Origin of the sequence: Kineococcus esterisolvens, from assembly GCF_050871405.1 — a bacterium.
Taxonomy (GTDB): domain Bacteria; phylum Actinomycetota; class Actinomycetes; order Actinomycetales; family Kineococcaceae; genus Kineococcus.
The window spans coordinates 1-41,219 of record NZ_JBJLRI010000038.1; the positions used below are offsets into that span (position 1 = coordinate 1).

Consider the following 41,219-nt stretch of genomic DNA (forward strand, 5'->3'; position numbering starts at 1 on the left):
GAGGAAGTCGCGACTTCCTCGATCACCGCGGGGGTCCGTCAGGTGTTGACGGGGACGAAGCGGGGGGTGTTCGGGCCGGGCAGGACGACGGCCTGGGCGGTGACGACGCGCTCGCCGTCGAACGTCAGCGACGGCGAGCCGTGCAGCTGGTACCCCTCCGCCAGCGCGGCGCTGACCTTCTCGCAGAACGCGCGGTCGTCGGTGCCGGTCAGCAACCGGTAGCGCAGGCGACCCTCGGGCTCGGCGGGGGTGGTGGTCATCGCGGGCTCCTCGTTCGTTCGCGGAGGGGGCGAGCCCGGGCGTCCGGGCACCGTGCTCGCCGGCGACGCTACCCCGCGGGCGTGCGGGCCGGCGCGTCGCGACCCCGGTCACCGGGCGCCGCGCCGCACCCGGTGCCAGGCTGGGCGCCGTGGCTGGTGAGCAGACCGACGTCCTGGACCTCGACCGCATCGCGCACGCGGTCCTCGCGATGGACCCCGACGACGTGCGCCGCCTCGTCCAGCGCGACGCCGGCGGCCCGTGGCTGGCCGGGCCGGCGTACGGGGACGGGCGCACCCTGGACGTGCAGCCGGCCGTCGGCGGGTACGGCGCGACGGTGGCGCGCACCGACGCCGTGGAGCTCGTGCGCCGCGTCCTGGACCACCGCCTCGTCGAGGGGTCCCTCAGCGAGCAGGAGCACGGTCAGATGCTCACCGAGGCCGTCACCGGCCTCACCGGCTTCCTCTGAGCGCACCCGTCCCGGCCGCCGTGGGGTCCGCGGTGCGCGCGGGCCCGCGCCGGCGCAGGGCGTGCTTCTCCACCAGGTGCCAGGAGGCGTACCCGCACGCGAGCGCCGCCGCGACCGAGACGGTCGCGAACCACCACACGGGCGCGTCCTCCATGCCGAGGTGGGCGATGAGGAGCTGCTGGGCGACGAAGCCGTAGATGTAGGCGCCGTAGGTGGGGTCGCCCAGCGCGGTCAGCGGCCGGGCCCAGCTCCACGTGCGGGTGCCGAGGTGGAGGACCACGACGGTGGCGCAGGGCACCAGCGCGATGGACAGCGGTGCCCGCACGGCCACGAGCGCGGCCACGACGGCGATCGCGGCGATCGCCGCCCGGCCCGTCGGCCGCCAGCCCCACGCCCGCACGGCGGCGGCGGCGAAGAAGTAGGCGATGAGCTCCAGCCGCAGCGCCACCGGGACGAGCTGCCCGTCCAGGACGTTCTCCGACACCAGCCGCCAGCCGACGAGGGCCAGGACGGCGGTGATCGCGGTGAGGTGGCGCGGGGAGACCCACCCGCGCCAGCCCGCGAACCCGAGGAGCGCGTAGGCGGCGACCTCCACGCCGAGGGTCCACAGGACGCCGTTGACCATCGAGGAGGGGTTGCCGGTGAAGACGCCCGGCAGGTGGTTCGCGTAGGGGAAGACGAGCGCGTTGCGCAGGAAGTACTCCCACGTGCCCGCTGCGCCGAAGTAGTCCGCCGCCGTGGTGGTCAGCGGGCCGAGGACGAAGACGACGAGCACCAGCATCACCAGCAGCGCCGGCATGAGCCGCCGCGCGCGCTTGGCGGCGAAGGGGCGCACCCGCGGCTCGCTGAGCCAGCTGCCGCACACGAGGTACCCGCTGACGACGAAGAAGACGATGACGCCGATGCGGCCCAGGTTGAAGGCGAAGTCGCCGAAGACGAGGAGGTCCGGCTGGGTGTCGCGGTCGCCGAAGGGCAGCTGGTGCGCGTGGCTGACCACGACCGCGGCGGCGGCGGCGATGCGCAGGACGTCGAAGCCGCGGGGCCGGGCGGTCACCGCGGGTCTGGTCGTCGAGGGCGCGGGCGTGGTCGCGGCCAAGGGTCTCCTCGGGGGCTTCGGGTGGTGGCTCGGCGCGGTGGCACCGGCCGCGTTCGGGAGCGGGGTGGGGCGCTGGTTCGGGGGACTGTAGTGAGGCCCGAGGGGCGGTTGTCACCGTATATGCCGTTCGTGTGACGCGGGTCACAATGCGCTGTGACGCCCCGTTGAACCGCCGCTCCTCAGCGTCGCCACAACGCGCTCTGACGACGGGAGCGGTGCCTCAGCCGGCGCCCTCGCCGTAGTACTGGCGAGGGCGGCCGTCGGCGGTGCGGGTGCGGCGCAGCGCCCCGGCGGGGTGCTCCACCACCCAGTAGCTCGCCCACCCCACCAGCACCGCCACCGGCAGCAGCAGAGCCACGCCCAGCAGCAGCGTCGCGGGGCTGGAGCGCTGCGGCCACACGGGCAGCCCCGCCATCCACAGCATCAGCGGCTCGTGCCACAGGTACAGGCTGTAGCTGATCAGGCCGAGGAAGGCCACCGGCCGCGCCTGCAGGGCGCGGACCGCCCGCGAGCCCGCTCCGGCGAGCACCGTGGCGCCCAGCAGGCAGGCGAACCCCGCTCCGGCGGCGGTGTGCCGCAGCTCGGCCACCAGGCCGTCCCGGGTCCCCGCCCACACCGCCGCCAGCAGCAGCGGCACGGCGGGCGCCAGCAGCGCCGCCGACAGCACCCGGGAGGGGCCGGTGCCGCGCACCGCCACCAGCAGGGCGAGCAGCACCCCGAACCCGAAGACGTCCAGCTTCGCGGGCAGGGAGAACCAGGTGCTCCAGTCGGTCCCGGGGCGCCCCTGCGCGTGCGCCGCCAGCTTCCAGCCGAGCCCGGCCGCGACGAGCAGCACGCCGGGCAGCGCCGCCGCCCCGATCCGGGCGCCGCGCCGGCGGAGCCTGCGGCACGCAGCGCACACCGCGGACCCCACCAGCGCCAGCAGCACGTAGAACTGCACCTCCACCGCCAGCGACCAGGCCGGGCCGACGGTGGAGAAGATCCGCTGGTCGTCGAGCACCTGGGTGAACGTCAGGTGCTCCAGCAGGTCCCGCCACTCCCCGGGCAGGTCGGCGTTGCGGCTCGCCCACACCACCGTGACGACGAGGTAGTACAGCGGGACGACCCGCACGGCGCGCCGCCGCAGGAACTCCAGCGCTCCCTGCGGGCGCTCGCCGGCGACCGCGCGGCGCAGGTACGGCAGCGCCAGCAGGAACGCCGACAGGGCGAAGAACAGGTCCACCAACGTGTCCAGCGCGTACAGCCACGCGTGCGCCCGGGTCCCCGCCAGGAAGTACGCGCCGTCGACGCGCAGCTCCTGGTAGACGTGGAAGACCACGACACCCACCGCCGCCAGGCCGCGGTAGCCCTCCAGGCCCGCGAGGCGGCCGGCCCCCGGGGGGTCCACGGGCGGCCCGGGTGCCGGTGCGCTCACGCGTCCACGGCCCGGTGCAGGGCGGCGACGAGGTCCACGACCCGCCCGGGGCTCTCGTCGTCCAGCAGCGCCCGTTCCAGCTCCCGCGCCACGCGCGAGCCGTCGTGGCGGCCGTAGCTGCCGAGGGAGCCGGACAGGTTGTGCGCGGTGCGCACCGCCTCGGAGCGGCCCTCGAGGAGCTGGCCGGCGGCGACCCACTCGTCCAGCTGGGACAGCCGCGCCCGCACCAGGGGGCGCAGCTGTTCCCACAGGTCCGCGGTCAGCGCGCGCATCGCATCGATCTCGTTCACGACGCGCCCCCGTCCCTGGGGGTCGGCAGCGCCGCGACCACCGGCACGCTGCGCGGCGTCACCTTCCACTCCCGTTCACCGGTGAGCTCCTTGACCTGCGCGACGCGCGCGATGACGTTCTTGAACTCCGCGTAGAAGAACGAGGACACGAGCAGGTACCGCAGGAACCACCCGCGCTGCCGGCGGACCTCCGGCACCGCCAGGCGGCGGGCGAACAGCGTCTGCCCCGGGCCCACGGAGGTGGTGAAGAGCGTGGTCAGCACGAACAGCGGGACCGTCCAGTCCAGGTTCCGGAAGCCGTCGGCCCGCCACGCCAGGTAGGCGACGACCGGGTACGCCTGCAGCGAGACCCACGGGTACACCTCGCGCCAGCCCAGCAGGAACGTCATGCCCAGCTTCTGCCGCAGGCGCAGGTGCGGGGACCTCCACGCCCGGGGCAGGTGCTTGAGCGACACCTGGAACCACCCCTGCGCCCAGCGCATCCGCTGGTTCCACACCGCTGCCAGCGTCGTCGGTGCCAGCTCGCGCGAGAGCAGCGCGGGGTCGTTGGCGATGAGCCCGCCGTCCTCCACGACGCGCAGGCTGGAGTCGATGTCCTCGGTGAGCATGAACCCGTGCATGCGGGTCCGCCGCAGCAGGTCGGTGCGCCAGTAGCCGTTCGAGCCGCCGAACACGCCGAACCCGTGCAGCCGGGCGCGGCCCGGGTGGCTGACGGCGTAGATGGACTCGAACTCCACCGCTGTCGTGCGCGACACCCAGCTGGCGCCGCCGTTCCGCACGACGCAGTGCCCCTGCACGACGTCGTACCCGCCGCCGAGCCAGCGCCAGGCGCGCCGGAACGACGTGGGGTCCGGGTGGTGGTCGGCGTCGAACACGCCGACGAACTCCCCGGTCACCACCGCCAGGCCCGCGTTGACGTTCTGGGCCTTGGAGGTCGAAGCGTCCACCCGCAGCGGCACGAAGCGCGGGTCGCGCGCGGCGACCGCCTCCAGGGCGTCCTCCACCGGCAGGCGGTCCGGGCCGTTGTAGGCCAGGACGACCTGCAGCTCACCGGGGTAGTCCTGCGCGAGGAACGCCTCGACGGTCTCCACGATCGTCAGGGCCTCGTTGGGCAGGTACGCCGCGATGATCGCCGAGGCGCGCGGGTACGGGCCGCCGGTGTCCGCCGGCGGGCGCACCGGGTCCAGTGCCAGGAGACCCTCCAGCCAGATCGCGGTGGCCGTCACGACCAGCGCGAGCACCACGCCCACGTACGCCACCGGGCCGAGGTCGACGCCGCTCCAGGTCCACGCGCCGACGTACACGGCGAACGGGGCGACGACGCCCAGCACCAGCGTCAGGGCGACCTGCCCCGGGGTGCGCAGCCGGGCGCGCCACACCTCCCCGCGCGCCGCCCGGCGCGGGGTCCCAGCCCCTCCCCCCGCAGGTTCGGCGGGCACCGCAGGTTCGGCGGGCACCGTGCCGGTCGTCCAGCGCACCGGCTGCAGGTCCAGGTGCCGGGCCGCGCCGCTCGCCGCGGTGCCGGCCAGGTCCAGGGCGCGCCCACCGGTCGCGGCCAGCGCGCCGGTGCCCGCGCCGCCGGGGTTCCCGGCGACGTCGGACAGGGCCACCCACCCCACGACGGGGGTGACGTCCAGCGCCTCGCCGGAGACGGTGACGCGGCGGCGCACCACCTGCTCGGACAGCGCCAGCAGCAGCCGGTGCACCTCCTCGGCACCCGTGTCCGGCAGCAGCACCGCGAACCGGCCACCGCCCGCGCCGGCCACGCGCGCACCGGCGGCCCCGGCCGCGGCACCGTCGAGAGCGGTGCTCAGCTGTGCCGTCAGCTCCGCCTCGCCGCGCGCGCCGAACCGGGCGCGCAGGGCGGCGAGCTCGGCGACCTCCAGCACGGCCAGCGCGCCGTCGCGCCCGGTGGCCGCCGCGCGGGCCACCTCGCGGCCGGTCTCCTCCGCCAGCGCGGCCACCGACAGCAGCCCGGTGCGCGGGTCGCGCAGCAGCTGCTCCACCGGCACCGGCGGGCGGTCCAGCTTCGCCGTGACCCGCGCCACCAGCTCGGGCAGGTCGAACGGCTTGCGCACGTAGTCGTCGGCGCCCAGGCGCAGCGCGGCCAGCGCGTCGGAGGGGTCGGTGCGGGAGGTGAGGAACACCAGCGGCACCGCGCGGGTGGCGGGTTCGGCGCGCAGCCGGCTGACCAGCGCGAAACCGTCCATGCCGGGCATGTTCACGTCGGAGACGACGACGTCGGGCACGGCCTCGGCCAGGCGCGCCAGGGCCTCGCGGCCGTCGGAGGCGGTGACCACCGTCATGCCGGCGGCGCGCAGGCCGGCGGACACCAGCTGCGAGATCAGCTCGTCGTCGTCGACGACGAGGGCGGTGCGGCCCGCGGCGAGCGGGGCGGCGGCGAGCTCGGCGGCGGTGGCGGTCACCCCCGCCACCCCGCCAGCTCGCGCACCTGCGCGGGCAGTTCCAGCGGGTCGAACGGCTTGCTGAGCACCCCCAGGACGTCCAGCGACTCCAGCGCCCGCACCTGGTGCCGCTGCACGCCGGCGGTGAGGAACACCACCGGCACGCCCGCCCCGGCGGCACCGGCGCGCAGCAGGGCCAGCGTCCCGGGACCGTCCGTGCCGGGCATCATCGCGTCCAGCAGCACCAGGTCGGGGTGGTGCTCGGCGACGGCGGCCAGGCACTCGGCGGCCGTGCCGGCGGTGAGCGCGGTGAAGCCCCCGACGCGCTCCAGGCTCAGGGCGGCCAGCTCCCGCAGGTGCGGCTCGTCGTCGACGACGAGCACGGTGCGTGCCACGGGGGCCTCCTAGCGGGTGGTGTCGGGGGCTTCCTCCCGGGTGTCGGCAAGCGGCAGCACGATCGTGAACTCGCTTCCCTCGTTCAGCCGACTGCGCAGCTCCACCCGACCGCCGCTGCGCTCGACGATCCCCTTGGTGATCGCCAGCCCCAGCCCGCTGCCGGACTGCCGCTGCGCATCGGACGCGTAGACCTGCCGGAACCGGTCGAAGACCGCCTCCAGCTGGTCGTGGGGGATGCCGCGGCCCTCGTCGCGCACCGCCAGGCGCGCCTCGTGCGCGCCGCGAGTGCAGCTGACCTCGACGCGGCCGCCCGCGGCGCTGAACTTCACCGCGTTGCCCACCAGGTTCGTCAGCGCCTGCGCGATCCGGTGCGGGTCGGCGTGCACGACGGCCGGCTCGGCGGCGGCCAGCACCAGCTCCACCCCGGCGGCGTCGGCGGCGCTGCCGAGCTGCTCCACCCCGGCGCGCGCCAGGTCGGCCAGGTCGGTGGGCTCCGGTTCCAGCGGCACGGTGCCGGCGTCCAGGCGCTCGACGTCGAGGATGTCGTTCACCAGGGCGGCGAGGCGGTCGGCGTTCTCGTCGGCGATGCGCAGCAGCCGCGCAGGCTCCTCCGGCAGCGGCCCCAGCACCCCGCTGGTCACCAGCCGCAGGCTCGCCTTGATGGCGGTCAGGGGGGTGCGGAGCTCGTGGCTGACGACGGCGGTGAACTGCCGCTTGAGCTCCTCCACCCGTTCCTCCTCGGTGACGTCGCGCACCGTGAGGACGCTGCCGACGGTCTCCTCGCCGGCGACGACGGGGGCGACGGTCACCTGGGCCGAGCGGGGGGTGCCCCGGCACCAGAGCACCACCCGGCTGCTCGCGCCGCCGCCGGCTGCCGCGCGGGCGGCGACGTCGGCCAGGGAGGGGCCCTCCGGGGCCGCCCCGTCGCCCGCGTCGGCGGGGCGGCGGCCCACCTCCGCCAGCGGCCGCCCCACCAGGTCCGCGGCGCGCTGGCGCAGCAGCCGGCGCACCGCCGTGTTCGCGAACAGCACCCGGCCCTCGCGGTCGGTGCCCAGGAACCCGTCGGTGGTGGACTCCAGCAGCAGCGCGGTGAGGCTGCGCTGGCGGCGCAGCTCCGCCTCGGCGCGCGCCGCGCCCCGCAGGTCGCGCGCGAGCACCAGCGCGGTGCCCGGCCCGGGACCGGGGGAGACGATCACCTCGACGGGGAACACCGTCCCGTCCGCGGCGCGGCCGGCGACCTCGACCGGCTCGCTCCCGGACTCGTCGGCGCGGCGCACCGCGAACGGCGGCGCGCCGGGGGAGCTGCGCGGGAAGACGCCGGCGAACGGCTCGCCGACGCGCGGCCCGAACGCCCGCTCGGCGGCGTCGTTGACCGTGCGCACCCCGTCGGCGCCGACGACGAGCACGCCCAGCGGCAGCGCCGCCAGCAGGTCGCGCAGCGAGCGCTCCGTCTCCGGCGGCGGCGGGTCCCCGGCCGCGGCGCCCTCCGCCCCCCCGTCCGCTGCCGCCACCCCGTCACCACTGCGCGTGTCTGCGGTCACGCTGCCTGTGTAGTGCAGGGGGGTGGTCGGTGTCCTGCGCCCGCCGGGCCCGGTGCGCGCGGGGAGTGACCCCCGGACGGCCCATCACGCCGCGCGAGCCGGAGGCCGAGAACCGGGGGGAGCGGGCCGCCCACGAGGGGCTGGTGACCGCACGCACCCCCCCGAGGAGGTCACCGTGGAGCACCACCCGCGCCGCGGCATCGTCCACCCCGCCGCCCGCCAGGCGGTCGTCCCACCCGCGTCCGCCGCGGAGATCGCCGCGCTGGCCCGGCTGCTGCTGCGCCGCCCGGAGCTGAACCACCTCGACGACGAGAAGCTCCTGCTGCGCCTGGCGCGCACCACCGCCGTCGGGCACCTGCTGCGCTCGCGGGTCGTCGTCGCCCTGCCCGACGCCGAGCGTCTCCTGGACGCCATGCTCGTCGACGGGCGCGCCGTGGTGCTCGACGTCTCCGACCCCGAACCCCGCGAGGGCGTCCTGGCCGTGCGCCGCCCCGCCGCGGTGCGCGACCTGCCCCGCGCCCGCGACATGGCGCGCGCGCTGGCCCCGCTGGCCGCCCGGCGCTGAAGCGCCCGGTCCTCGCGTTCCCGCCGCGACCGCGCCGGCGGGGCGCCCCGGCCGCCCCGCCGGCGGTCGGGGCGCGCCCGCGACGGTCCGTAGACTGACCGGGCCGGGAGGGCTGGCCGAGTGGTTGAAGGCGGCGGTCTTGAAAACCGCTAGGGAGGTACCCACTCCTTCCTCATGGGTTCGAATCCCATGCCCTCCGCACCCGACACCCCGCGCCGTGCGCGCGCCATCCCTGGAGGTCCCGTGAGCGCCACCGCCCCCGAGCTGCCCGCGCAGCGGCGTGCCGCCGCGATCCGCGCCTACAGCGCCCTGCCCGCCGCCGACCGCCGCGACGTGCTCGCCCTGGCCCGCCAGGGCCGCCGCCACCCCGACGAGCGGGTCGTGGCCGTCGCCTGGTGGTACGCGGCCTCGGTGCTGCAGCCGCGGTGGTGGAACCGGGTCCCCGCCGGCCTGCTGCCCCTGCCGGGCCTGGTGGTGCTGTGCGTCGCGTTCGCCGTGGACGCCTGGCCGCTGGCCGTGCTGGCGCTGCTGATGGTCGCCGCCGGCCTGAACCTGGTGTGGCAGCGCCTGACCACCGAACCGCTGCTGCGCCTGGCCCGCCCCGCCGACGCGCCCGAGACCCCCGCCGTGCCGGAGACCCCCGCCGGTCGCTGACCGGCGCCCGCGGGGCCGGACGGGTGAACCCGCCGCGCCCGCGGGGTGGACCTGCGCCCCGCACCGTCCAGCCGGGCACCCCGCGCGCCGACGGGACGGTGTGACCCCGCGACCCGCACGGGCGGCGGCGGCCCGCGAGGTGCGCGGCCCGCTGCTGCTGCTCCTGGCCGTCGTCCTCGCCGTCGCGGCCACCGCGCACCTGCTGGGACCCACCAGCACCGCCGGGCGCGCCGTCGTCGGCGCCGCGGAGGCGCTCGTCGCCCTCACCGCCGCGGCGCGCGCCGCCCGGACGGCCGCCCACCGCGCGCTGCCCCGCCCGCTGCGCCTGACGTGGGGGGTGCTCGCCGCCGGCCTGCTGAGCTGGACGGCCGGGCAGGCCGTCTTCCTCACCGTCGACCTCGGCGGCGGCGACCCCACCGCCACCACGGCCGCCGACGTGCCGTTCCTGCTGTGGGGGGTGCTCGCGGTCGCCGCCTCCTTCTCCTTCCTGCGGTTGCGCACCCTCGGCACCCTCGGCACCCGCACCCTCGGGGCCCGGACCCTCCTGGACGGCGCCCTCACCGCGTGCGCCCTGCTGACCGCGCTGGTCGTGCTGTGGCTGGACGGGGCGCTGCCGCACCTGCCGGGCCGGCCGGTGGAGTTCGCCTTCCCGCTGGCCTTCCAGGTGCTGGACGTCGTCTACCTGACCCTGACGGTCATGGCGGTGCTGCACGGCGGCCCCACCCGCGCGGGCGTGCTCGCCGTCGCCGCCGGCGCCGCCGTCACCGCCGGCGACGCCGTCTACTTCCTCGCCCTCACCACCCCGGCGGGCTTCGCCACCGGCGGCCTCGCCGACCTGTGCTGGCTGACCGGGTTCGGCCTGTTCGCCGTCGCCGCCAGCCCCGACAACCCCCCGCCGCCGCCCCCGCCGGACCCCGGTGACCCCGTGCCGTGGGGCCTGGCCGTCCCCTACCTGGCGTTCGTGCCCGCCGCGGCGCTCGCCGTGCACCGGCTGTGGTCCCGCGCGGACCCCGCGGTGCTGACCGGGCTCGTCGTGCTGATCGTGCTCGTGCTGCTGCGCCAGTACCTCGTCGTGCACGACCACCGCGCGCTGCTCGCCACCGCCGAGCGGCAGCGCCGGCAGCTGGAGGTCCTCGCCCACGTCGACCCCCTCACCGGCCTGGTCAACCGCCGCCGCTTCTCGCAGGTCCTCACCGACGCGGTCGGCGACGGGCTGCGCAGCGGTGGCCACGTCGTCGTCGCGTTCGTGGACCTGGACCGGTTCAAGGAGGTCAACGACACCCTCGGGCACGCCGCCGGTGACGAACTGCTGCGCGCCGTCGCGGACCGGCTGGCCTCCAGCGTGCGCGTCGCCGACCACGCCGCCCGCTGGGGCGGCGACGAGTTCGCGCTGCTGGTGACCGACGACGTGGCCGCCGAGGACGTCGCCGAGCGCCTGTGCGCGGTGCTGGCCGCGCCGTTCACCGTCGCCGGTGCGCCCCTGCACGCCTCCGCCAGCACCGGGGCCGTCCGCGAGTCCCCCCGCCGCCTGCACGCCGAGCGCACCGCGACCGGCGCGCCCGCCGACGTGGAGGACCTGGTGGAGGCGCTGCTGGCCCGCGCCGACGCCCTCATGTACGAGCGGAAGCGGCGCACCCGCCCACCGGCACCGGCCGCCCGGCCCGCGGCCCGCCGTCCGCAGCCCGCCGCCGTGCCCCGCAGCAGCTGACGGCCACCGCCGGCGACGGCGCCCGCCCCGCCGGGGCGCGCGGAGGCGGCCGCTGCGGTGCCGGGGTTCCCGGCCGGTCGAGGGACCTCAGCGCACGGTGCGCAGGGCCAGCGGCAGGCACCGCACCCGCACCGTCGCCCCGCCCGCCAGGGGCAGCACCTCCCCGTCCATCTGCAGCGGCATGGGGTTGCGGGTGCGGAACTCGTACGGCTCGCTGCGGGACTCCACGCGGTGCCGGCCGCGCAGGACGCGGGCGAACTCGGCCAGCAGCCGCAGCTTGCTGCGGTGCTTGATCATCAGGACCTCGAAGCGGCCGTCGTCCGGCGAGGAGTCGTCGGACAGCTGCGCGTACTTCGCCATCCGGTCGATGTTCGCGAAGACCAGGCTGTCGATCCGCACGTCCCGGCCGTCGCGGCCGATGGTCATGGGGCGGTACTTCCAGAACGCCTTGACGACCAGCAGGGTCTCCTTCACCGCGTCCAGGTCGTTCTCGTTGAGGGCCGCGGCGGCGACGGGGGTGAGGCCCACGCCGACGTAGGAGTGCGCCACGCGCGGCTCCCCGTCGCCGGTGTCGACCTCCAGCAGGTCCATGCGCTCGGGCCGCCCGCCGCCGGCGACGTCGACGACGGCGTCGACGAGGCTGCGGTGCTGCGTGGCGTTGGCGTGGTCGTTGGCGTTGCCGGAGGGCAGCACGGCCGCCAGACCGCCGTCGTGACCGGCGCGCCCGGCGGCGACGACGCCGTTGACGACCTCGTGGTAGCCGCCGTCGCCGCTGGCGGAGACGACCAGCACGCCGGGGTGGCGGGCGACCTGCTCGCGGGCGATCTGCTCGGCGTGCCCGGCGTGCTCGGTCTCCACGAGGTCCACGGGCAGGTGGGGGACGCGCTCGGCGAGCTGGTCGCGCAGTTCGCGGGCGTTGGCCGGCCCGTCGCCGGTGCTGTTGGGGTTGAGCACGACGACGACCCGCTGCAACGGGTTGCTGGGACTGGGCACGTCCCCGACCGTAGGTGAAAGGCCCCCGCCCGGCCCGTCGTCGCCACCCCGGCCACCGCGGGACGCGGGGGTGACGCGCGGTGCCGCCAAGGGCGCCGCGCTCGTACGATGGGCCGCGTCCGGCAGTGGGCGCACAGCACCAGCGACACCGTTCCGGTCCGCTGAGGATCGACGGAGGCTCGGTGGACGCACCCACCCCTGCGACGGGGGACCCCGTCGCGCACCGCGCGGTGCGCGCCGCCGTGCGCCTGCTCGACGCCGACACCGGCCGGCTCGAACCGCCCCCGCCCGGTGCGGGACGCCCCGCGGCGGCCGCGGCGCTGTCCGCGGTGGTCCCCGCCGAGGGGCCCGTGCACGGTGCCGACCAGCTCGCCACGGCCTGCCGCGACGCCGCCGCCCGCGGCACCGCCGTCCGCGCGGTCGGCGGCGACCCCGACGGGGTCCGCGTGCTGGCCGTCCCGGTGACCGGCCGCCGCGGCGAGGTCCTGGCCGCCCTCGGCGTCCTGGCCGCCACCCCGCGCACCTTCGACGACGCCGACGCCACCGTGCTCGCCCAGCTCGCCCAGGACGTCGCCACCCACCTCGAGCTGGCCGCCGGCGCCTCCTCCCCGGACCCCGCCGACCAGCTGCGCCGGCAGCTGGCCATCGACGCCGCCCGCATCGGCAGCTTCGACTGGGACCTCACCGGCGGCGAGGTGTCCTGGGACGACCGCCTGCGCGAGCTGTTCGGCTTCCCCCGCGCCCGCTTCACCGGGCCCTTCGAGGAGTTCACCTCCGCGCTGCACCCCGACGACGTGCCCCGCGTCTCCGACGCGCTGCGCCGGGCGGTGGAGACCTGCGGGGACTACGAGGCCGAGTACCGCGTGGTGCGCCCCGACGGCCGGGTGCGCTGGCTCAAGGCCCGCGGCGCCGTCCTCACCGACGCCGCCGGCAGGGCGTCCCGCATGCTCGGCGCCGCCTTCGACACCACCGCCGACCACGAGTCCGACGCCCGCGTCACCCGGGTCCTGGAGACCATGCCGTCGGCGTTCTTCTCCCTGGACCGCCGGTGGCGCTTCACCTACGTCAACGCCCGGGCGGAAGGTCTGCTGGGGCGCTCGCGCGCCGAGATGCTCGGGCAGGACGTGTGGGAGCTGTTCCCCCAGGCCGTGGGCGCGCAGTTCGAGACGCAGTACCGCGCGGCCGTCGCCACCGGGCGGGCGGTGGAGTTCGAGGAGCACTACCCCGAGCCGCTGAACGCCTGGTACGAGGTGCGGGCCTGGCCCACCCCCGACGGGCTGTCGGTGTACTTCCACGACGTCACCGCCCGCCGCGCCGCGGTGGCCGAGGCGGAACAGGCCTCGGCGGCGGCCCGTTCCGCGGCGCAGCGCATGCGCGTCCTGGCCGGCGTCAGCGAGGACCTGACCGAGACGCTGGACGCCGAGGAGGGCGTCGCCCGCCTCGGCCAGCACCTCGTGCCGACGCTGGCCGACTGGTGCGTCCTCACCCTCCTCGACGAGCACGGCGCCCTCCGCGACGTCGGCTCCGCCCACGTCGACCCGGCCGCGCTGCCGCTGGTGCGCGAGTACCAGGAGCGCCGCCTGCGCGCGCTGGGCCCGGGCTCCCCCCTGTCGCGGGCGCGCAGGACCGGGCGCGACGTCGTCGTGCCCTCGGGGGCGGCGCGGGAGCTGTGCCGGCACCTGCTGGACGAGCGCAGCCGCGAGGTGGTGCGCGAACTGGCCCCCGAGTCGCAGGCGGTGCTGCCGCTGCGGGCCCGCGGCCGCATCGTCGGCGCCGTCACCCTGTTCCGCGGCGCGCAGCGCGCCACGTTCTCCCCCGACGACCTGCTGACGGCCAGCGAGATCGCCGACCGGGCGGCCCTCGCGCTGGACAACGCGCGGCTGTACGGGGCGCAGCAGCGCATCGCCGAGGGACTGCAGCGCAGCCTGCTCACCGCGCCGGTGCAGCCGGAGCACCTGCGGGTGGCGGTGCGCTACCAGCCGGCCGCGCAGGCCGCGCAGGTCGGCGGCGACTGGTACGACGCGTTCCACCACCCCGGCGGTGGCACGCTCCTCGTCATCGGCGACGTCATGGGCCACGACGTGGACGCGGCCGCCGCCATGAGCCAGGCGCGCAACCTCCTGCGCGGCGTCGCCGTGACCGACAGCGGCGCGCCGGGGAAGGTCCTCGCGGGGCTGGACGCCGCCATGGCCGTGCTGGGCCTGCAGACCACGGCGACGGCGGTGGTGGCGCTGCTGGAACCGGCGCTCGGCGGGGCCGCGCGGCTGCGCTGGGCGAACGCCGGGCACCTGCCGCCGCTGCTGCGCGCCCCGGACGGGTCCGTGCGGCTGCTGGAGGGGCCGGTGCACGACCTGCTGCTGGGCATCGACGCCCACCAGGTGCGCCACGAGCACGAGCTGCTGCTGGAGCCGGGCTCGACGCTGCTGCTGTACACCGACGGGCTGGTGGAGCGCCGCGACCAGCCCGTGGACGTGGGGGTGCGGCTGCTCGGGGACGCCGTCGCCCAGCTGCCGGACCTCGACGTCGAGGAGGTGTGCGACGCGGTCCTGGCGCGCCTGGTGCCGGCGGGGGCCGAGGACGACGTGGCGCTGCTGGCCGTGCACGTGCGCACCGGCACCTGACGCGGGGACGCGGACGCCGGCCGGGACTCGTGGTCTTCCCCTCCACGTGCCCCGGCCGGCGCGGGACCATCTTGCCACCGGTGCCCGGCCGCTGGGAAGCCGGGCAGGTTCTCGGGGCGCGCCCGGGGCGGTTGGGCGACAGGATGCAGCGCATGTGCGACGTCACGCCGAGAGCGGAGGTGGCCCTGCCGGCCGACCTGTCCGCCGCCCGGCGGGCCCGCGGGTTCCTGCGCGAGACGTTGTGCCGGGTCCACCAGGAGGCCGTGCTGGAGCAGGCGCTGCTGCTGCTGTCGGAGCTGGCGGTGAACGCCGTGCGCCACGGCGCCCCGCCCGTGCGCGCGGTGGTGGACTGCCGGGTGCGGGTGCTGCACCTGTCGGTCAGCGACGGCAGTCGCGAGCGCCCGCAGCACCGGCGCTCGCCGGTGCAGGCGGAGTCGGGCCGCGGGGTGGACCTGGTGGACGCGCTCAGCGAGGCGTGGGGGGTGCAGCTGGTGCCCTCGGGCAAGACCGTCTGGTGCGACGTGGCCGCGTGAGTCCGTCCGCAGGGGCGGGCGTCAGCGGGCCAGGACGCGGACGGCGGCGATGGCGACGTCGTCGTCGGTGCCCTCGGGCAGCATCCGGCGGATGAGCTCGTCGCACAGCTCCTCCAGCGGGGCGCCCGCCAGGTCCGCGACGGTGGCGCGCAGCTCCTGCAGGCGCTCCTCCATGGGGCGGTCGCGCCGCTCCACCAGCCCGTCGGTGTACAGCAGCACCGTCGAGCCCAGCGCCAGCTGCGCCTCGTGCTGCACCCGGTCGTGGTGCGCGCCCAGGCCGATGATGAGGCCGTCGCCCTCCAGCTCGCTCACCGAGCCGTCCGGGGCGGCGACCACCGGCGGCAGGTGCCCGGCGGTGCACCAGCGGATCCCGCGGTGCCCGGGCGTGGAGCGCGCGTCCAGCTGCAGCACCACCGCGGTGGCCAGCGTGGTGACGCCCAGCCCCTCGAGCAGGTGGTCCAGCCGGTGCAGCACCTCGCGCGGCGCGGCGGAGCGGTCGTAGGCCAGCGCCCGGACCAGCGTGCGCAGCTGCCCCATGGAGGCGGCGGCGGACACGTCGTGCCCCATGACGTCGCCGATGACGACGGTCGTGGAGCCGTCCGGCTGGGCGAAGGCGTCGTACCAGTCGCCGCCGACCTGCGCGGCCTCGGCGGCCGGGATGTACCGGGTGGCGACCTCCAGGCCCGGGGCGTCGGTGGGCGGGGTGAGCAGGCTGCGCTGCAGCGTCTCGGAGGAGCGCCGCTGCTGCGCGTACAGCCGGGCGTTCTCGAGCGCCACGCCGGCGCGGGCGCCGAGGTCGGAGGCGGTCTGCAGGTCGTCCGCGGTGTACGGGGGGCGGTCGGGGCCGCTGAGCAGGGTCAGCGCGCCCGTGACCTGCCCCCGCGCGCGCAGCGGCACCACGACGGCGCTGCCCAGGCCGAGGCGGCGCAGGAGCGCGGTGGTCTCCGGGTCCGCGACGCCGCGCTCCAGGTCGGCGTCGGTGACCCGCACGAGGGTGGGGCCGAGCCGGCCGTGCAGCACGCGCATCGACACGGACGTGTCCAGCAGGGCGGTCTGCATCTGCGCGAAGCGCTCGGCGTCGGCGGCCCGCTCGGGGCGGGCGTGGGCGGCGCGGACGTGGCGGGTGCGGCCGGTGGCGTCCAGGACGGTCGCGAACGCCCACTCGGCGAACCGGGGCACCACCAGGGACGGCAGCATGTCCTGCGCGGCGTCGGGGTCCAGCACGGCGGACAGCTCGTCGGCGACCTCGGAGAGGAACTCCAGGCGCCGGCGGGCGTCGCGGGCGATGGCCAGGGCGGCGTCGCGCTCGCGCTCGGCCTGCACGCGCAGCGTCACGTCGGACTGGACGCCGACGTGGTGGGTGACGCGGCCGGCGGCGTCGCGCACGGGGGAGATGACGACCTCGTTCCAGAAGGCCGTGCCGTCCTTGCGGTAGTTCAGCAGCAGCTCGGAGACGGTCTCCCCGGAGCGCAGCGCCCTGCCGATGCGGCGCACGGCCGCCCGGTCGGTCTGGGGCCCCTGCAGGAACCGGCAGTTGGTGCCCAGGACGTCGCGGCCGTAGCCGGTGACCTTCTCGAAGGCGGGGTTCACCCACACCAGGGGGTTGTCGGGCTGGTTGGGGTCGGAGATCGTGAAGGACAGGTCGCTGGCGAGCACGGCGCGGCTGTGCAGCTGCTCGGCGGACTCGCGGGCGCCGTCGACGAGCGCCTTCTCGCGCAGCGGCAGCAGCACCACCAGCGCCAGGGAGTTCAGCTCCTGCACGGGGGCGTCGTTCAGCGGCAGCCCCACCACCCACAGCGCCTCGCGGGGGTGCGACATGTCCGAGCCGCGGGCGGCGCTGATGCGCTCGCCCTGGACGGGCTCGCCGCGGGCGATGCGGGAGAGGGGGCTGGCGGGCTCGCCGGTGCAGGGGTCGGACAGCTCGGACCCGTCGGAGGCCTGCAGGCCGGCGATGCGCGACCACTCGTCCACGGGGCACGGCAGGTGCACGTCGGGGGCGATCTGCTCGGCGAGGGGGTTGGCGAAGAGGACGGCGCCGTCGGTGACGCGCACCAGCAGCACCGCACCCGGCTGACCGTGCACGACGCTCGGCATGGCTTCGGCCGCGGCGTCGTTCGCGAACGCGGCACGGGTCCCGTCCATCCCGTCGAGCCTAACCGCAGCGGGCGCGGACCGCCCGGCCGGAGGCGCACCGTAGCCCCTGATGGGCTATGCGTCACTTCGTCGTCTCGGGCGTGTCCGTGCCGGGAGGTGCTGCGGGCGCGCGGCAGGGCTGGCGGCGGGGCTACCCGCCGGGCGGGCCCGCCGCCCCGCCGGCCGGCTGGGCGACCGCGGCCCTGCCCTCGCTCGCGCCCTCGCTGCCGCCCTCGCTCCCGGGGGCGGACCGGCGGGTGCGCTTGTCGGTGTACATGCGCCGGTCGGCGGCGTCGAGCAGGTCGGACAGGTCGGGCGGCCCGTCGGTGCCCGGGCCCGCGGTGACGGCGCCGAGGGAGGCGCCGACGGCGGCGGTGATGCCGCAGGGCAGGTCGGCGGGGGCCGTGACGGCGTCGCGCAGGCGCTGCAGCAGGGCGGTGGTGGCGGGGTCGTCGGCGCCGCCGGTGTGCAGGAGGACGACGAACTCGTCGCCGCCGAGGCGGGCGAGGACGCCGTGCTCGCCGACGACGCCGGCGGCGCGCTCGACGACCGTGCGCAGGAGCTCGTCGCCGGCGTGGTGGCCGAAGGTGTCGTTGACGGCCTTGAAGCCGTCGAGGTCGAACAGGGCGAGGGTCCAGCCGGGCCCGGGACCGGCCGTGACGTGCCGGTGGTAGTGGGCGGCGAGGCCGCGGCGGCTGTGGGCGCCGGTGAGGTCGTCGCGGCCCGCGGCGTCGGCGGCGACCTGGGCGAGCTGGGCGCGGCGGGCCTGCAGCGCGGCGTGCAGCACCGACAGGGCCAGGGCTGCCGCGGCCGTGCCGAGGGTCGTCGCGGCCGGTCCGGGCGCGCTCCCGGGCTGGGTGGCGGCGGTGAGCCGGGCGGCGGCGAGGGCGCTGACGGCCAGCGGCGCCACGACCTGCACGCCGACGGTGACGGCGAGCACCAGCCGGGGCCTGGTGCGGCCCCCGGCGCGCGGCAGGGGCCCGCCGCCGGGCGGGGGCGGGGCCCCGGCGGTGAGGTGGGTCACCAGTACGGTGAGGACCCCGGTGGCGATGAGGGCGATGCCGGCGCTGCCGGTGAGGACGTCCTCCCGCAGCAGGCTGAGGACGAGGACGGCGTCGCCGAGCACGAGGCTGCAGACCCCCGCCGCGGTGAGCAGGAGGACGCGGGTGGCGCCGCGGTCGGGGCGCGGCGTGGTCCAGGCGGCACCGGTGACGGCGCCGAGGGCCGTGGCGGCGACCGCGACGTCGAAGAAGCAGAACAGCGAGTAGGAGCGGCCGTCGTCCACGAGGGCGCCGGCGGGGGTGGCGAGCAGGACGAGGGCGGCGACGCTGACGGTGACCTGGGCCTGCGCGACGCCGCGCCGCCACGTCCAGCGGCGCCCGCCCGTGACGGGGGTCGTGAGGGCGAGCATGCCCAGCGGTGCGGCGTAGCGGACGACCTCGAGGGTCATGGTGAGGCCGGGCTCGAACTCACCGGCGGCGAGGCTGAGGCCGGTGGGGTCCACGGTGAGCAGCCAGTAGGCGTCGCCGACGGCGGTCAGGGCCCAGTAGCCGGCGAGCAGGGACAGGACCTGGCGGCCGCGGCGGGTGGGGGCCAGCAGCGCCGCCGTGGTGAGCGCCCCGACGGCCAGGACCTCGGCGGCGATGACGGGGGTCTGCAGCGCGCCGTCGTAGCCGGCGATCAGGGCGGCGAGGGCGACGACGAGGACGGCGGTCAGCGCCGCGCAGGCCCGCCGGGCGCGCGTCGCGCTGCGCGTCCGGGGTGCTCCCTCGCCCTGGTGCACCGGCCCTCCCGCGTTCGTGCGTCTCGGGGTCGATCATCCCCGCCCGCGCGGGTGTCTGTGAACGTTTTACCGAACAGGTGGTGCTCTGTTCATCACTCAGCGTCGCAAACGGGTGGTGACCCGATCACCGCAGCGGTCGGCACCCGCACGGTCCTTGCCGTGCACGGCCCCCGCCGCGGACCCTTCGGGGGTGAGCTCGAACGTCCGGACGGGGGCCGAGGCCCGCGGCCTGGCCCGCCCCACCGTGGTGGGCTGGCTGGAGGAGATCGCCGGCGTCGTCGGCCCGCAGCAGGCGCTGCTGGCCTGGTCGCGCGCCACCCGCGCCACGGGCCTGCACGGGATGGCGCTGACCCCCGAGCAGATGCGGGTGGTGGGGCAGCGCCTCGCCGACGACGCCACGGACCCGCGCCTGCGACTGGCGGTGCGCAGCTGCCTGCTGCGGCTGCGGGTGCACGGCGCGCTGGACACGACGGGAGGGGCGCGGCGGTGACCGGGCAGCACGAGGAGCACGGGCAGCACGAGCAGCACGAGGGGGTCGCCGGCGTCCCGGCGGGCGAGGGCTCGCCGGAGTGGTACGCCTGGATGGCGCAGCGGCTCACGACGGCCGGGCCGGTCGGTGACGACCCCCTCTTCGACCACGACCGCCTCGACGCCGTGGCCGCGCTGCGCGCCGACGACGTCGAGCACGTGCAGCCCCTCGTCGCCGACCTCCTCGCGCACGCCGCCGACCAGGCCGGCGCCCCGCTGGCCATGCTGAACGTCGTCCTCACCGGCGTGCAGGTCATCGCCGGCGCCCACGGCCTGAGCGGCTGGATGGCCGAGGCGCGCGCCACGCCCGCGGAGTGGTCCCTGTGCGCGCGGGTCGTGCGCTCCGGTGCCGAGCTCGTCGTGCCCGACATGGCCGCCGACCCCACCACCAGCGACAACCCGCTGACCACGGTGGACGGGCTGCGCACCTACGCCGGGGTGCCGGTGCGCACCCGCGACGGGCGGGTCCTGGGGTCGGTGTGCGTCATGGGCCCCGAGGCGCGCGTGTTCTCCGAGGGGGACCTGGCGGCGCTGCGGGACGCGGCGGCGCTGGCCGCTGCCCGGCTGGAGGACGCGGACGGCGCCTGAGCCCGCCCGGGGTCGCCTTCCCGGGGGCGCCGTGGTGCGGACGCCGGCCGCCGCACCACCCGGCTCCCTGCGCACCGCACCCCGCCCCACCTCACCCCGCCGCCCGGGCGTGGAGCCGGCCGGAGGACCGGGACGGTCAGGCCCCCGGCGCGACGAGCCGCGGCACCGGGTAGGTGCGGGCCAGCTGCTCGGGCAGGTCGGTGCACGGCACGGCGGGGGAGTAGAGCCAGCCCTGCCCGAGGGGGGCGTTCATGGCGCGGCAGGCGTCGGCCTGCTCCTCGGTCTCGACGCCTTCGACGACGACGCTGAGGCCGAGGCGGGTGGCGAGGTCGACGACGCAGGTGACGATGGAGCGGCCGTGGCCGGCGTGGGTGAGGGAGCTGGTGAGGGACCGGTCGATCTTGAGGACGTGGACGGGGAGCCGGTCGAGGTAGCCGAAGGCCGAGTAGCCGGTGCCGAAGTCGTCGATGGCGATGGTGCAGCCGAGGCCGGCGAGCTCGGTGACGACGCGCTCGGCGGGGGAGTCGGCGTCGAGGAAGACGGACTCGGTGAGCTCGAGGGTCAGCAGGTGCGCGGGGACGCGGTGCCGGGTGAGGACGTCGTGGACGGTGTCGGTGAACCCGGGTGACTGCAGCTGCACGACGGAGACGTTGACGGTGAGGCCGGCGCCGGCGCGGAAGACGCCGGCGTCGGCGGCCCGGCGGACGGCGCTGCGCAGGACGTGCTCGCCGAGGGCGACGACGAGGTTGGACTCCTCGGCGACGGCGATGAACTCGGCGGGGTTGATGCGGCCGAGGAGGGGGTCCTCCCAGCGGGCGAGGGCTTCGAACTTCTCCACGCGGCCGGTGCGGAACGACACGATCGGCTGGTAGTGGACGTCGACGCTGCCGTGGCGGACGGCGCTGGTGAGCTGTTCGCGCAGGAGGCTGCGGCGGGCGTGGGCGGCGGCGACGGCGCCGGAGTACGTGGAGGTGTGGCCCGGGCCGGCGAGGCGGGCGTCGCGCAGGGCGATGTCGGCGTGCAGGAGCGCGGTCATGGGGTCGCCGGGTTCGTCGCCGGGGCGCGGGGCGGGGCTGGGGGCGACGCCGGCGACGGCGCTGAGGGGGAAGCGGCCGGCTCCGGGGACCGTGGCGGGCACGTCGGCGACGCCGTCGACGAGGGCGCGCGCGAGGTGCAGGGCCTCGTCGGTGCCACCGGGCAGGAGGACGGCGATCTCGTCCCCCGCGGTGCGGTGGGCGGTGGCGCCCCGGTCGTCGGCGGTGCGGCGGACCTGGTCGGCGGCGGCGCGGATGACGGCGTCGCCGGTGGCGACGCCGAGGACGTCGTTGACGTCGTCGAGGCCGACGAGCTTGAGCAGCACGAGGCTGTGGTCGCGGTCGGGGCCGGTGAGGGCGTGGTGGAGGGCGGCGCGGTTGCCGAGGCCGGTGAGGTCGTCGTGCAACGCCTGGAAGGTGAGGCGGGCGGTGCTGCGGTCGACGGCGCGGGCGGTGACGACGTGCCGGGCGGTGAAGGCGAGCAGCACCCACAGGTAGAGGCCGAAGAGGACGGGGTCGAGCCGGGGGGAGACCACCATGAGCGCGATGTCGCAGAACAGCACGGGCCCCGGCACGAGGGAGGCGATCTCCACGCGGCGGGCGGCGCGGGCGGAGGAGACGCCGGAGTGGCGGGCCGCGGTGGTGGGGGCGCCGATGGCGGCGGTGAACCCGGCGAGGAGCGCGACGGTGATCGCGACGTGGGTGGTGTGCTCGCCGGGGGCGACGGCGGCGACGGCGGTGGCGGCGGTCATGACGCCGGTGGCGACGGCGGTGCGCCGCAGCCGGGTGTGCTCGATGCCGAGGGCGGTGGCGGTGCCGAGGTGGGAGGACGCCGCGAGGACGAGCAGGAGGGTGGTGGCGTGCCAGGCGGTGTCGCCGTGCAGGCCGCCGCGGTTGACCACTTCCCAGCCGGCGACGGCGAGGGCGCTGCCGAGCACGAGGGCGTCGTGCAGGAGCGGGGGGTCGTCGCTGCCGGAGCGGGCGGCGAGGACGTGCTGCACGCCGAGGCCGAGCATCCCGAGGATCGCGGCGGTGAGCGCGAGGTGGGTCAGGCGCACCGGGCCGAGGGTGGCGTGGGGCCACAGGCCGGCGACGGTGACGCCGGCGCCCCAGAGGGTGGAGGCGACGCCGTAGCTGAGGGTCTGCAGGTGCCCGCGGGCCCACCGCACGAGGAACGGCACGGCGGCGCCGAGGAGGGCGACGACGCCGACGGCGGTGGTGAGGTGGTCGGCGGCCTGCCAGCGGGCGTGGACGAGGGGTGCGAGGGCGAGCAGCGGCAGCGCGAGGAGTGCCGCGAGCGCCGCGCGGGCGCGCGGGGTCGCGGTGGCTGCTGCTGTCACGGGGGGTGCATCGGCGTGCCGGGGGCGGGGCTTGACGGCCTCCCAGGGGTCTCGCTCCGGGAGGTCTCGGCGGGGGTCACCCGCAGGGGCCAGGGGGCGGGGGTTCGTGCGGGGTGGCGACATCCCCCGTCCGGACCAGTCCTGGAGGGTCTGCAGGGGCCAGCGAGACGGGTGAGGCATCTCGTTACCAAAATGTGACCAAACCCGTCTCAGGGTAAAACCGCAGGTCACAGCGCGTGTTGGCCTGATCACGCAGGGGGCGAGTCACAGAAGCCCCATCACTCCCCGTGTTGCCATCGTGACTCTCGTGTACGTTCATGCTTGTCACCAGGTAACTCCGCTGAGTAGTGGGGGAGCTGGCGGCAGCAGGCTCGCACTGAGCCGGCCCCCGTGGGGGGGAACATCACTTCACAACTGCCTTGGAGGCAATCGTGACCGCAGCAACCTCCCGGTTGCGCCGGCGTGGTATCGGGGCCGGCGTCGCGGCTCTCGTCGGTCTGACGGGTGTCGGCCTGACCGCTGCCCCCGCGTTCGCCGCTCCCAGCTTCGAGATCACTCGTCCCGCTCAGACCGGCGACCGCTTCGAGACCGCCGCCAGCGTCGCGCTGGCCGCGTTCCCGAACGGTGCCGAGAACGTCATCATCGCCAACGGCGACAACGCGGTGGACGCGCTGGCCGCTTCCGTGCTGGCCGGGACCGACATCCCGATCCTGTACGTGACGACCAACGAGATCCCGGCCGCCACCCAGGCCGCTCTCACCCAGCTCGACCCGTCGGCCTCCTGGATCGTCGGCGGCACCGCCGCCGTGTCCGCGACCGTCGAGGGCGACCTGCCCGGCGCCATCGAGCGCCTGGACGGCGCCACCCGCTACGCGACCGCCGCCAACATCGCGCAGGCCGTCGTGGACAACGCCACCCAGGCCCCCACCACGGCGTTCCTCGCCCGCGGTGACGACTTCGCCGACGCCCTGGCGATCGCCCCCGCCGCCGCGAAGTCCGGCACCCCGGTCCTGCTGACCGAGACCGGCTCCCTCAACCCGGCCGCCGCCGACTTCCTGGCCGACAACGGCATCACCAACGTCACCGTCCTCGGTGGCACCGCCGCCGTGTCCGAGGCCGTGGTGGACCAGCTCGAGGCCGCCGGCGTCACCGTCGAGCGCATCCGCGGCGCGAACCGCCAGGCGACCGCCGTCGCGGTCGCTCAGGACCCGGACTTCGCGTTCTCCAACACCGGCGTCGCGCTGGTCAACGGCTGGCGCCCGGTCGACGCCCTCCCGGCGTCGGTGTGGGCCGCGCAGCAGAACTTCCCGATCATCCTCACCGCCGGTGCCGAGCTCGGCACTGAGGCGGAGGACTACCTGACCGCCAATGAGGCCACGCTGGTCACCGGACTCGCCGTCGGTGGTACCGGGGTCATCCCGAACACCGTGGTCCAGGCCGCCGAGCAGGCGGGCGGCAAGGTGGAGGCTCCGGCCACCAACCAGACCTTGGTCGTCACGCCGAACGACGCTGTGACCCTCACTGCGGTCTCGGAGAGCGGCTCTACTCCGACTGCGGATGACCGTCAGTACACGGTGACCGGTCTGACTGCGGACACTGCCTACGTGGTCAAGCTCGTCCCCACGGAGAACGTCACGGACACGTCGGGGCAGATCAGCTTCGCCGACGACGACGAGAACGGCGTCGCGGACAGCGATGCGGTGACCAGCACCATCAGCGTTCTCAACGGTGCCGCGACGACCAACACCGCCTCGCAGTACCGCACGGTCCCGGTCAACGGCAGCATCACCTTCACGGTGGATGCCGGCAACGACTTCGAGAACCTCACCCCGGTGGTGTACGTCGCGCAGTCGGCGAGCACCAACTTCAACCTTCCGCTGGACGCGAACGACGCCCCGACCGTGCCGTTCGGCATCGGTGGCGGCATTCAGGTCCTGCCCATCGCCGGTACGAACGGTGCCCCGGCGACTGGTGAGGTCCTTGGCGCAGACAAGGGTGCCGACTGGATCGCCACGGACGCGGGCACCTACCGCTACGACAGCAACGACCGGTTCTACGTGGTGGACGCCGGTGGGACGGATGCCGCCGCCACCGACGAGGTGTCGCTGACCGACTTCGAGAACGTGTTGACCGCCACTGGTGGTGACTCGCTCATCGCAGGAAGCACCGAGACGAGCATCTACCTCACCAACACCGCGCTGCAGTCCCGGTTCATCCTGGTCAACGACGCGCCGGTCGCCCCGGCGCTCACCGACCCGGCTGACGCGACGGCTTCGGTCGACGCCTCGAACACCTCCGCCGTGGTCTCGGTGGACGAGGACTCCGTCATCGACGGTGCGACGGTGAACGTCTACGTCGCGGCGGCGGGTGCGGGTTTCGAGGACGCGGAGCTCGCTGCCTCTTCCACCACGGATGCGGACGCGGACGCGGTCGACTTCCAGCTCAACGTCAGCGGCCTGACCGCTGAGACGACCTACGAGGTCTACCTCACCCAGACCGTCGGCTCGGAGGAGTCCTCTCCGAACCAGACCACCGCTGGTCTGGGTACGTCCTTCGTGACCACGGAGGCGCCGGACACCGCTCTCACGGCGACGTCTGCCTCCATCACTGGTGACGTGAACAACGGCGTCGGTACGTCGACGACCTTCGCGGTGACCTTCAGCAAGGCACTGGTAACGCCTACGGGCGCTGACGCCTCGGGCATTACGGTGACGCCGGCCGGTCAGTCGGACTACGTGATCGCGGTGGACGCCCTTGTCGTCAGCGCGAGCTCCGACAACAGGACGGTCACGTTCACCCTGGCCGATGCGCTGCAGGACGCGCCGACGGACGTCACCTACACGGTGCGCATTCCCGCCGGTACTTTCTCGACCGCAGATGGTCCGAACGCGTCGCTCACTGCCACCTTCCAGTACTGAGCTTCCCGGTACTGACAGGTCGTTGACCGAGGGCCCCAGTCGCATCGCGGCTGGGGCCCTCCCCGTTTCCCCGTGGATGTTGCCGCACATGTGTGGTCACTGCTTGGACCTCTCGTAGCTACTGTTCCGCTCGATCCCGTGATCACCGGTCATTGCCGAAGCTCCGGATGACGAGGGCGGACCGCCAGTTCATCCGCAACCGGGGGCGCTGGCGAAGTACGATCGCTGCGGTGTGCGTGGCGGGTGGGATACTGGGAACGGTGCAGGGGGTGGCCACCGCCACATCGCCGGAGAACACCACCTGGGCGGCGCAGGGCAGATTCTCGGCTCCGACGCGCCGGTGAACACCTACGACCGCACCGGTGGTGGCCCGCTCGACACCGTGGGCGCTCCGCAGGCGGTCGTCGCTCCCGGGGGACTTGCCACCGTCAGCGGCACGACCACCCGGGTGGAACTGGGCGAGGTCGAGGGCGCGGAGTTCTTCGCCACGTACCTCCGGGCGGGTACCGGACTGGTGGGGCTGACCGGTCCCCGGGCCGAGGAGCTGGTGCCGGACACCGACGTGCTGCTCACCGTGACCGCGTCCTCGCGCGCCGACGCCCTGGAGGTCGTGGCCGTCACCGCCACGGCCGGCGCGTCCTTCACGGGTGACGCCCCGGTAGTCGCAGCGGGCACCGTGCACCACGTCACCGTCGCGTTGGTGGCTCCCGAGGGCTTCGCTGTGGGAATCACCACCGAGGGACAGGGGCGTGCGGCCATCCAGAAGACGTCGGACTACTGGTCGTCGCAGGCCGACTGGCAGATCTCCTTCGTCGTCGACGAGGTCGCCCCGCGGCGCCAGTCCACCGTGAGCTGCTCCACCATGGGTGACCTGTGGAACGACGCGTCCAATACCACCGGATTCGCCTACTTGAACGCGTCACACCTGGTTGTCATCGCTCCGCCCGCGGTCTGGGCCTGGGCACCTCGGATCGTTGAACTCCTACGGCGCGGTCACCGTCACCGACGCCGCCCAGTCCATCCTCGCCCACGAGCTGGGTCACAACCTGCGCCTGGGCCACTCAAAGTACGTCTCGGGCATCGGTGGGTGCTCGTGCGGCGCTGCGCACGACGGGTGCAGGTAGACCTCCCCGGCGGTGCACGCCGAGTACGGCGACATGTTCGACGTCATGGGTTACTCCGAAGCGCAGAACGTCATCCTCTCGGTTCCGGCGCTGACCAGCCTCGCTTGCGTCGACCGCACGTATGGACTGGTCGTGGGTACCAACTGGCCTGATGCGCTTGTCGACTCCGCGGTGACCGGCTTGGTCGGTGGACCGTTCCTCCTCATCACCGGTGAGGACCTGCAGTCGGTCGTGCGGCCCGCTGTAGTGTCGCTCGCCAGGATCAAGCCGGTGAGCACCAGTTGCGTGCTCGGCGGGGTCAAGTCCGCGCCGTAGTCAGCGTTCGCCGCAGGCGTCCCTTGTCGTGGACTGACGGGGCTGTCTGCGATGGTTGAGGGGGTCCCGGACCCCACCGCCGGCGAAGTGATGCAGCTCGAACGCCGTTCGCCCCTGGTCGGTTTGCCGGTGCTGGCCTCCTGCCGACCCCTCGATCGACGGGAAACTTCATCAAGCGCGTCGATAGGTGGCGAGTGGATCAGGGGAGTCGTGTGACTTCCCCAGTGAGCCTTTTCCATCCCGCTGAGGAGCGGGATCGCAGCGGCCATGAGCGAAGCCCCTGGTAGGACGGGGATTGTCGAGATCGTCCGCACCACCAGGGGCTCCGCATGCTGTCTTACCCGTCCGGCCTGCCTGTGTCCACCTGCGCCCTGACCTTGCTGGCCGATGCGCTGCGCCGGCGCCGGGAGCGCATCGGCTCGCCCTGGCGGAAGCTGTCGCCGGGACGGCAGGCGCTGCTGGTGCTGGCGCACCTGCGCAAAGGTGAGCGCTACGCAGACCTGGCCGCCGGCTTCAGGGTTGGGATCGCCACCGTGCACCGCTACGTGCACGAGGCCCTGGCCGTGCTGGCGGCGATGACGCCCACCTTGCAGCACGCGGTGTCGATGGCAGCGGCCAAGGCCTACGTCGTTCTGGATGGCACCTTGCTGTGCATCGACCGTGTCGCCATGGCCGCCAAGGGCGACCGCATCTACTACTCCGGCAAGCACAAGACGCACGGCCTCAACGTGCAGACCCTCGCAGATCCAGCAGGGCGGCTGATCTGGGCCTCACCGGCACTGCCAGGTTCTCGCCACGACATCGGCTGCGCCCGCGAGCACGGCCTGCTCGCCGCGCTGGCCGGCACCGGAGTGCCGGTGCTGGCCGATCGTGGTTACCAGGGCGCGGGCCGCACCTGCCCCGAGGTTCGAGTGCCGCAACGCTCACGCCGCAGGGACCCGGTTACTGGCACCTTCCGGCCGCTGTCGGCGAACCAGCGTGCGGCGGGCCGCGCCTACGCCGCGCTGCGGGCACCGGGTGAGCGGGCCAACGCCCAGCTGAAGAGCTGGCGGGTGCTGCGCAAGATCCGCTCCAGCCCCTCACGGGCGAGCGACCTCGTCGCCGCGGTGCAGGCCCTCATCCTCGCCGGCTGACCAGGATGGAAAAGGCTCAGTGTCGGTCTCTGACGTTTCCCGAGCGTACGTAGCCACCAGAGCCAGGGGGCGTGCCACCCTGGCCCTGCGGCCCTGGTGCTCAGAGTCGTCGAACTCCTGAAAAGCTGGCGCGAGTCGTGCCAGTGTGGTGCCGCCGCGTCCCCACGGGGCGCGGCTGCCCCTGTCCCCGCGTCGGACGGACCACCGTGCCCCACCGCACTGCTCCCCGCCCCACCGCGTTCCTGCTCGGCGGGCTGGCCACCACCGCCCTGACCGCCGTCGTCCTCGGTGCCGCCCCCGCACCCTCGGCCGCCGCGCCGCCGGAGACCCTCACCGTCGCCTGCCCGCCCGGCCTGCCCGTCGAGCACCCCGGGTGCGGGCGCACCTACCCCGGCGCCGACGCCGCGAACGGAACCCTGGAACTGCGCGGCGCCGACCGGTGGGCCACCGCCGTCGAGGCCGCCCGCACCGGTTTCCCCGATGCCGACGTCGCCGTCCTCGTCAACGGTGAGGACGCGCACCTCGTGGACGCCCTCACCGCCGCGCCCCTCGCGCGGCGCCTCGCCGCCCCCGTCCTGCTCACCACCCGCGACGCGCTGCCCGCCGTCGCCGCCGAGCACCTGCGCACCCGGGGCATCAGCACCGTCCTCGTCGTCGGCGGGGCCGCCGCCGTCGCCCCCGTCGTCCTGGCGCAGCTCGCCGCCGCCGGCGTCACGGACGTCGGGCGCGTCGAGGGCGCCGACCGCTACGCCACCTCCCGCGCCGTCGCGGCCCTCCAGCCCGGCGCCGAGCACGCCTGGGTGGCTTCCGGGGCCGACGCCCACCTCGTCGACGCCCTCGCCGCTGGCGGCCCCGCCGCCCGCCTCGCCGAACCCCTCGTCCTCGCCCCGACCACCGGTGACGCCCGCGCCACCGCCGACCAGCTGCGGGACGCCGGGGTCACCTCCACCACCGTCGTGGGGGGCACCGCCGCCGTCGGGGACGCGGTCGCCGCGCAGTTCCCCGCCGCCACCCGCGTGCGCGGGGGCGACCGGTGGACCACCGCCGCCGCCGTGGCCGCCGACGCCGTGCTCCGCGGCGTCAGCCGCACCGACCTGCTCGTCACCAGCGGCGACGACGCGCACCTCGTCGACGCGCTCGCCACCGCCCCCCTCGGCCGCGCCACCCTCCTCACCGGTTCCGGTGGCGCCGGCACCGACCTCGTGCGCGCCTGGCTCGCCGCCGGCAGCGACCGCACCACGTTCGTCGGGGCGGCCGCCGCCGACCTGGTCTGCTGGGACGCCACCGCCGCCTGCACCCGCGTCACCTCCACCGACGTCGACGGCGACGGCGCCACCGACGACGTCGCCCTCGCCGGCGCGCAGGACGCCACCACCCGCCAGGTGCGGGTGCGGGTCCGCGGCGACGTCACCACCCTCGACGTCCCCGACGGCGACCACCCGCCCACCGCGAACTGGGTCGGCGCCACCGCCCTCGACGACCGCCCCGGCGCCGAACTCGTCGTCCTCACCGGCGTCGGCGCCCACGCCGAGCAGAACGCGGTGCTCACCTGGCGCGACGGCACCCTGCACGCCGCGCCCGCCCCCGACGGCAGCCGGGAGTGGTTCGTCGACGCCTCCTACGCCCTCAACCGCGGCATCACCTGCGAGGAACCCGGCAACATCACCGTCCGCACCACCGACTGGGCCGACACCGGCGGTGACCAGCTCATCGGCACCGCGGAGAACCACGTCGCCAGGGACGGCGCCTGGACGGCCAGCGGGGCCGCCTCCGCAGAACTCCTGACCCCCGGGGACGTGCCCGACGCCTACGCCGGGTGGCACTGCCCCGGCCTGCCCCGCTTCGGCAGCTGACCCCCGCCCGCCGCCGCCGGCGCCGGTGCGGCGGACCGGCTGCTGAACCTCAGCGGCAGGCGAACGTCTGCACCCGCGCCATGATCAGCGGGTTCCCGTCCGCGTCGGGCACCGGCAGTTCCGTCTGCGGCCAGTACGTCCGCGGGAACGCCAGCCAGCCGTAGGCGCGCTGGAAGGACCCCTGGCGGGCCAGGGACTGCGGGTCGTCCGGGTCGACGCGCGCACCGAGCCCGGTGAACGCCTCGTAGGTCGCCTCCGGGATGGACGCGGTGCGCGTGGCGGCGGGATCGCTCGGCCAGGTCGCCACGCACGTCCCGTCCCGGGCTCCGAAGTCGCGGGTCAGCAACGCCACGCGCACCGCCCAGTGGTCCGGGTGCTCGTACTCGGCGTAGCGGGAGTCGCCCTCGCACGGGTGCCCGGTGCAGGTGCCCTCGGCGGCCCGGTTCGCGCCCGCGTCGGGAGCGTCGTTCGCGTACGAGGCGCCGATCACCCGCCGCAGCGGCAGGTCGGGCAGCCGTCCGCCGCGCAGGGCGAGGACGGCCTCGACGGACTCGACGACCCCGTCCGCGGTCAGCTCGCCGTCGCCGCCGTCGACGGCGACGCGGGCCCCGTCCTCGGACGTCCACACCTGCGCCGGCCGGCCGGCCACCTGCGCCGTGGAAGCGGTCACGTCCCCCAGCACCGGCAGGTGCGGGCCGGTCCCGGCGGCGGCGTCCAGGAAGGCGTTCCAGCTGCCGGTGCGGGCCTCCTTGCACGAGTCGGTGCCCGGCCCCTGCGGCGGGGGAGCGGGGGCGCTCTCCCCCCACGCGCTCTGCGTGCTGCGCTCCGCCTCGGCGGGCGCGCAGTTCGCGGTCGCCTCGCCCAGCGTCAGCGTCACGAAGACCGTGTAGGCGCCCGGCTCCTCCGCGAGCAGGGACCACGCCTCCAGCTCGTCGTCCGGGTGCGGAGCCACCACGAGGTCCAGCGCCTCGGCGGCCGCCGCCGCCGGGGACGGCTCCGTCGCGGCGGGGGTGCAGGCCGTCAGCAGCGCCGCCACGACCGTCGCCGCGGCTCCCGTGAGGATCACCCGGCGCGACACCGCGACATCATGTCACCGCGCGTGAACCGGCCGTCCGCGTCGGCTGGCACAGTGGCCGGGTGAGCGGACCGGTCCAGCAGAGCGCCCCGGCGGCGCAGCGCCCGGCGGCGGAACCGCGCAAGCGGATCGCCAGCCTGGACGTGGTGCGCGGGCTCATGCTGTGCGTGAGCGTCTCGGTGAACTCCCTGCTGCTCACCCCCGCGTGGTTCGACCACGCCGAGTGGACCGGGGTGAACGGGCTCGACCTCGTCTTCCCCGTGTTCGTCGTCCTCACCGGCTGCGGGCTCGGGTTCGCGATGCACCGGCGCACCGACGTGCGCGGCCTCGCCCGCCGCGTCCTCGTGCTCGTCGCCGTCGGGCTGCTCTACAACGCGGTCGTCACGGCCACCTGGGAGTGGAGCACGTGGCGGTTCACCGGCGTGCTGCAGCTGTACGCCGGGGTCGTCGTCGTCGTCGCGCTCGGGCACCTGCTCACCCGCACCGCCCGCGGCTGGTCCCTGGTCACCGTCCTCCTGGCGGCCGCCCACACCGCCGTGGTCGCCGCCTACGGCGCCACCTGCCCCGGTGGGGAACTCACGCGGGGGTGCAACCCCTCCGGGGCCGTCGACCCCGCCGTCTTCGGCGCCGCGCACACCTACTGGGAAGGCGCCGCCGGGCACGACCCCGAAGGCCTCGTGGCGATCCTCGGCGCGTGCGTCAGCGCCGCGGCCGGCGCCTGCATCGGGCACCTGCTCCTCGCCGTCCGGGCCCGCGGCGGCGGCCCCCGCCGCGCCGCCCGCCCCGTCCTCGCCGCGGCGGCCGCGTTCACCGCCCTCGCCTGGCTCACCGCCACGGTGCCCGGCCTCGTCGCGGGGGTGGACGTGCCCGCGATGAAACGGCTGTGGACCGCGCCGTTCGCGCTGACCGTCACCGCCGCGGTGGCCGTCGCCCTGCTGGCCGGGCACCTGCTGCTGGACTCGGCGCGCACCCCCGCCGCGCTGCGCCGCGCCGTCTGGCCCCTGGAGGCGCTCGGGCGCAACAGCCTGCTCGTCTACTTCGGCTCGCACGTGGTGATGGCGCTGCTCGTGCACGACGTCGACGCCGAGGGCCGCACCCTCGCCCAGCGGATCGCCGGTGCCGTCGCCGTGGGCGGGAACGAACAGGTCGGCTTCACCGTGCTGGTGCTCGTCGCGTGGACGGTGCTGGCCGCCGTGCTGCACCACCGGCGGATCTACCTGCGCCCCTGACGCCGTTCCGAGTGCTGCCGCGGCGCCCCTTCCTCACGTGAGGGGGCGCACGGGCAGCAGGCCGCTCACAGCGCGCGCCAGGAACTGGTCATCGGTGACCAGGGTGGCCCCGTGGGCCAGCGCCGTCGCAGCGATCACGAGGTCGGCGAACCGCTTGCGGGGTTTCCGACCCTGGGTGGCAGTGGCGGTCGCGACCCGGTGGTAGTGGAAGGCGACGCGGGCGTCGACGGTGAGCGGGACGTAGTGGCCCATCAGGAACGACAACGTCTGCTGGCGCTCGTCGTCGGCGGGGTTCGCCGCCAGCCCTCCGCGCACCTCCATCTCGGTCACGATCGAGATCGCGGCCGCGTCGTCGTCGCGGACGCCGGGGAAGGAGGTGCCGGGGGGTGCCTGCGCCAGGGTGATGACGGCGTTCGTGTCCAGGAGCAGGTTGGTCACGGCGTGCGTTCCCCCGGCGCGCTTCCGGCCTGCACCTGCCGGTGGCGTTCGAAGGGGTCGACGACGCCGTCGTCGACGTGCTCGTCCAGGTCGGCGCGGAGGCGATCGGCGAGGCCGGGTCGCAGGTGGGACAGGGCGCCGACGACCTCTCCGACGGGCACCCAGGTCTGCGGGCCAGCCGGTCGCGGCGGGCTGTAGGGGCTGATGGTGGCCACGGGACGCCCCTCGATGGTCACGGTGAAGGTCTCGCCGTCCTGCACCTCCCGCATGATCTGCGCGTAGTGGTTGCGGACGTCGCGCACGGGCACGGTCTTCACGTCGACGAGCGTAGCCCAGTCTGCTACGGCTGCGTGCATCGCCGTGCTGCACCACCGGCGCGCCCACCTGCGCCCTCGACGATCCGTCCTCGCTCGTTCCCCGGTGCACCGCACCGCCCGCTGCCACACCGACCGGGCACCGCGACCACCCAGGAGACACCCATGCGCCGCCCGGCTCTGCTCACCCTCGTCCTCACCGCCGCCCTCGGAGCGGCCACGGCCGTCCCGGCGCAGGCTGCCGACGAACGGGTCTTCGGTCAGGACCGCTACGGCACGGCCGCTGCCGTCTCCGCGCAGTTCGAGGGCAACGCCTACACCGCCGTCTACCTGGCGACCGGCGAGAACTTCCCCGACGCCCTCGCCGCCGGTGCTGCTCACCGGCCGCTACACGGTCCCGCAGGCCACCCTCGACGAGCTGGAGCGGCTCGGCACCAGCACCACCCACCTGATCGGCGGGACGGCGTCCGTCAGCACCGCCGTCGCCGTCGGGCAGCGCTTCTTCCCCGGCAGCACCGCCGCCGTCCTCGCCGTGGGCGAGAACTACCCCGACGCGCTCGCCGCCGGCCCGTTCGCCGCGAACATCGCCGCCCCGCTGCTGCTCACCGGGTCCGGCGCCACCCCGCAGGCCACGCGGGCTGAGCTGGATCGTCGCGGCACCAGCGAACGGTTCCACGTGGGCGCCGCCCACCCCTCTTGAACGCTCGCGCGGAAGCCCCGCGCGGCATCCAGCGGCGTGGTGCAGGTCACCCGGCCGGGCCCGTCGTCCGGCTCAAGACCCGGCGCCGCCGTGCCGAAGAGGCGCCCGTGACGCGTCGACGCCCGGCCCCCCGCACCCTGGCCCGCGCGGTCGTCCTCTCCCTGGCGCTGACCGGCGCGGGCGCCGCCACCGCACCGGCCCACGCCCGCTCCGCGGGTGACCTCGCCGCGCTGCCCGCGCCGGTGCGGGCCGAGATGAGCGCGTCGCAGGAAGCCGCCTTCGGGGAGCTGACCACCGGCACCGGCCCGCGGGTCGAGGTGTCGGTCGCGACGAGCGAGGGCCCCCGCGCCGTGACGGTGAGCGCGAGCGACGCCGCCGGGGCCGCCGGGGTGATCGGCCTGCTCGACGGCCTCGACGTCGTCCTCGCCGCCGGGCCGGCGCAGACCGCGCGCATCGCTGACGCCGCTCCCGCGGCCTTCAGCCTCAGCACGGACTACACCCCGCACCAGTGGGGACCGCAGCGCGTCCACGCGCCGCAGGCCGTCGCCCGGCTCGGCGCTCCTCCCGGCGACGTCGTCGTGGCGGTGCTCGACACCGGGGTCGCCGAGCACCCCGACCTGCCGAACGTCCTGCCCGGCCGGAACTTCACCACCGACCCCGGCACCGAGCGCGCCGACGGCAACGGGCACGGCACCCACGTCGCCGGCACCATCGCCGCCACCGTCGGCAACGGCGGGGTCGACGGCGTCGCCGACGGCGTCCGCATCCTCCCGCTGAAGGTGCTCCCGGACTCCGGCAGCGGCGCCACGAGTGCCGTCGCCGACGCCATCACCCACGCCGCCAACGCCGGCGCCGACGTCGTCAACCTCAGCCTCACGTCCGCCAGCCCCAGCGTCGCCGTGCAGCAGGCCACGCAGTACGCGCGCGGCAAGGGCGTCGTCGTGGTCGCCGCCGCCGGGAACTCCGGCGCCACCGGCAACCCCGTGCTGCACCCCGCCGCCGACCCCGGCGTCATCGCCGTGGGGGCGAGCACCCGCACCGACCGGCGGGCCGGTTTCTCCCAGCACGGCGCGCAGGTCGACCTCGCCGCCCCCGGTGACGACATCGCCTCCACCTACAGCAAGGGCATCGGCTACGCGGCCATGAGCGGCACCTCGATGGCGGCCCCGCACGTGGCCGCGGTCGCCGCCCTCGTCGAGGCGGTGCACGGCTCGTTCACCCCCGACGAGGTCGAAGCGGTCCTGCTGGACTCCGCGGAGGACCTCGGCGCCCCGGGCCGCGACGACGAGTTCGGCCGCGGCCTCGTGCGCGCCGACCGGGCCGTCGAACTGGCCGCGGCCCGCGCCGGGGCGATCCTCACGACGCCGGCGCCGCCCCCGACGGCGACCGCCACCCCCACGGCGACGGCCACGGCGGTCCCCACCGCGACCCCCACGGTCACCGCCACGCCCGCCCCGACGGTCACCTCCACCCCCACGCGCCCGCCCTCGGCGCCCACGGCCGCGCCGACCACGGCACCCACCGCGACGCCCACGCGCACCGCGACGCGGAAGCCGACCGCCACGCGCACCACCACCCCGCGGGTGCCGGGTTCCCCGGTCCGCAACGCGGACGGTTCCACCACCTACACCGGCGTGGGCGGCCGCAGTTCCGTGGTCCGCGGCGCCATCCAGGACGCCTACGACGCCGCCGGTGCCGCTCGCTCGGCGATCGGCCTGCCCGACGGGGACGAGTTCGCCGTCCGCGACGGCGGCCGGGTGCAGCGCTTCGAGAACGGCCTCGTCTACTGGACCCCCCGCACCGGCGCGCACGTCGTCCGGGGTGCGGTGCGGGACCGCTACGCCGCCGAGGGCTGGGAGAACTCCTCGCTGGGGTACCCAACCAGCGAGGAGATCCCCCTCCGCGACGGGGGCGTGGTGCAGCGGTTCGAGGGCGGCCTCGTCTACTGGACGGCGGGCACCGGCGCGCAGGAGGTCGGTGGCGCCGTCCTCGACCTGTACGCCGCACGGGGGTGGGAGTGGTCCGTGCTGGGGTACCCCACCAGCGAGGAGATCCCCCTCCGCGACGGGGGCGTGGTGCAGCGGTTCCAGGGCGGTCTCGTCTACTGGACGCCCGCGCTCGGCGCCCACGAGGTCCACGGCGCCTTCGCCGGGTTCTACGCCGGGCAGGGCTGGGAACGCGGCGGCCTCGGGTACCCCCGCACGGGGGAGTACCCGGTGCCCGGCGGGGTGCGGCAGGACTACGAGGGCGGCTCCCTGGTGTGGGACGCCGCCGGTGGGAGGGTCACCCGGTCCTGACGTGCGGCGCCCCGGTCCGGGAGGCTGTTCCCCCGCCCGGGGGAACCGTGCCGTGTGACGATGGACGGGACGACCCCTGCCGCGCCCCGGCGGTGCCGGGGGCCGGTGATCAGCAGGAGGAGGACGGACAGTGCGGATCGTGCCCGGACGCTGGACCACCCGCGTCGCGCTGACCGTGGCCGGCGCCCTCTCCGTCAGCCTGCTCGGCGCGGTGGCCCCCGCGAGCACCGGCCTGCCCGCCCCCGCGCACGCCGCGACCTGCACCCCCTCCGGTGACATCGGTGCCCGCTGGCGCGCGATGGGCGCCGAGCGCTCCGTCGCGGGGTCGTGCACGGGCGCCGAGTCCGGTGTCGGCCGCGGTGGCCGGGCGCAGGCCTTCCAGGGCGCCACGTTCTACTGGTCGCCCGCCACGGGGGCGCACCCGGTGTTCGGGGCGATCCGGGAGGAGTGGGCCCGCACCGGCTGGGAGAACGGCCCCCTCGGCCTCCCGACGAGCGAGGAGTTCGCCGTCCGCGACGGCGGCCGGGTGCAGCGATTCGAGGGCGGCCTGGTGCTGTGGACGCCCGCGCTGGGTGCCCACGAGGTGCGCGGCGCCATCGGCGGCCGGTACGCCGCGCAGGGCTGGGAGAACGGTCCCCTGGGTTTCCCCGTCACCGGTGAGGTGCCGCTGGCCACCGACGGCGGCCGGTTGCAGACCTTCCAGGGCGGGGCCGTCTACTGGGTCGAGGGCATCGGCGCGAAGGTCGTGCGCGGCGCCGTCCAGGCGGCGTGGGGGCAGCGCGGCTGGGAGTCCGGGGCGCTGGGCTACCCGGTCTCCGACGAGCACGACGTGCCCGGGGGCAAGCGCGGCGACTTCCAGCGCGGGTACGTCACCTGGAACGCCTCCACCGGTGCCACCGAGGTCACGATCACCCACGACACCGGCCCGTGGTTGCGGCCCACCTCCTGGCACGCCCCTGTGCCCTCCTGCCGCCCGATCGAGGTCGGCTACAACGGCTCGCGCGTGAAACTGGTGCAGCGCCGCCTCGGCCTGCCCGCGTCCGAGGTCGAGTGGAACAAGGGCGCCACGACGACCGCGGTCCGCGACTTCCAGCGTTCCGCCCGCCTGCCCGTCACCGGCGTCGTGGACCGCACCACCTGGGAACGCCTCGGCATCCCCGAGGACTTCTGCATGGACGGCTGGCAGCACCCGGTCGAGGTCGCGCCGAACGCCGTCGCCGCCCAGCGCGTCGAGAAGGTGATCGAGGTCGCGCACCGCTACCTGGGCACCGAGTACGTCTGGGGCGGCGCCGGGCCCGTCGGCTACGGCACCGACTGCTCCGGCCTCGTGCTGCAGTCCCTCCTCGCAGCCGGCCTGTCGCCGCGGCCGGTGACCGTGGACAAGCACCCGCTGGCTGACTACCGCACCTCCGCGGAGCTGTACGCGCACGGCGGTCTGCGCCACCTGCCGCTGGCGCAGGCGCAGCGCGGCGACCTCGTCTTCTACACCTCCGACACCACCGGCCGGATCGTGCACGTCGCCATCGCCCTCGGCGGCGGGAAGATGATCGAGTCGCCCAACCAGCGCGGCGTCGTGCGGGTGGTGGACATCACCGCGAAGCGCGGTGCCGAGACGGTGGCCCCCACGGTGGTGCGCCCCTTCGGCTGAGGACGCCGCGCCCCGCCCTCTCACGGGACCCTCCGCCGGCGCTGAGCGGACGCACGGCGGAAACCGCGACGACTCACCCGATTTGCACAAGGCGTGAGACCCCCTGGACCCTGAGTGACGGCCTACGGGCCGGACAGGTGACGTCACGAAGCCGGGGAGACGACAGTGCTGACCAGGACGACGGGTACGGCGGACGCCGGCGAGACCCCCGACGGCGCGACGCGCGCCGCGGACGCACGAAACGGGTTCCGCAGACCCTCCGCGGTGCTGTCCCTCGCGGCCGCGGTGTGCCTCGTCGTCGCCGGCTGCGGCGGCTCCGACGACACCACCTCCGGCTCCACGGACACCGCCACCACGTCCGCCACCGCGTCCACCGGCGGCGCCGTGCAGGCCGTCGCCGACGCCGCCAACGCGTTCATCGCCAGCCTCGACGACGACCAGAAGGCCCTGGCCGTGCTCGAGATGACCGAGGAGAACGCCACCGCCTGGTCGAACCTGCCGTGCGGGCAGGACTGCCGCGGCGGTGTCGCGCTCGGCGACCTCAGCGAGGACCAGCAGGCGCTCGCCGAGGAGCTGCTGGAGGCGGCCACCGGCAGCGGCGAGGCCGGGTACCAGCAGATCGAGGAGATCCGCGCCGCCGACGACCACCTCAACGAGCTCCAGGAGAGCGGCCAGGGCGGCGGTCCCGGCAGCGGCACCATGCCCACGGGGATGCCCACGGGGATGCCCACGGGGATGCCCACGGGGATGCCCACCGGGATGCCCACCGACGGCACCATGCCCTCGGGCATGCCCACCGGCGGGGCGGTGCCGGGTGGCGGCGGCGGTGGCGGCGGGTACGGCAGCGGCCTGTACGACCTGGCGATCCTCGGCACCCCCGGCACCGACGGCACCTGGATCCTGCACTTCGGCGGGCACCACCTGGCCGTGAACTTCACCTACGCCGACGGCGAGGTCTCCGGCGCCAGCCCCTACTTCGTCGGCGTCGAACCCACCTCGTGGACCGCGGACGACGGCACCACCTACGCCCCCCTGCAGGAGATGGCCGACTCGGTGAGGGCCGCGACCGCGAGCCTCAGCGAGGAGGAGCTCGCGCAGGCGCAGCTGACGGAGACCTTCACCGACGTCCTCGTGGGCCCCGGCGAGGACGGGCAGTTCCCCGACACGCAGTCCGGCGTGAGGGTCGGTGACCTGACCGACGAGCAGAAGCAGCTCGTGCTGGCCGCCGTCCGGTCGTGGGTGGGCATCGTCGACGACGCCGTCGCCGAGGACCTCATGGCCACCTACGAGTCCGAGCTCGACGACACGTACGTCTCCTGGTCCGGAGGTACCGACCTCACCGAGCACGCGAACTACGTCCGCATCGACGGGCCCAGCGTGTGGATCGAGTTCGTCTGCCAGAACGGCATCGTCATCTCCGACCAGATCCACTACCACACCGTCTACCGCGACAAGGTCCGCGACTACGGCGGGGAGTTCTCCTCCTGATGCGCACGGCGGTCGAACCCGCGGCGCGTCCGCTGCCCGCGCTGCTCGCGGCGGTCCTGCTCGCCCTGGGGGCGCTGCTGGCGGGCGCTGCGCCCGCCTCCGCGCACCCCATGCCGAACACCCTCGTGCAGCTCGACGTCCACGAGGGCTCGATCACCGCGGGCCTGCAGGTGCCCGTCGACGACCTGGCCCTCGCCAGCGGTGTCGACCTGCGCGGCGAGGACGCCGAGAGCGTCCTCGCCGCGCGGCAGGACGAACTGCGCGGCTACCTCGCCGAGCACCTGACCACGACCACCCCCGACGGCACCCCGTGGGACGTGCGGGTGGGGGAGCTGTCCCTCGGCGACGCCGAGCAGACCTCCACCGGCACCTACCGGGAGGTCCTCGGCGACGCCGTCCTCACCCCGCCCGCCGGGGCGGACGTGCGGCGCTTCACCTTCGCCGCCGACGTCGTCGTCCACGAGGTCGTCACCGACTCGATCATCGTCACCGTGCGCACCGACTGGGCCGGCGGCCTCGTGACGGAGGAGGGCGCCACCGAGCAGATCGGCGTCATCGCCGCCGACAACTCCACCCTGGACGTCGTGCCCCTGCAGGTCGACCTGGAGGAGGGCAGCGCCTGGAAGGGTTCCACGGCGATGCTGCGCCTGGGCGCCGACCACATCCTCGCCGGCACCGACCACCTGCTGTTCCTGCTGACCCTGCTGCTGCCCGCCCCGCTGCTGGCCGCGCGCGGCCGGTGGGCCGCGCCCACCGGTGGCCGCCGCGCGGTGCGCCGCATCGCCGGGATCACCCTGGCGTTCACCGTCGGGCACTCCGCGACGCTGGCGATCAGCGCCCTGGGCCGGTTCACCCTGCCCACCGCGCCCATCGAGTCGTTCATCGCGCTGAGCATCCTCATCGGCGCCGTGCACGCCCTGCGCCCGCTGTTCCCCGGCCGCGAGGCGCTCGTCGCCGCGGTGTTCGGCCTCGTGCACGGGATGGCGTTCTCCTTCACCCTCGCCGAGCTGGAGCTGTCCACCGGGCAGCTGCTGCTGAGCCTGCTCGGGTTCAACCTCGGCATCGAGCTCATGCAGCTGCTCGTCGTCGCCCTCGTCCTGCCGTGCTTCGTGGTGCTGGCCCGCACCCGCTGGTACCGGCCGGTGCGGGTCGTCGGCGCCGTCTGCGCGGGCGTCGCCGCCGCCGGGTGGCTGCTGGACCGCCTCGGCGTCGCGAACGCGGTGGCGCGCGCCGCCGACAGCGCCGGCGCCTCCGGCTGGTGGGTCGTCGCCGGCCTGGCCGTCCTCGCCGCCCTCTCGACCCGGCTCGCCCCGCGCGTGCCCGCGGCGGGGGAGGGCGCCACGGACGCCGGCGCGTCCGGGCAGGAGGACCTGGCCGCGACCGCGCGGGGCTGACCCCGCTCGTCCCGGGGGGTCCGCGTGCCAGGGCCCTGCTCGAGGAGGGGGGCAGCGTCCCGGACATCGCGCAGCTCTTCGGGGTCACCCGGCAGTGGGTGTCGGCGCTCCCGGACGAGGGCGCACGCCAGCCCCGGCCCCGCCCCGGTCCCGGGCGGGAGTGAAGGTTCGCTCAAGCACCGTTGCGGCCGTGTCGATCCCCACTGCGTGCTCACCCGACTGCGCGACCTGAAGATCGCTTCCAAACTGTTCGCCGGTTTCGGCGTCGTGTGCCTGCTGCTGGCCGTGGTGGTCGGTGTGGGCATCTCCCGCCTGGAGAACTCGCAGGCCAATCTGAAGGCCCTGTCCACCAACGGGGTGGCGTCCGTGCAGGCCATCGGGCAGGCCAAGGCCGCCTTCCTGCAGCTGCGCGTGGACATCACCAGCGCCGCACTGCCCTCCACCCCTGAGCAGACCGCCACGCAGCTGCAGAACATGGCCGCCCACGACGAGGTCTACGACCAGGCCTGGCAGGACTACCTGGCCTCCTCGCCGACCGCCGGCGCCGAGGAGCGCGGGACGGTGGAGGAACTGCTCGTGCAGTACCGCACCACGCGCGAGGACCTCGTCAGCGCGGCGACGAACAAGGACATCGACGCCTACGTCGCCGCCCGTGACGCCAACGTCGCCCCCCTGGCCAGGCAGGTCAACGCGCAGCTCGACGCCCTGACCGGCATCGAGGTGCAGGCGGCCGCGGACATGGCCACCCGGGGTGCGTCCGACTTCCACACCGCGCTGGTGCTGCTGCTGGTCATCGGTGCGGCCGCCCTCGCGATCGCCGTCGCGGTGGCCGTGGTGGTGGCCCGTTCCATCGCCGGCCCGCTGGCGCGCACGTTGTCGGTGGTGCAGGGCCTGGCCGACGGGCGCCTGGACGCCCGCGTCGGCTGCAGCGGCACCGACGAGGT

Annotated in this window: 34 protein-coding genes, 1 tRNA gene and 1 pseudogene; 22 read left to right on the plus strand and 14 right to left on the minus strand. The window is 75.6% G+C overall.

Annotated features, from left to right (window positions below; genetic code table 11):
• Window positions 1-38: 38 nt before the first annotated feature.
• The gene (locus ACRYR8_RS12790) at window positions 39-260 is read right to left on the minus strand and encodes a DUF1737 domain-containing protein (RefSeq protein ID WP_432484933.1); all 222 of its coding nucleotides are present in this window, start codon (window positions 258-260) and stop codon (window positions 39-41) included.
• A 149-nt stretch (window positions 261-409) separates the two neighbouring features.
• On the opposite strand from ACRYR8_RS12790, the gene ACRYR8_RS12795 reads away from it, so the two are divergent.
• On the plus strand, window positions 410-727 hold the full coding sequence (locus ACRYR8_RS12795) for a hypothetical protein (protein ID WP_432484934.1): 318 nt from the start codon (window positions 410-412) through the stop codon (window positions 725-727).
• Here the strand turns inward: ACRYR8_RS12795 and ACRYR8_RS12800 are convergent.
• From ACRYR8_RS12800 to ACRYR8_RS12825, 6 genes are all read right to left on the minus strand, one after another.
• On the minus strand, window positions 711-1,781 hold the full coding sequence (locus tag ACRYR8_RS12800) for an acyltransferase family protein (RefSeq protein WP_432484935.1): 1,071 nt from the start codon (window positions 1,779-1,781) through the stop codon (window positions 711-713). The genes ACRYR8_RS12795 and ACRYR8_RS12800 overlap by 17 nt on opposite strands.
• Window positions 1,782-2,043: 262 nt before the next feature.
• On the minus strand, window positions 2,044-3,237 hold the full coding sequence (locus ACRYR8_RS12805) for an acyltransferase family protein (protein WP_432484936.1): 1,194 nt from the start codon (window positions 3,235-3,237) through the stop codon (window positions 2,044-2,046).
• Complete coding sequence (locus ACRYR8_RS12810; RefSeq protein ID WP_432484937.1) at window positions 3,234-3,527, minus strand: Hpt domain-containing protein; 294 nt, start codon at window positions 3,525-3,527, stop codon at window positions 3,234-3,236. Before ACRYR8_RS12810 ends, ACRYR8_RS12805 begins: the two co-directional genes overlap by 4 nt.
• Window positions 3,524-5,953: a response regulator gene (locus ACRYR8_RS12815; RefSeq protein WP_432484938.1), complete on the minus strand. Its 2,430-nt coding sequence runs from the start codon at window positions 5,951-5,953 to the stop codon at window positions 3,524-3,526. Before ACRYR8_RS12815 ends, ACRYR8_RS12810 begins: the two co-directional genes overlap by 4 nt.
• Complete coding sequence (locus tag ACRYR8_RS12820) at window positions 5,950-6,327, minus strand: response regulator (RefSeq protein ID WP_432484939.1); 378 nt, start codon at window positions 6,325-6,327, stop codon at window positions 5,950-5,952. Before ACRYR8_RS12820 ends, ACRYR8_RS12815 begins: the two co-directional genes overlap by 4 nt.
• 9 nt (window positions 6,328-6,336) lie before the next feature.
• Window positions 6,337-7,869, minus strand: coding sequence for a sensor histidine kinase (locus tag ACRYR8_RS12825; protein ID WP_432484940.1), 1,533 nt, complete (start codon window positions 7,867-7,869; stop codon window positions 6,337-6,339).
• Window positions 7,870-8,044: 175 nt separating this feature from the next.
• Between ACRYR8_RS12825 and ACRYR8_RS12830 the strand changes: the two genes are divergently transcribed.
• The 4 genes from ACRYR8_RS12830 (at window position 8,045) to ACRYR8_RS12845 (ending at window position 10,796) form a co-directional block, all read left to right on the plus strand.
• Window positions 8,045-8,434 (plus strand): hypothetical protein, encoded by a 390-nt coding sequence (locus ACRYR8_RS12830; RefSeq protein ID WP_432484941.1) that lies wholly within the window; start codon window positions 8,045-8,047, stop codon window positions 8,432-8,434.
• Window positions 8,435-8,540: 106 nt separating this feature from the next.
• Window positions 8,541-8,633 (plus strand) — tRNA-Ser (locus ACRYR8_RS12835).
• Window positions 8,634-8,677: 44 nt separating this feature from the next.
• Window positions 8,678-9,088 (plus strand): hypothetical protein, encoded by a 411-nt coding sequence (locus ACRYR8_RS12840; RefSeq protein ID WP_432484942.1) that lies wholly within the window; start codon window positions 8,678-8,680, stop codon window positions 9,086-9,088.
• A 100-nt stretch (window positions 9,089-9,188) separates the two neighbouring features.
• Window positions 9,189-10,796: a diguanylate cyclase domain-containing protein gene (locus ACRYR8_RS12845; RefSeq protein ID WP_432484943.1), complete on the plus strand. Its 1,608-nt coding sequence runs from the start codon at window positions 9,189-9,191 to the stop codon at window positions 10,794-10,796.
• A gap of 87 nt (window positions 10,797-10,883) precedes the next feature.
• Here the strand turns inward: ACRYR8_RS12845 and ACRYR8_RS12850 are convergent, their stop codons facing one another.
• On the minus strand, window positions 10,884-11,789 hold the full coding sequence (locus tag ACRYR8_RS12850; protein ID WP_432484944.1) for a diacylglycerol/lipid kinase family protein: 906 nt from the start codon (window positions 11,787-11,789) through the stop codon (window positions 10,884-10,886).
• Between the two features lie 182 nt (window positions 11,790-11,971).
• On the opposite strand from ACRYR8_RS12850, the gene ACRYR8_RS12855 reads away from it, so the two are divergent.
• The gene (locus ACRYR8_RS12855; RefSeq protein ID WP_432484945.1) at window positions 11,972-14,410 is read left to right on the plus strand and encodes a SpoIIE family protein phosphatase; all 2,439 of its coding nucleotides are present in this window, start codon (window positions 11,972-11,974) and stop codon (window positions 14,408-14,410) included.
• 152 nt (window positions 14,411-14,562) lie between these two features.
• The gene (locus ACRYR8_RS12860) at window positions 14,563-14,943 is read left to right on the plus strand and encodes an ATP-binding protein (RefSeq protein WP_432484946.1); all 381 of its coding nucleotides are present in this window, start codon (window positions 14,563-14,565) and stop codon (window positions 14,941-14,943) included.
• Between the two features lie 21 nt (window positions 14,944-14,964).
• Here the strand turns inward: ACRYR8_RS12860 and ACRYR8_RS12865 are convergent, their stop codons facing one another.
• Complete coding sequence (locus tag ACRYR8_RS12865; RefSeq protein ID WP_432484948.1) at window positions 14,965-17,085, minus strand: PP2C family protein-serine/threonine phosphatase; 2,121 nt, start codon at window positions 17,083-17,085, stop codon at window positions 14,965-14,967.
• 142 nt (window positions 17,086-17,227) lie between these two features.
• Window positions 17,228-18,859 (minus strand): GGDEF domain-containing protein, encoded by a 1,632-nt coding sequence (locus ACRYR8_RS12870; RefSeq protein ID WP_432484949.1) that lies wholly within the window; start codon window positions 18,857-18,859, stop codon window positions 17,228-17,230.
• Between the two features lie 190 nt (window positions 18,860-19,049).
• On the opposite strand from ACRYR8_RS12870, the gene ACRYR8_RS12875 reads away from it, so the two are divergent.
• Together ACRYR8_RS12875 and ACRYR8_RS12880 are read left to right on the plus strand one after the other, a co-directional pair.
• Window positions 19,050-19,349 (plus strand): hypothetical protein, encoded by a 300-nt coding sequence (locus tag ACRYR8_RS12875; protein ID WP_432484950.1) that lies wholly within the window; start codon window positions 19,050-19,052, stop codon window positions 19,347-19,349.
• Entirely contained in the window at window positions 19,346-19,975 is a 630-nt protein-coding gene (locus ACRYR8_RS12880) for a GAF domain-containing protein (RefSeq protein ID WP_432484951.1), read from the plus strand. The genes ACRYR8_RS12875 and ACRYR8_RS12880 overlap by 4 nt, the downstream gene beginning before the upstream one ends.
• 136 nt (window positions 19,976-20,111) lie before the next feature.
• Here the strand turns inward: ACRYR8_RS12880 and ACRYR8_RS12885 are convergent, their stop codons facing one another.
• Window positions 20,112-22,349, minus strand: coding sequence for a putative bifunctional diguanylate cyclase/phosphodiesterase (locus ACRYR8_RS12885; RefSeq protein WP_432484953.1), 2,238 nt, complete (start codon window positions 22,347-22,349; stop codon window positions 20,112-20,114).
• Between the two features lie 431 nt (window positions 22,350-22,780).
• Here ACRYR8_RS12885 and ACRYR8_RS12890 point away from each other — a divergent pair, with 431 nt between their 5' ends.
• The 5 genes from ACRYR8_RS12890 to ACRYR8_RS12910 all read left to right on the plus strand — a co-directional run bounded on the left by ACRYR8_RS12890 (window position 22,781) and on the right by ACRYR8_RS12910 (window position 29,692).
• Window positions 22,781-25,267 (plus strand): cell wall-binding repeat-containing protein, encoded by a 2,487-nt coding sequence (locus ACRYR8_RS12890; protein WP_432484955.1) that lies wholly within the window; start codon window positions 22,781-22,783, stop codon window positions 25,265-25,267.
• A 974-nt stretch (window positions 25,268-26,241) separates the two neighbouring features.
• Window positions 26,242-26,391: a hypothetical protein gene (locus ACRYR8_RS12895; RefSeq protein WP_432484957.1), complete on the plus strand. Its 150-nt coding sequence runs from the start codon at window positions 26,242-26,244 to the stop codon at window positions 26,389-26,391.
• Window positions 26,392-26,403: 12 nt separating this feature from the next.
• Window positions 26,404-26,706: a hypothetical protein gene (locus ACRYR8_RS12900; protein WP_432484959.1), complete on the plus strand. Its 303-nt coding sequence runs from the start codon at window positions 26,404-26,406 to the stop codon at window positions 26,704-26,706.
• Between the two features lie 329 nt (window positions 26,707-27,035).
• Window positions 27,036-27,839 (plus strand): transposase family protein, encoded by an 804-nt coding sequence (locus ACRYR8_RS12905; protein WP_432484961.1) that lies wholly within the window; start codon window positions 27,036-27,038, stop codon window positions 27,837-27,839.
• Window positions 27,840-28,045: 206 nt separating this feature from the next.
• Window positions 28,046-29,692, plus strand: coding sequence for a cell wall-binding repeat-containing protein (locus ACRYR8_RS12910; RefSeq protein WP_432484963.1), 1,647 nt, complete (start codon window positions 28,046-28,048; stop codon window positions 29,690-29,692).
• A gap of 49 nt (window positions 29,693-29,741) precedes the next feature.
• Here ACRYR8_RS12910 and ACRYR8_RS12915 read toward each other — a convergent pair whose 3' ends face one another.
• Window positions 29,742-30,770 (minus strand): hypothetical protein, encoded by a 1,029-nt coding sequence (locus ACRYR8_RS12915; protein WP_432484964.1) that lies wholly within the window; start codon window positions 30,768-30,770, stop codon window positions 29,742-29,744.
• Between the two features lie 59 nt (window positions 30,771-30,829).
• Between ACRYR8_RS12915 and ACRYR8_RS12920 the strand changes: the two genes are divergently transcribed.
• A complete protein-coding gene (locus ACRYR8_RS12920) occupies window positions 30,830-31,996 on the plus strand; it encodes a heparan-alpha-glucosaminide N-acetyltransferase domain-containing protein (protein ID WP_432484965.1) in 1,167 nt (388 codons plus the stop codon).
• Between the two features lie 33 nt (window positions 31,997-32,029).
• Here the strand turns inward: ACRYR8_RS12920 and ACRYR8_RS12925 are convergent, their stop codons facing one another.
• Window positions 32,030-32,434 carry a type II toxin-antitoxin system VapC family toxin gene (locus tag ACRYR8_RS12925; protein WP_432484966.1) on the minus strand — a complete coding sequence of 135 codons (405 nt, stop codon included), beginning with the start codon at window positions 32,432-32,434 and terminating at the stop codon, window positions 32,030-32,032.
• Window positions 32,431-32,751 carry a type II toxin-antitoxin system Phd/YefM family antitoxin gene (locus tag ACRYR8_RS12930; protein ID WP_432484967.1) on the minus strand — a complete coding sequence of 107 codons (321 nt, stop codon included), beginning with the start codon at window positions 32,749-32,751 and terminating at the stop codon, window positions 32,431-32,433. Before ACRYR8_RS12930 ends, ACRYR8_RS12925 begins: the two co-directional genes overlap by 4 nt.
• Window positions 32,752-32,913: 162 nt before the next feature.
• Here ACRYR8_RS12930 and ACRYR8_RS12935 point away from each other — a divergent pair.
• The 7 genes and pseudogenes from ACRYR8_RS12935 to ACRYR8_RS12965 all read left to right on the plus strand — a co-directional run.
• Window positions 32,914-33,048, plus strand: a pseudogene (locus tag ACRYR8_RS12935) (cell wall-binding repeat-containing protein); the annotation flags it as partial.
• Window positions 33,049-33,118: 70 nt separating this feature from the next.
• Window positions 33,119-33,448, plus strand: coding sequence for a cell wall-binding repeat-containing protein (locus tag ACRYR8_RS12940; protein WP_432484968.1), 330 nt, complete (start codon window positions 33,119-33,121; stop codon window positions 33,446-33,448).
• A gap of 107 nt (window positions 33,449-33,555) precedes the next feature.
• The gene (locus ACRYR8_RS12945; RefSeq protein ID WP_432484969.1) at window positions 33,556-35,745 is read left to right on the plus strand and encodes a S8 family serine peptidase; all 2,190 of its coding nucleotides are present in this window, start codon (window positions 33,556-33,558) and stop codon (window positions 35,743-35,745) included.
• A gap of 139 nt (window positions 35,746-35,884) precedes the next feature.
• Window positions 35,885-37,393 (plus strand): NlpC/P60 family protein, encoded by a 1,509-nt coding sequence (locus tag ACRYR8_RS12950; RefSeq protein WP_432484970.1) that lies wholly within the window; start codon window positions 35,885-35,887, stop codon window positions 37,391-37,393.
• Window positions 37,394-37,657: 264 nt separating this feature from the next.
• Window positions 37,658-38,881: a DUF3500 domain-containing protein gene (locus ACRYR8_RS12955; protein ID WP_432484971.1), complete on the plus strand. Its 1,224-nt coding sequence runs from the start codon at window positions 37,658-37,660 to the stop codon at window positions 38,879-38,881.
• On the plus strand, window positions 38,881-40,275 hold the full coding sequence (locus ACRYR8_RS12960) for a HupE/UreJ family protein (protein ID WP_432484972.1): 1,395 nt from the start codon (window positions 38,881-38,883) through the stop codon (window positions 40,273-40,275). The genes ACRYR8_RS12955 and ACRYR8_RS12960 overlap by 1 nt, the downstream gene beginning before the upstream one ends.
• A gap of 207 nt (window positions 40,276-40,482) precedes the next feature.
• Window positions 40,483-41,219: MCP four helix bundle domain-containing protein (locus tag ACRYR8_RS12965; RefSeq protein ID WP_432484973.1), on the plus strand; the 737-nt coding region annotated here is incomplete at its 3' end.

What these genes read in the sequence shown, in the direction of transcription:
- ACRYR8_RS12905 (WP_432484961.1), top strand. Translation starts at nt 27,036, where the DNA reads ATGCTGTCTTACCCGTCCGGCCTGCCTGTGTCCACCTGCGCCCTGACC.
- ACRYR8_RS12960 (WP_432484972.1), top strand. Translation starts at nt 38,881, where the DNA reads ATGCGCACGGCGGTCGAACCCGCGGCGCGTCCGCTGCCCGCGCTGCTC.
- ACRYR8_RS12860 (WP_432484946.1), top strand. Translation starts at nt 14,563, where the DNA reads ATGTGCGACGTCACGCCGAGAGCGGAGGTGGCCCTGCCGGCCGACCTG.
- ACRYR8_RS12790 (WP_432484933.1), bottom strand. Translation starts at nt 260, where the DNA reads ATGACCACCACCCCCGCCGAGCCCGAGGGTCGCCTGCGCTACCGGTTG.
- ACRYR8_RS12865 (WP_432484948.1), bottom strand. Translation starts at nt 17,085, where the DNA reads ATGGACGGGACCCGTGCCGCGTTCGCGAACGACGCCGCGGCCGAAGCC.